At 65.3% G+C, this 57,671-nt stretch carries 35 protein-coding genes (1 of these 35 running past the window's edge); 19 read left to right on the top strand and 16 right to left on the bottom strand.

Annotation, left to right across the window (positions count from 1 at the left end; all coding sequences use genetic code 11):
• Window positions 1-542, bottom strand: the 5' portion of a protein-coding gene (locus RTQ83_RS13705) for a TldD/PmbA family protein (protein ID WP_312515466.1). The gene continues 1,093 nt to the left of window position 1, outside the view; 542 of the gene's 1,635 nt are visible here — the first part of the coding sequence; its start codon is at window positions 540-542; its stop codon lies beyond the left edge, outside the window.
• Window positions 543-873: 331 nt separating this feature from the next.
• Here RTQ83_RS13705 and RTQ83_RS13700 point away from each other — a divergent pair, with 331 nt between their 5' ends.
• Together RTQ83_RS13700 and RTQ83_RS13695 are read left to right on the top strand one after the other, a co-directional pair.
• Window positions 874-1,671 carry a methyltransferase gene (locus RTQ83_RS13700; RefSeq protein ID WP_312515463.1) on the top strand — a complete coding sequence of 266 codons (798 nt, stop codon included), beginning with the start codon at window positions 874-876 and terminating at the stop codon, window positions 1,669-1,671.
• Window positions 1,672-1,791: 120 nt separating this feature from the next.
• Window positions 1,792-3,390 (top strand): trypsin-like peptidase domain-containing protein, encoded by a 1,599-nt coding sequence (locus RTQ83_RS13695; protein WP_312515461.1) that lies wholly within the window; start codon window positions 1,792-1,794, stop codon window positions 3,388-3,390.
• Between the two features lie 49 nt (window positions 3,391-3,439).
• Here the strand turns inward: RTQ83_RS13695 and RTQ83_RS13690 are convergent, their stop codons facing one another.
• Both RTQ83_RS13690 and RTQ83_RS13685 read right to left on the bottom strand, forming a co-directional pair.
• Window positions 3,440-5,044, bottom strand: a complete 1,605-nt coding sequence (locus tag RTQ83_RS13690; RefSeq protein ID WP_312515458.1) for a serine hydrolase — start codon at window positions 5,042-5,044, stop codon at window positions 3,440-3,442.
• A 9-nt stretch (window positions 5,045-5,053) separates the two neighbouring features.
• Window positions 5,054-6,910 carry a M1 family metallopeptidase gene (locus tag RTQ83_RS13685; RefSeq protein ID WP_312515455.1) on the bottom strand — a complete coding sequence of 619 codons (1,857 nt, stop codon included), beginning with the start codon at window positions 6,908-6,910 and terminating at the stop codon, window positions 5,054-5,056.
• Between the two features lie 184 nt (window positions 6,911-7,094).
• Here RTQ83_RS13685 and RTQ83_RS13680 point away from each other — a divergent pair, with 184 nt between their 5' ends.
• A complete protein-coding gene (locus RTQ83_RS13680) occupies window positions 7,095-7,670 on the top strand; it encodes a TMEM165/GDT1 family protein (protein WP_312515452.1) in 576 nt (191 codons plus the stop codon).
• 15 nt (window positions 7,671-7,685) lie between these two features.
• On the opposite strand, the gene RTQ83_RS13675 is transcribed toward RTQ83_RS13680, so the two are convergent.
• Together RTQ83_RS13675 and RTQ83_RS13670 are read right to left on the bottom strand one after the other, a co-directional pair.
• A complete protein-coding gene (locus tag RTQ83_RS13675) occupies window positions 7,686-8,882 on the bottom strand; it encodes a heparan-alpha-glucosaminide N-acetyltransferase domain-containing protein (protein ID WP_312515449.1) in 1,197 nt (398 codons plus the stop codon).
• Between the two features lie 85 nt (window positions 8,883-8,967).
• On the bottom strand, window positions 8,968-10,572 hold the full coding sequence (locus RTQ83_RS13670) for a CehA/McbA family metallohydrolase (RefSeq protein WP_312515447.1): 1,605 nt from the start codon (window positions 10,570-10,572) through the stop codon (window positions 8,968-8,970).
• A 148-nt stretch (window positions 10,573-10,720) separates the two neighbouring features.
• Here RTQ83_RS13670 and RTQ83_RS13665 point away from each other — a divergent pair, with 148 nt between their 5' ends.
• The 7 genes from RTQ83_RS13665 (at window position 10,721) to RTQ83_RS13635 (ending at window position 20,914) form a co-directional block, all read left to right on the top strand.
• Entirely contained in the window at window positions 10,721-11,602 is an 882-nt protein-coding gene (locus RTQ83_RS13665; RefSeq protein ID WP_312515444.1) for a LysR family transcriptional regulator, read from the top strand.
• A gap of 90 nt (window positions 11,603-11,692) precedes the next feature.
• Complete coding sequence (locus tag RTQ83_RS13660) at window positions 11,693-12,094, top strand: RidA family protein (protein WP_312515441.1); 402 nt, start codon at window positions 11,693-11,695, stop codon at window positions 12,092-12,094.
• 234 nt (window positions 12,095-12,328) lie between these two features.
• Window positions 12,329-14,680 carry a GH92 family glycosyl hydrolase gene (locus RTQ83_RS13655; RefSeq protein ID WP_312515438.1) on the top strand — a complete coding sequence of 784 codons (2,352 nt, stop codon included), beginning with the start codon at window positions 12,329-12,331 and terminating at the stop codon, window positions 14,678-14,680.
• 12 nt (window positions 14,681-14,692) lie between these two features.
• Complete coding sequence (locus RTQ83_RS13650) at window positions 14,693-17,008, top strand: GH92 family glycosyl hydrolase (protein ID WP_312515435.1); 2,316 nt, start codon at window positions 14,693-14,695, stop codon at window positions 17,006-17,008.
• Between the two features lie 8 nt (window positions 17,009-17,016).
• Window positions 17,017-17,886 carry a substrate-binding domain-containing protein gene (locus RTQ83_RS13645; RefSeq protein WP_312515432.1) on the top strand — a complete coding sequence of 290 codons (870 nt, stop codon included), beginning with the start codon at window positions 17,017-17,019 and terminating at the stop codon, window positions 17,884-17,886.
• A gap of 16 nt (window positions 17,887-17,902) precedes the next feature.
• Window positions 17,903-19,168, top strand: a complete 1,266-nt coding sequence (locus RTQ83_RS13640) for an AGE family epimerase/isomerase (RefSeq protein WP_312515430.1) — start codon at window positions 17,903-17,905, stop codon at window positions 19,166-19,168.
• 84 nt (window positions 19,169-19,252) lie between these two features.
• A complete protein-coding gene (locus tag RTQ83_RS13635) occupies window positions 19,253-20,914 on the top strand; it encodes an ATP-binding domain-containing protein (RefSeq protein WP_312515427.1) in 1,662 nt (553 codons plus the stop codon).
• Here RTQ83_RS13635 and RTQ83_RS13630 read toward each other — a convergent pair.
• The gene (locus RTQ83_RS13630; RefSeq protein WP_312515424.1) at window positions 20,905-21,912 is read right to left on the bottom strand and encodes a WYL domain-containing protein; all 1,008 of its coding nucleotides are present in this window, start codon (window positions 21,910-21,912) and stop codon (window positions 20,905-20,907) included. The two genes, RTQ83_RS13635 and RTQ83_RS13630, sit on opposite strands and share 10 nt — an antisense overlap.
• Before the next feature lie 277 nt (window positions 21,913-22,189).
• Between RTQ83_RS13630 and RTQ83_RS13625 the strand changes: the two genes are divergently transcribed.
• Entirely contained in the window at window positions 22,190-22,765 is a 576-nt protein-coding gene (locus RTQ83_RS13625; RefSeq protein WP_312515421.1) for a hypothetical protein, read from the top strand.
• 3 nt (window positions 22,766-22,768) lie between these two features.
• Here RTQ83_RS13625 and RTQ83_RS13620 read toward each other — a convergent pair whose 3' ends face one another.
• Window positions 22,769-31,198: a GH36-type glycosyl hydrolase domain-containing protein gene (locus RTQ83_RS13620; RefSeq protein WP_312515418.1), complete on the bottom strand. Its 8,430-nt coding sequence runs from the start codon at window positions 31,196-31,198 to the stop codon at window positions 22,769-22,771.
• Window positions 31,199-31,402: 204 nt separating this feature from the next.
• Entirely contained in the window at window positions 31,403-33,394 is a 1,992-nt protein-coding gene (locus RTQ83_RS13615) for an aminotransferase class V-fold PLP-dependent enzyme (RefSeq protein ID WP_312515415.1), read from the bottom strand.
• Window positions 33,395-33,541: 147 nt separating this feature from the next.
• Here RTQ83_RS13615 and RTQ83_RS13610 point away from each other — a divergent pair, with 147 nt between their 5' ends.
• From RTQ83_RS13610 to RTQ83_RS13595, 4 genes are all read left to right on the top strand, one after another.
• Window positions 33,542-34,027, top strand: a complete 486-nt coding sequence (locus RTQ83_RS13610; protein ID WP_312515412.1) for an Lrp/AsnC family transcriptional regulator — start codon at window positions 33,542-33,544, stop codon at window positions 34,025-34,027.
• Window positions 34,028-34,115: 88 nt separating this feature from the next.
• On the top strand, window positions 34,116-35,252 hold the full coding sequence (locus RTQ83_RS13605; protein WP_312515409.1) for a branched-chain amino acid ABC transporter substrate-binding protein: 1,137 nt from the start codon (window positions 34,116-34,118) through the stop codon (window positions 35,250-35,252).
• 14 nt (window positions 35,253-35,266) lie between these two features.
• The gene (locus RTQ83_RS13600) at window positions 35,267-37,078 is read left to right on the top strand and encodes a DUF885 domain-containing protein (protein WP_312515406.1); all 1,812 of its coding nucleotides are present in this window, start codon (window positions 35,267-35,269) and stop codon (window positions 37,076-37,078) included.
• A gap of 151 nt (window positions 37,079-37,229) precedes the next feature.
• On the top strand, window positions 37,230-37,376 hold the full coding sequence (locus RTQ83_RS13595) for a hypothetical protein (RefSeq protein ID WP_312515403.1): 147 nt from the start codon (window positions 37,230-37,232) through the stop codon (window positions 37,374-37,376).
• On the opposite strand, the gene RTQ83_RS13590 is transcribed toward RTQ83_RS13595, so the two are convergent.
• Genes RTQ83_RS13590 through RTQ83_RS13575 form a run of 4 tightly spaced genes read right to left on the bottom strand, consistent with a single transcriptional unit; the run spans window position 37,377 to window position 42,344 of the window.
• Complete coding sequence (locus tag RTQ83_RS13590; protein WP_312515400.1) at window positions 37,377-39,068, bottom strand: M14 family zinc carboxypeptidase; 1,692 nt, start codon at window positions 39,066-39,068, stop codon at window positions 37,377-37,379.
• Window positions 39,069-39,093: 25 nt separating this feature from the next.
• Window positions 39,094-40,638 (bottom strand): ATP-binding protein, encoded by a 1,545-nt coding sequence (locus RTQ83_RS13585; protein WP_312515397.1) that lies wholly within the window; start codon window positions 40,636-40,638, stop codon window positions 39,094-39,096.
• Window positions 40,635-41,693, bottom strand: coding sequence for a hypothetical protein (locus RTQ83_RS13580; RefSeq protein WP_312515394.1), 1,059 nt, complete (start codon window positions 41,691-41,693; stop codon window positions 40,635-40,637). The genes RTQ83_RS13585 and RTQ83_RS13580 overlap by 4 nt, the downstream gene beginning before the upstream one ends.
• Window positions 41,694-42,344 (bottom strand): response regulator transcription factor, encoded by a 651-nt coding sequence (locus RTQ83_RS13575; RefSeq protein ID WP_312515391.1) that lies wholly within the window; start codon window positions 42,342-42,344, stop codon window positions 41,694-41,696.
• Window positions 42,345-42,696: 352 nt separating this feature from the next.
• On the opposite strand from RTQ83_RS13575, the gene RTQ83_RS13570 reads away from it, so the two are divergent.
• The 4 genes from RTQ83_RS13570 to RTQ83_RS13555 all read left to right on the top strand — a co-directional run bounded on the left by RTQ83_RS13570 (window position 42,697) and on the right by RTQ83_RS13555 (window position 48,566).
• Window positions 42,697-43,359 carry an energy transducer TonB gene (locus RTQ83_RS13570; RefSeq protein WP_312515388.1) on the top strand — a complete coding sequence of 221 codons (663 nt, stop codon included), beginning with the start codon at window positions 42,697-42,699 and terminating at the stop codon, window positions 43,357-43,359.
• Between the two features lie 117 nt (window positions 43,360-43,476).
• Window positions 43,477-45,729, top strand: a complete 2,253-nt coding sequence (locus tag RTQ83_RS13565) for a M28 family peptidase (protein ID WP_312515385.1) — start codon at window positions 43,477-43,479, stop codon at window positions 45,727-45,729.
• Between the two features lie 127 nt (window positions 45,730-45,856).
• Entirely contained in the window at window positions 45,857-47,491 is a 1,635-nt protein-coding gene (locus tag RTQ83_RS13560) for a M28 family peptidase (RefSeq protein ID WP_312515382.1), read from the top strand.
• Window positions 47,492-47,714: 223 nt separating this feature from the next.
• A complete protein-coding gene (locus RTQ83_RS13555) occupies window positions 47,715-48,566 on the top strand; it encodes an alpha/beta fold hydrolase (RefSeq protein WP_312515379.1) in 852 nt (283 codons plus the stop codon).
• A 38-nt stretch (window positions 48,567-48,604) separates the two neighbouring features.
• On the opposite strand, the gene RTQ83_RS13550 is transcribed toward RTQ83_RS13555, so the two are convergent.
• The 4 genes from RTQ83_RS13550 to RTQ83_RS13535 all read right to left on the bottom strand — a co-directional run.
• Window positions 48,605-49,267, bottom strand: coding sequence for a superoxide dismutase (locus RTQ83_RS13550; protein WP_312515575.1), 663 nt, complete (start codon window positions 49,265-49,267; stop codon window positions 48,605-48,607).
• A 493-nt stretch (window positions 49,268-49,760) separates the two neighbouring features.
• Complete coding sequence (locus tag RTQ83_RS13545) at window positions 49,761-53,795, bottom strand: hypothetical protein (protein ID WP_312515376.1); 4,035 nt, start codon at window positions 53,793-53,795, stop codon at window positions 49,761-49,763.
• Window positions 53,796-54,282: 487 nt separating this feature from the next.
• On the bottom strand, window positions 54,283-54,567 hold the full coding sequence (locus RTQ83_RS13540) for a group II intron maturase-specific domain-containing protein (protein WP_312515373.1): 285 nt from the start codon (window positions 54,565-54,567) through the stop codon (window positions 54,283-54,285).
• 162 nt (window positions 54,568-54,729) lie between these two features.
• On the bottom strand, window positions 54,730-57,671 hold a 2,942-nt coding region (locus RTQ83_RS13535; protein ID WP_312515370.1), incomplete at its 5' end, for a DNA-directed RNA polymerase subunit beta'.

The following is a 57,671-nucleotide window of genomic DNA, read 5'->3' as shown; positions in this document are numbered from 1 at the left end:
ATGAAGCTGGCGCCGTTGTCGAGACCCGCCTTGTTCGCCGCCAGCAGCATGTCGGCCTTGTCCTTGATGGCCACCGTACGCCAGTCCTTGGTGTACGGCGTGCGCCACGATACCTCGCCCACGCCCTTGACTGGTGCAAGCTGCACCGGTTCGGTCTGCAGGCGCACGTTGGCCTTGGCGATCGCCACCGCCTGGCGCGCCGCGTTGGCGATGCCGTCGTTCGACATGTCCGAGGTCGCGGCGAAGCCGTAGGCGCCGTTGCAGATCACGCGCACGCCGACGCCGACCGATTCGGTATTCGAGACGCTTTCGACGTTCAGGTCGCGGGTGGTGATGAACTGGTTGAGGTAGCGGCCGATGCGCACGTCGCAGTAGCTGGCGCCGGCCTTGGTGGCGGCATTCAGTGCGACGTCGGCCAGGGCTTTCTTGGCTGCGACAGGCATGGTGGTCAGCAGCTCTTCGGCCGCGATCGCGCGGCCTACCGGCAAGAGCAGGCTGCCGAGCGCCATGCTGCTGTAGTTGAGAAAGGTACGGCGTTCCATAGGATCTCCTGAGTAACCTACTTCCGGGCAGCGGTTCCGCGTACAGCACGGCGCCGCTCTTGTATGTACGGCTTTTCTGTTTTGGTTTCGTCACGTGCAGCGCATATGACAAACCTCACAAACATAGCAGTAACTAAAGATTTTGGATAGGCAATCTTTATGCCAGCGCAATATGTGGATGCGGTTTTTATGACACGCCCACTTTCATATCCGCGCAGCGCCGATCGATATTCGGAGAACGCTTGACGAGCAGCCTTGCCTGTTCGATCATCGTCGCGGCGACGCCGGCGCCTTCGCCCGGGCGCGCCCCTATCACGGAGACTTTCACACGATGAAACGACTGATCCTGGCCGCCATGCTGGCGACCGGCCTGACCGCCGGCGCCAGCGCCGCATACGCCGACGACGCCCTGAAAGCCGCCATCGCCGGCGAGCACCGCAGCGCCGCCAACAAGGCACGCGACACCTACCGCCACCCGTACGAGACCCTGACCTTCTTCGGCATCACGCCGACCATGACGGTGGTCGAACTGGCACCGGGCGGCGGCTGGTACACCGAGATCCTGGCGCCCTACCTTCGCGACAAGGGCAAGCTGATTGGCGGCGCGCCATCGGCCGAATCGCGCGGCGGCAAGGCCTTCCGCGACCGTCTGGCCGGCGACGCCGCGCTGTACGGCAAGGTAACGCCGGCCGTGTTCGAGCCGCCGAGCCGCTTTGAACTGGGCGCGCCGAACAGCGCCGACATGGTGGTCACCTTTCGCAACCTGCACAACTGGCTGGGCAACGGCGGCGACAACGCCATCCTCACCACCTTCAAGGAAGTGCACAAGGTGCTGAAACCGGGCGGCGTGCTGGGCGTGGTCGAGCACCGCCTGCCGGCCAGGATGAAGCAGGATGAGAAGGCGTCGAGCGGCTACATGCACGAAGCCTACGTGATCCGCCTGGCCGAACAGGCGGGCTTCAAACTGGCTGCCAAGTCCGAGATCAACGCCAATCCGAAGGACACGGCCGACCACGAAAAAGGCGTGTGGACGCTGCCGCCGGTGCTGGCCAACAAGGACAAGGACCGCGAGAAGTACATGGCGATCGGCGAGAGCGACCGCATGACGCTCAAGTTCGTGAAGCAGTAAGGTCGTACTGCCACGCGGGAGCGGCTGCGGCCATCCCGCGTGGATATCCGCGCATTTTCTTTTTTGGCGCACATGTATATTCTTCCGGTTGAGTATCCGATCGAGCAACCGAAGGAAAACATGAACCAGCTCCGCCTCACCGCCCTCGCTGCGGCTTTCTTTGTCTCCAGCTTCGCGCATGCCCAGGATGGCGTGACGGCTTATCCGCAAGGAGTGCCTGCGCCGGCCACCGTGCCTGCGCCAGCACCCGCCGTGGCGCCTGCTCCCGCACGGCCCGCCGTCCCGGCCCCTGCCCTGCCCGCGGTCGAGAACTCGGTGGTGAAAATCTTCGCCACCATCCGTCGCCCCGATCCCTATAAACCGTGGACCAAGGCCTCGCCGGCCGACGTTACCGGTTCCGGCGTCATCATCGAGGGCAAGCGCATCCTGACCAATGCCCACGTAGTCGGCTACGCTAGCCAGGTCGAGGTGCAGGCCAGCCAGTCGGGCGACAAGGTGCCGGCGCGCGTGATCGCCATCGCGCGCGGCCTGGATCTGGCGGTGCTGGAACTGGATGACGCGTCGTTCTTCGACAAGCGCCCGCCGGTGCCGCGCGCGGCGGTGCTGCCGGACGTGCGCCAGCAGGTGTTCGCGTATGGCTATCCGGTCGGCGGCAATTCGCTCTCGACCACCACCGGCATCGTCTCGCGCGTGGAGTTCGTCAACTACGGCGCCTTCAGCTCGGGCCTGCGCATCCAGATCGACGCGCCGATCAATCCGGGCAACAGCGGCGGACCGGTGGTGGCGGGCGAGCGCATGATCGGCCTGGCGTTCTCGGGCCTGGTCAACGCGCAGAACATCGGCTACGTGATCCCGAACGAGGAGATCGAACTGTTCCTGCGCGACGTGGCCGATGGCCGCTACGACGGCAAGCCGCTGATGCACGACAGCGTACAAACGCTTGAAAATCCTGCCTTGCGCCAGTTCCTCAAGCTGGATAAATCGGTGGAGGGCTCGGTGGTGCACAAGCCGTACCGCACGGACGCGGCGTGGCCGCTGAAGGAATGGGACGTGATCACGCACATCGGCGAGTACCCGGTCGACAACCAGGGCATGGTCAAATTGGGATCGAACCTGCGGGTGCGCTTCCAGTACCGTATCCAGCAGGTGGCGAAGAACGGCACCATCCCGCTGACAGTGGTCCGCGACGGCAAGCCGATCAAGGTTGCGCTGCCGGCAATCGGGGCACGGCCGCTGCTAATCCCGGACCTGAACGGCACGTATCCGTCGTATTTCATCTATGGGCCGCTGGTGTTCTCGCGCGCGACGACCGAGTTCACCAGCTTCGTCAGCGGCAGCGTGCAGGGGATGAACCTGTATGCGTTCAATGCGTCGCCGCTGGTGACGCGGCGCGGCGATTCGCCGAGCAGCGAACGCGAAGAGCTGGTGGTGATCAGTGCGCCGTTCTTCCCGCATCGGCTGGTGAGCGGGTACAGCAACCGCTTCGGGTCGGTGGTGGAGTCGGTGAACGGCAAGCCGGTGCGCAGCCTGCAGCATCTGGTGGAGACCCTGCGCGATCTGAAGGACGAGCAGCTGGTGCTGCGTTTCGATCAGCGTTATGGCGAGACCATGGTGTTGCCGAGGAAGGCGGTGCTGGACGCGACTGAGGCGATCCTGTCGGATAACGGGATCAGGATGCAGGGGTCGGACGATATGATGAAGGTGTGGGGCGGCAAATAAACGTCGCGCCCTCGAAAAAAAATGGCGCAGATTTCTGCGCCATTTTTCATTACTTCGCCTTCTTTACCGGCGTGAACAACAGATCCTGGAAGTCGTAGCTGAAATCCGTCTCGGTCGATATCGGCTTCATGCGCAGCCGCTCGATCGAGCCATCGTGATCGAGCGAGAACGTCGCATACGCATCGGCATTGAAATTACGCTCCTTCCAGCGCACGATGAAGGTATCGTGCTGGAAGTGCTCCATCTCCCCGGTCAGATCCGGCGTGCGTGAGAACGACATGGTCAGCTTGTTGCCGACCTGCTTGACGGTCGCCTTGCCGTACCACGCGTCCTCGTACTCGCCCACGTAGTCGGCCAGCGCCAGCGACGGCTTGGAGGCCTTGGCGCGGGTTGCGGTTTCCTTCTTCAGGCGCGCGGCTTCCTTTTGCTGCATCTCGCGATCGACATCGGCGATGCGGCCGATCCAGTCGGTCGGCGCCACGCCCAGGTACTGGTCGAGCAGGCGGTATTGCAGCGCGTTGAGCGAGGGGCCGCTTTCGGCGTTGGTGAAGATCGCGATACCGAGCTTCGCTTCCGGCACCAGCATCACGCGCGAGTAGAAACCCTGCAGCGCGCCGCCGTGCATCGCCACCAGCTTGCCCTGGTAGTCGCGCAGCTGGAAGCCCAGGCCGTAGGCGTAGAAGTTAGGCTTGGTGGCGGACAGCGGAGGACGCGGCTGGTTGATCGCCATCGGCGTCTGCGCGGTCCACATCTCGCGCGCCTGTTTGTCGGACCACAGGCGCACTTCCTTGCCGCTGGCATCCTTGCCCACGCGGCCACCGTCAAGCAGCACGTTCATCCAGCGCGCGATGTCCTCGGCGCTGGTGTTGATGCCGACCGCACCGACCGCGTTCGCCACCGGCATCGGCTTCACGACGGCCGCCTTGCCGTTGATCTTGCTGTGCGGCGCCGACACGTTCATGCCGGCCGTGTGCGCATCGAGGCTGGTGGTGGTGCCCGTCATGCCAACCGGATCCAGGATCCACTCGCGCATGGTCTGGCCCCATGGCTTGCCCGATTTCTGGGCGATGATCTTGCCGGCCACGATGTACAGCAGGTTGTCGTAGGCGTAGCTGCTACGGAAACTGGTCGCCGGCTTGATGTAGCGGAGATTGTGGATGATCTCGTCGCTGGTGAAGGTGGTGGTCGGCCACCACATCAGGTCACCGGCGCCCAGACCCAGACCGCTACGGTGCGTGAGCAGGTCGCGCACCGTCATCTCGGCCGTCACGTAGGCGTCGTACATGCGGAAGTCCGGCAGGTGCTTGATCACCGGGTCGTCCCAATTGAGCTTGCCCTGGTCGACCAGCATCGCCAGGCCGGCGGCGGTAAAGGCCTTGGAGTTGGACGCGATCTCGAAGATGGTCTTGCCGTCGACCGGCGTCGGGTCGCCCAGCTTGCGTACGCCGAAGCCCTGCGTGACCACGACCTTGCCGTCCTTGACCACCGCGATCGCGATGCCCGGCACGTCGAAGGTCTTCAGGACGCGGTTGACGTCCGCTTCCAGGTTATACGCAGGCGCGGTGGCTGTTACGGCGCTGTCCTGCGCCACTGCGGCGCCGATCGACGAAAAGCCGATCAGCAGCGCGGCGGCGATCTTGTTCAATGTCTGCATGCGTGATCCTTATTGCTTGGCCATGGCCTTGTCGACGCTCGACTGCGTCTCCGGGTGATAACGCTCGCGCGCCGCCTTGTAGATGCCTTCGGCCCAGGCGCGGTCTTCCGGTTTCTCGCGCAGTGCGGCGTACAGCGGCACCACGAACTTCTGGCGCCCGACGCTCATCAGGAAGGCTTCCAGGTTCGGACGCACGGCGCGGTAGCCGGCGTGCACCGAAGCGCGGTAGAAGCGGAACGCGACTTCGTTGTTGCCGGTCTTGGCCAGGCCATAGGCGCGGTCCAGCTCTTCCAGCTTGGCGGCATCGGTCTTGTTGTCGATATCGTTCAGGAACTTCATCCACTCGGTGGCATTCCAGTCCTTGGCGTTCAGCTGCGCGGTGCTGACCGAACCTTTCAGCCAGCCGTCGATGGTGGCATTCAGCTTGGCCAGACGCTGCGACACCGCGTGCTGGGCCGACTTCGGAATGCCCGGACCGTAGATCCACTCGTCCAGCTCCGCGTCGCTCATGATCTTCGGATTCTTGGCCAGCAGATTGGTGCGCAGGTAGGCGATGAACTGATCATTGGTCACGCTCTGGAACGCGTGCTGGTCGAACCAGCCGCGCAGGAACGGATCGAACGCGGCGCGGCCGGCGCGCTGCTCGAGCGTGTGCAGGAACCAGGCGCCTTTCGGATAGGCGAGCGAGGTGTCCGGGTAGTACTCGGCCGAGGTGTCGGGCTGGCGCGAGACCAGCGCCTGCTTCGCCGGCGGCAGTTCCTTGAGCATCTCGAGCGCTTCTTCCTGTTCCAGCTGCAGGTTCATCAGCGCCGCTTCCTTGCCGTAGATTTCTTCCAGAATGCGGGTGGTGACGTAGGTGGTGAAGCCTTCATTGAGCCACCAGTGCTTCCACGAGGCGTTGGTCACCAGGTTGCCCGACCAGCTGTGCGCCAGCTCGTGCGCGATCAAGTCGACCAGGCTGCGGTCGCCCGCGATCATGGTCGGGGTCAGGAAGGTTAGGCGCGGGTTTTCCATGCCGCCGATCGGGAACGACGGCGGCAGCACCAGCATGTCGTAACGTCCCCAGCGATACGGGCCATACAGCTTCTCGGCCGCTTCCACCATCTTCTCGGTGTCGGCCAGTTCGTATTCGGCCGCCTTGATGCGCTGCGGCTCGGCGTAGACGCCGGTGCGTCCGCCCAGGGTGCGCGCTTCCAGTTCGCCGATGCCGATCGCCAGCAGGTACGACGGGATCGGCTGCGGCATGGTGAACTTCCAGCCGCCTTGTCCGGTGGCCTTCATGTCGTTATCGGCGCTCATCACCACGCGCAGACCCTGCGGCGCTTCGATGCGCGCGGTGTAGGTGAAGCGTACCGCCGGCGTGTCCTGGATCGGCACCCACGAGCGGGCATTGATCGCCTGCGACTGGCTGAACATGAACGGGTGCTTGCCCGACATGGTCTGCACGGGTTTCAGCCATTGCAGCGCGGTGGCGGTCGGCGCGGTGCGGTAGTGGATGCGCACCTTGGTCGCCTGGCCCGGCAGCTTGATCTGCAGCGGCTGGCCCTTCTCCTGGTCGAACTTGCCGAGCGTGTAGTCGGCCTTGCGCCAGGCGCCCTTGGCGTCCTGGGCTTCGATCTTCGAGATGGTCAGCTCGCGCGTGTCCAGATCGAGCACGGTGGCATTCTTGTCCAGCCAGTTCAGCGTCAGTTCGGCGTAGCCGGACAGCGTCTTCTTGCTGAAGTCGGCCTTCAGGTCCATGTGCAGGGCCGTGGTCTTGACCTGGTCGTATTTGGCATAGCTGAGGGGATCGAGCGCGAACGCGTAGGCGCTCCATGCGCCCAGGAGAGCTGCGGTGGTGGCGCGCAGCAGGGTGCTTGTCTTCATGGTCTCTCGCAGAAAATAGCAGCCCGGACGGGGCTGAAGGCGCGAGCAGAATAGCATGCGCGCGGGGGCAGCGAAAGCGCTGGCGGCGTGACTGCACCGGGAATAAATACGCCTGCCGCCCGCGCCACGGGCGCCGGCTCTGCTATGATCCGCGCTCGCTTTTCACCCGTTTTTATCTGGATTCATGGACGCCTTTCTCGTTTCGACCGGCATCGTGGGGCTCGCCGAGATCGGCGACAAGACCCAGCTGCTGGCCTTCCTGCTGGCCGCGCGCTTTCGCCGCCCGCTGCCGATCGTGTTCGGCATCTTCGTGGCGACCGTCTTCAATCACGCCTTCGCCGCCGCCGTCGGTTCGCTGGTCAGCGAACTGCTGGGGCCCGGCGTGATGCGCTGGGTATTGGGCCTGTCCTTCCTCGGCATGGCCGCCTGGATCATGGTGCCGGACGAAGTCGATGCCGACGACACCCCGCTGGCCAGGTACGGCGTGTTCCTCACCACCCTGCTCGCGTTTTTTGTCGCCGAGATGGGCGACAAGACCCAGGTCGCCACCGTGGCGCTGGCCGCACGCTACGAGTCGATGGCGGCGATCGTGGCCGGCACCACCTTCGGCATGATGCTGGCGAATGTACCGGCGGTGTACTTCGGCGAGCGCATCGCGGGACGGGAGCCCCTGAAGCTGGTGCACGGGATCGCGGCGGTGATCTTCGCGGTGCTCGGCATCGCGACCTTGCTGGGGATGGGCGCAGGCCTGGGATTCTGAACCGTTCGCCCCCGTTCAGAAATACTTGAGCCAGGCGATGTCGCGCCGGCGCGCCTTCAGGCGCGAGTACCATGCGGTCGGCACGTACAGCACCGGCAGCAGCGCCGCATACCACACCCAGATCCAGTTGAAGTCATCCAGCCCGAAGCTGACGCCGTGGGTCGGTCCCCAGATCATGTAGGCGACGTGGTACAGCGCGCGCAGCACGTACATGTGCACGATGTAGAAGAACATCGGTGCGCCGCCGAACACCGCCAGCGCGGACAGCCAGGGATGGCCTTCCCAGCGCTCGAACAAGGCCAGCAGGATCACGCCCACGCCCAGCGTTTGCAGCAGGAACAGGAACGACGGCGGATACTTGGTCAGCGCGATGAAGCCCATGAAGGTGTGCAGCGCGGAGTCGCCCGCCACCCACGGCCGGTCGCCATACACGTTCAGCGCGCGCAGCACGACAAAGGCAGCCAGCATGGCGCAGCCCAGCGCCAGCAGGCGCCGCACCCGCTGGCTGCTGGCGGCGGCGCTGCTCTTGTCGCGCTCATACCAGCTGCCAAGCAGGTAGCCGAGCACGATCACGCCGATCCACGGCAGTACCGGATACGAGGTCCTGGCGAACGCGCCGAACGGCAAGGCGATCATGTCGCGCTGGTGCAGCAGCGCCCAGGCCACGAATCCTGGTTCGCCCGGCAGCAGGCGGATGCCGTCGAGCAGATTGTGGCCAGCCACGATCAACACGCCCAGCACCAGCAGCAGTTTCCTGGGCAAGTAGATCAGGGCGGCCAGCGCGATCATGCACACGCCGATGGCCCAGATCACCTGGAGCCAGAACGTCACCGGCAGCTTGACGGTCCAGGCGAAGGTGAGCAGGGTCACGTCGATCGCCATCAGGAGCAAGCCGCGCTTGACCAGGTAGCTGGCGGTTTCGGCCCGGGTGTGGTTCTGGCCATACAGGTAGGCACCCAGTCCGGTCAGGCCGACGAACACCGGCGCGCACAGGTTGGTGACGATCCGCAGGAAGAACATGGCCGGTTCCACGGTGGCCGGGTTCACCGGATCCGGCACGTTCATGTACAGATACCAGTTTTCGCGGATATGGTCGATCAACATGATGACCATGACGAAGCCGCGCAGCGCGTCCAGGCTTTGCAGGCGGCGCCGGTTGACGGCGCCCTGCTCCAGCGCGTTGAGCGGCGCCGGTCGATCGAATCCATTCAAGCTTGCTTGTTTTACCATCATCGTCTGTCTTGCCATTCTCAGTAAGTCAGCGATAATGATACTGCATTATCGTTAGCAACCACGGCTACTCCTGCATTACCCACACCGGCGCCGACCACAATACGTTGCCGTCATCCTGCGTCACCTTCGCATAATAGAAGTGGGCACCGGGCGCCGGCGTGAAGGTGGTCACCGCCGTCTCCGACATGCGCGTCACCTTGCCGTTGCGGCCCGGGACGCCCTCCATGATCGCCACCGACGCCGCGCGCTTGCCGCCCTGGCTGGCGAAGTTGGCCACCAGCGTCAACGCTCCGCTGTTGGTGAAGCGCTCGCCCATCATACGTCCGTTGGCGGTCAACACCAGCTGCGAATCCTTGTCCATGGTCGCGAACACGCGCCGCGCCCTTAGCGCCTCGACGAAACTGGCGCGGTTCAAGGCCACGCCGTTCTTCAGCAGCACCCCGGTGCGGTTGGTGAACGACGCGCCCCAGTTGGCGCAGTGGTTGTCCTGGTTGCTGCTGAAGGCGACGCGGTAGCCCGCTTCCAGCAGGCGGTTGCAGGCGCCTTCGAAATTGCTGCGCCGGGTTTCGGTCTCCGTGAGGTTGGTCGAGAACGCAGTGCTGTTCATCACCTCGCACAGCACCATCGCTTCTTCGCCGTCGGCCGTGTAGGCCAGCGGCACACCGTCCACCTGGAACTGGCCCGAGTGGGCCGGATGGTTGAACTGCCCCACCCAGCCGCGCTCGCGCATCAGCGTGTACAGCGCCGCATAGTCACCGCGCGGGGTAAGGGTGTCGGCCATCAGTTCGCCCTTGGCGTTGGTCTCCCATCCCAGCAGCTCGTCGCTGTTGAAGATGTTGAGGTGGCCACCGTTGCTGATCACGCCCCACTCCATGCCGTACAGCGCCAGGAAGCCGGGATGCGCCTTGCTGAACGCGGCGGCGCTTTGCAATCCGGACTGGTACAGCGCCCTGGCTTCAAGCGGATCGGCATCCGGCGCGCCGCGTTCCGAGCCGTCGAACATGTGGTTGTGTTCCGACGCGACCAGCACATCGAGCCCGCGCGCATGGGCGAAGGCGAAAGCGTCCTGCGGACCGTGCGGCGCAATGCCGGGCGACTGCGCGCTCTTGCACCCGGCGACGTCGGCGCCGCCGTCGCTGTGGTTGGTCTGGCTGTGCAGGTTGCCGAGATAGACGGTGTAGGGCATCGACTCCGGCGTCGGCACCGCGCTGCGCTCCAGGCCGCGCGGCAGCGGCGCAAACAGCGGCACGGATGGCGTGGGCGGCGCACCGACGGCGATCTCCCAATCCTGCTCGACCTGCTCGTGTTCGTCGCCGCGCACCGAAGCGCGCAGGCGCACGCGATAAATGCCGCCAGGCGCCGGCGCGTTGCCGATGCGTCCGGACCATGGCACCGGCACCGTTACCTCTGCCCCTTCGAGCAGTGCCCGCCCGCGCCAGCGCAGCGCGACTTGCCCGCCAGGGCGTACCAGCTCGACGCGCCAGTCCACGCTGCGTGGCTGCGTCACGCCGGGATAGTCGAAACTCAGCGTGAAGGTGCGCTGTGGTGCGCCCGATTGAAAAGGCGCGTGCAGCGTGGCTTCGAATTCCTGGTGTTCGGCAGGGGCGGCATGCGCCAGGCTGCAGCACAACGACAGGGCCAGGGATGAGGTGACGGAGGCGGTTTTCATGATGTCAATGTTGAAACTATTTACCGCTGCAACATTGCGCCACGCCGTCACCCACTTGCCAATTCGTCCACGCTTATTGATGGGTTTCAAAAAAGGCAAGCTTATGCATCCTTGCCGGAACCTTGCCAGGCCGGTATCGTTGCCACCCATGATCGACAAGCTCGAACTGACCCACCTGCGCACCCTGGACGCCCTGAACCGCTGCGCCAGTCTTTCGGCCGCGTCCGCGCACCTGCACGTGTCGCAGCAAGCGGTCAGCCTGCAGCTGAAAAAGCTGCGCACCCTGCTGGGCGACCCGCTGTTCGTGCGCACCGGCCACGGCATGGCGCCGACGCCGTACGCGAAGCTGATCGCGCCGCACGTGAGCCAGGTGCTGGCGCACCTGAACGCGATCCCGCTGCCCTCGACGCTGCAGCCGGAACAGACCGAGCGCACGCTGGTGGTCTCGGGCACCGACTACACGCAGAAGGTGGTGGTAGCCGATCTGGTGCGCGACCTGCGCCTGCATGCGCCGCGCGTCAAGGTCGCCGTGGTCGGCATCGAAGTGGCCGAACTGGGACGCAAAATGCAGCACGGCGAGATCGACCTGGTGTTCACGGTGGACGGATCGGCGGCGCCCGGGCTGGTGTCCGAGCCGCTGTTCCTCGAGCAGTACCGCTGCGTGACGGCCAACCCAGCGCTGGCCGGCAGGACGCTGACACCGCAGCAGCTGGCCGAACACGACTTCGTGGTGACCTCGCCCGGCGGCGCCCCGTTCAAGGGCTCGAGCGACGGCTGGTTCACGCGCCAGGGACTGGAGCGGCGCGTGGTGGCGTCGGCCCCGACCTTCTTCATGACGCTCGAATACCTGAAGGGCTCCAACCTGGTCGCCTTCATGCCATCGCGCCTGCTGCCGTGCGACGGCTTGTTCGAGGTGGCACTGACCAAGTCCCCGCCCGGCTACACGGTGGTCGCCGGCTACCATCCGAGCGCGCAGGGCGATCCCTTCATGGCCTGGGTGCTGGAGCGCGTGAAAGCGCGGCTGGCTTGACGCCGCTTGTATCGGCTACAAGCCGCACCCGATTGCCGCATGGGTGGCGCCTGTCTATGCTAGCCGCTTTCAACGCACAGCAAGAGCGCCATGACCATCGAGCAAATCAACCCTCCCGAACTCTACGACGGCGCCCCGCACGGCCTGTCGCATGCCACCGTCGATCTTGAATCCGGCCTGGTGTTCGTCTCCGGCCAGGTCGACTGGGACCGTGATTACCGCGTACGCCACGCCACGCTGCCTGAACAGACCGAAGGCGCGGCGCGCAACCTGGCGCTGGTGCTGCAGGCGGCAGGCTCCTCGATCGAGCGCATTCTGCAGCTGCGCGTCTATGTGCGCGGCGAGATCGGCGAGCACCTGGAGACGGTAGCGCCGATCCTGGTGCGCCACTTTGGCGTGACGCGCCCGGCCCTCACCGGCATCGGCGTCGCCTCGCTGGCCTCGCCCGATACGCTGGTCGAAATCGAGGCGGTCGCCAAACTGGTGCGCTGATGCGGCATGCATCAAGTGTTTACTAAAACACGCTAAACTAGGGGTAATTTCAGGGCATATTGTCGAGCCACACGATTGCGCATATAAGCTTACTACCCGGCATTGTGACAGCCGCCCGCGCGCCACGACACCATCCGCACGATGGCGGCGCCAGGGCAGCGGCCCCGTGCCAGTAGGCGAAGCGCAAACAAGAACAGGCGGCCAGACCCTCTGCCGCCATCGTGTGGAGACCCCATGACAGCTCGTACCAACCGCGGAATTTCCCTGAAACCGACCCTGCTGGCGCTTGCGCTGGTGTTTAGTGCCGGTCCTACTCCCGTCCTCGCCGCCGAACCCGGCTCGCCGGCGGCGGCGGTGAATGTCTTCATCGGCACCGGCGCCGACGGCCACACCTTCCCCGGCGCCAGCCGCCCGTTCGGCATGGTGCAGCTGTCGCCCGACACGCAGGTGCGCCACTTCCGCCAGAGCTATCCGTGGGCCTCGGGCTACAACTACGCCGACGATTCGATCCTCGGCTTTTCGCACACCCACTTCTCGGGCAGCGGCCACTCCGACCTGGGCGACGTGCTCCTGATGCCGTACAGCGGCGACACGCGCCTCGAACCGGGCTACCCGGAACGCCCGTTCACCGGCTACCGCTCGCGCTTCTCGCACGACCAGGAAAAGGCCGAACCGGGATACTATGCGGTGCGCCTGAAGGACCATGAAGTCGACGTCGAACTCACCGCCAGCGACCGCGTCGGCCTGCACCGCTACCGCTTCAAGCAGGGCGAGCCGGCCAAGGTGATCCTCGACCTGCGCACCAGCATCTACAATTACGACAACAAGAACCTGTGGTCGCGCCTGCGCATGCGCGACGCGTCGACGGTCAGCGGCATGCGCGAGACGCGCGGCTGGGCGCCGGGCCGCCAGCTGTACTTCGCGATCCGCTTCTCGCGCCCGATCGCCACGCGCCAGTTGCTCAACCGCGAAGAGTCGATCGAATACAAGGGCTTCGCCCAGCCGGGCAAGAATGCGGGGGACCGCGCCATGGTCGAGGGCAAGGCGCTGATGGGCGACTTCCAGTTCGACGTGCCGAACGACGGCACGCTGATGGTCAAGGTGGCGATTTCACCGGTGAGCGAGGACAACGCCATCGCCAACCTGGACGAGATGCCGGGCTGGGACTTCGATGCCGAACGCGGCAAGGCAAGCAAAGCCTGGAACGAGGCGCTGGGCGCGGTCAGCGCCGAAGCACCGGCGCCGATGCGCACCATGTTCTACACGGCCCTGTACCACAGCATGCTGGCGCCGTCGCTGTACATGGACCGCGACGGCAGCTACCGCGGCCCCGACAATGCGGTGCACAAGGCGAAGAACTTCCGCTTCCACTCGACCTTCTCGCTGTGGGACACCTACCGCGCGCTGCATCCGCTGCTCACGCTGATCCAGCCCGAGCAGCGCAACGCCGACTTCGTGCGCTCGCTGGTGGCGTCGCAGCAGCACAGCCCCTACGGCATCCTGCCGGTGTGGAGCTTCCATGGCCTGGAGACCTGGACCATGATCGGCTACCACGCGGTGCCGGTGATCGCCGACGCCTACATGAAGGGCATCAAGGGCTTCGACGCCGAGGAAGCATTGAAGGCCATGACCGCCAGCGCCGAATACGGCCCGTACGGCGGCCTGGAACACTACATGAAGCTGGGCTACGTGCCGATCGACCTCGAGAAAGAAGCCGCATCGAAGACCGTGGAATACGCGTTCGACGACTGGACCATCGCGCGCATGGCCGAGAAGATGGGCAAGAAGGACATCGCCGCGCGCTACTACAAGCGCGCCCAGAACTACCGCAACGTGTTCGACAAGGACACCGGCTTCATTCGCGCCCGTAAATCGACCGGCGAATTCCGCACCCCGTTCGACCCGAACGTGTCGAACTTCGGCAGCGACTACACCGAGGGCAGCGCCTGGCAGTATTCCTGGTATATGCCGCACGATAACGCCGGCCTGATCTCGTTCCTGGGCGGCGACGCCGGCCTGGTCTCGAAGATGGACCAGGTGTTCGACGCCAAGGGCATCGACAATATGTACGCCCACATGGAAGACATCTCGGGCCTGATCGGCCACTACGCCCACGGCAACGAGCCGTCGCACCACGTGGCTTACCTGTACAACTACGCCGGCGCGCCGTGGCGCACGCAGGAACGCCTGGCGCAGATCGTGTCCACGCAATACAGCGACAAGCCGGACGGCCTGGCCGGCAACGACGACTTGGGCCAGATGTCGGCCTGGTTCGCCTTCACCGCGATGGGCTTCTATCCGGTGGCCCCGGCCAGCAACGAGTACGTGATCGGCCGTCCGTTCCTGGACAAGGCCACGCTCAACCTGCCGAACGGCAAGCGCTTCCGCATGCGCGCCGATAACCTGTCGGATGCCAACCGCTACATCGGCCGCGTCACGCTCAACGGCAAGCCGCTGACGCGCACCTTCCTGCGCCACGAAGAGATCGTGGCCGGCGGCGAACTGGTGTTCACCATGCAGGACACGCCGAACAAGGAATGGGGCAAGGAGCAAGGCGCCCGTCCGTACACCCAGACGCGCTACTGATCGGGGACGACGATGACGATCAAACGTTACTGCGCCCTCGGTCTGCTTGCGGCCGTGTCCTTGACGGCGACGGCCGACGACATGCCGCGCGTGGGCAAGGTGAGCGACCCGGTCGAATGGGTCAACACCCTGATGGGCACCGACAGCAAGCCCGAACTCTCGAACGGCAACACCTACCCGGCGATCACGGTCCCGTGGGGCATGAACCTGTGGACGCCGCAGACCGGCAAGATGGGCAACGGCTGGGCCTACACCTACAGCGCCGACAAGATCCGCGGCTTCAAGCAGACGCACCAGCCGTCGCCGTGGATGAACGACTACGGCCAGTTCGCCATCATGCCAGTCACCGGGCGTCCCGGCGGCAAGAAGCGCTTCAACCAGGACGAGCGCGCCTCGTGGTTTTCGCACAAGGCCGAAGTGGCAAAACCCTATTACTACAGCGTGTACCTGGCCGACCACGACGTCACCGCCGAGATCACGCCGACCGAGCGCGCTGCCCAGTTCCGCTTCACCTTCCCGGAATCGAACGACAGCTACGTCGTGATCGATGCCTTCGACAAGGGCTCCTACGTCAAGATTCTGCCAGGCCAGCGGCGCGTGATCGGCTACAGCACGCGTTACGCACGCGGCCCGCTGCCGAAGAACTTCCGCAACTACTTCGTGATCGAGTTCGACCAGCCGTTCGCGTCCAGCGACACCTGGCAGGGCGAGGCCCTGGTGGAAGGCCGGCTGGAGACCGAGGGCGACCACAGCGGCGCCGTGGTCGGCTTCAAGACCAAAAAGGGCCAGAAGGTGAACATGCGCGTGGCGTCGTCGTTCATCAGCTTCGAACAGGCGCAACTGAACCTGCAGCGCGAACTGGGCAAGGACGATTTCGAGGCCACCCGCGCCAAGGGCAAGGCGGCCTGGAACGAGGTGCTGGGCAAGGTCGCGGTCGAAGGCGGCACGGTCGACCAGACCCGCACCTTCTATTCGAGCCTGTACCGCATGGTGCAGTTCCCGAACAAGATGTACGAGATCGACGCATCCGGCAAGCCGGTGCACTGGAGTCCCTACAACGGCCAGACCCTGCCCGGCTACCTGTTCGCCGGCACCGGCTTCTGGGACACCTTCCGCGCGCTGTACCCGTTCCTGAACCTGGTCTACCCGTCGATCAACCGCGAGATGCAGGAAGGCCTGGCCAACGCCTTCAAGGAAGGCGGCTGGCTGCCCGAGTGGTCGAGCCCCGGCTACGCCAATGTCATGATCGGGAATAACTCGGCCTCGGTGGTGGCCGACGCCTACATCAAGGGCGTGCGCGGCCAGGACATGGACGCGCTGTGGCAGGCGCTGAAACACGGCGCCGACAACGAAGGCCCGATGACGGCGGTCGGCCGCGCCGGCGTCAAGTTCTACAACGAACTCGGTTACGTGCCCTACGACGTCGGCATCAACGAGAACGCAGCGCGCACGCTGGAATACGCTTACGACGACTTCACCATCTACCAGCTGGGCAAGGCGCTGGGCAAGCCGCAGTCCGAGATCGCCATCTACGCCGAACGCAGCATGAACTACAAGAAGCTGTTCGACCGCGAGACGGGCCTGATGCGCGGGAAGAACCGCGACGGCAGCTTCCAGTCGCCGTTCAATCCCTTCAAGTGGGGCGACGCCTTCACCGAAGGGAACAGCTGGCACTACTCGTGGTCGGTGTTCCACGACGTCGCCGGCCTGGCCGAGTTGATGGGCGGGCGCGAGGCATTCGTGAAGAAGCTCGACACAGTGTTCACGCTGCCGCCGGTCTACGACGAGAGCTACTACAAGAGCGTGATCCACGAGATCCGCGAAATGCAGATCGCGAACATGGGCCAGTACGCGCACGGCAACCAGCCGATCCAGCACATGACCTACCTGTACAACTACGCCGGCGCGCCGTGGAAGGCGCAGTACTGGATCCGCGAGACCATGAACCGCATGTACGCGCCGACGCCGGACGGCTACTGCGGCGACGAGGACAATGGCCAGACCTCGGCCTGGTACGTGTTCTCGGCGCTCGGCTTCTATCCGGTCACGCCCGGCGTGAACCAGTACGTGGTCGGCGCACCGCTGTTCCCGAAGGCGACCGTGCAGCTGGAGAACGGCAAGCGCATCACCATCAACGCGCGCGGCGATGGGCGCTACGTCGACCAGCTGGCGGTCAAGGGCAACCCGATCGAGCGCAACTGGCTCGGCCACGAAGAACTGACGCAGGGAGCGACGCTCGACTTCAGCATGTCGGCCCAGCCGAACACGCGGCGCGGCACCAGGCCGGCCGATGCACCCTACTCGTTCTCACTGGACCCGAAACGCTGAGATCTGCCATGGCAAGTCCCCGCAACACCGGCAACGGCGGCAGCAACAACATTGGCCGCATCGCGTTTTTGCTGCACCGCCAGCACAACACGCAGGCGGCCAGCCCGTTCTACCTGCCGGTGCTGCACGGCGCCGAGGAAGCCTGCCGCGAGCGCGGCATCGTGCTGGCTTTCGTGGTGGTCGGCCCGGCCGAGCCGGTGCTGGACCTGCTGCGCCTGCACCAGCCGGACGCGCTGCTGTGCGCCGGTTTCTTCGAACCCGAGATGGTGGCGGCGCTGCGCGACACCGGCAAACCGCTGGTGCTGCTCGACATGCGCCTGCCCGGCTATCGGTCAGTGAACCACGACCACCAGCTGGGCGGCTACCTGGCCACGCGCCACCTGATCGACGGCGGCCGGCGCCGCATCGCCATGCTCACCGGCCCGTTGGCCCACTACAGCATCCTGGAGCGCTACCGCGGCTTTCGCAGGGCGCTGTTCGAGGCCGGCATGCTGGCCGACCCGGCGCTCGAAGTGCAGCTGCCCAGCACCGGCAACGCCGTCGACAACGTCGGCCGCGCCCTGGATACCCTGCTGGCCGGCGGCAAGCAGCCGGACGCCCTGTTCTGCTACAACGACAGCGCCGCGCTGGCCGCGCTGCGCTACATCCGCGAGCGCGGCCTGGCGGTACCGCGCGACATCGCCATCGTCGGCTTCGACGACATCGACGGCGCCGCCCGGGCCATGCCACCGCTGTCGAGCATCCGCATCGACAAGGACACCCTGGGCCGGATGGGTGTCGAGGCCTTGCTTGACCGCCCGGTCGCATCCGGCGCGCAGGCCGTGCTGGAACAGACGCTTGCCGTGCAACTGATGGCGCGCGCGAGCAGTACCGACTGATTTTCCGCTACCACCCATGTTCAAGCGCTTGTCCCAACGCCCGTCCGCCAGCACCGGCCTGCCCGCGCTGCCGGACTTCTTCTCGTCCGACGTCCTGACCCGCCACATCGCCGACACCATGGCGTTCTACTATCCGCGCTGCGTCGACGCCAGCGGCGGCTTCCATCAATGCTTCAGGATCGATGGCAGCGTCCATGACGCCGCCACGCGCAACCTGGCGTCGAGTGCGCGCTGCGTGTCCATGTTCGCCAACGCCTACCGCCACTTCGACAATCCCGACTACCAGGGCATGGTGCGCCACGGCATCGACTTCCTGCGCCGCGTGCACCGCGACCCGGAGTCCAAAGGCTACATCTGGCAGCTGGCATGGCAGGACGGCGAAGCGCGCGTGCTCGACGCCGACAACCACTGCCATGGCCTGGCCGCCGTGCTGCTGGCCTACGCCCACGCATTGATGGCCGGCGTGCATGAAGCGCGCGCCTGGATCCACGAGACCCACGAGTTGATGGAGCGGCACTTCTGGGAACCGCAGCACGGCCTGTATGCCGACCGCGCCAGCGCCGACTGGAGCGTGCTGGCCCCCTACCGCGGCCAGAAAGCGAACATGCACGTCTGCGAAGCGCTGCTGGCGGCGTGGCGCGCCACCGGCCACGTCGCCTTCCTGCAGCGCGCCGAAACGGTGGCCCGCAACATCACCCGGCGCCAGGCCGACCGCGCGGGCGGCATGATCTGGGAGCACTACCATCAGGACTGGACTCCGGACTGGGATTTCAACCTCGGCAACAAGGCCGACGGGCTGCTCCCGTGGGGCTACCAGCCGGGCCACTTCAGTGCATGGAGCAGGCTGCTGCTGCAGCTCGAAGCCCACTGGTCGCTGCTCGAGCGCGATCCGGACTGGCTGCTGCCGACGGCACAGGCGCTGTACGCGAGCGCGCTGGGCCACGCGCTCGACCGCAGTGAGGGCGGGCTGCATGGCGGCTTCGCACCGGGTGGCGCCGTCTGCGACGCCAACAAATATGCCTGGGTCCAGGCCGAGACGCTGGCCGCCGCCGCCCTGCTCGGCGCGCGCAGCGGCCAGCAGCATTACTGGTCGGACTACGAGCGTCTGTGGGCCTATTGCTGGGAGCATTTCGTCGACCACCAACATGGCGCCTGGTACCGCGTACTGCGCGCCGATAACGGCCGCCACCCGGACGAAACGAGCCGGGCCGGCAAGGCCGATGACCACATCATGGGCGCCTGCTACGACATCATTCCGGCGCTCGACAAGTACCACGGCTGAACCACCGGCCGGCAGTACCATTGGCGCGATTTTTGGTTGATAATCTTAGTTAATAGTAAGCAACACTAAAGATCACGCGCTCCGATGGCCACGCTCTCCCCCCACTCCCTGCCCACCCTGCGCCTCGGCGCCGGACACTATCGCGAAATCGACGTCCTCGAGCGCCTGCGCGACCACCTGCCCGAGGGCTTCGAGGTCTTCCACAACCTGGCCCTACACACGGTGCAGGGCGGGCGCGATTGCTACGGCGAGATCGACATCGCGGTGCTGGCGCAGCAAGGCGCCCTGCTGCTGATGGAAGTGAAGGCCGGTCCGGTGATCGTGCGCGACGGCGGCCTGTTCAAGGCCTACGGCAACGGCGAATCCGACGTGGCGCGCCAGGGCAAGCTGCAGCGCGCGGCGATGCAGAACCGGCTGCAGGCGGCGGGACTGCAGCCGGCGCTGGTGTGCTGCCTGGTGCTGCCCGACTACGAGATCGGCGCCGCCCAGGTGCTGTCGATCGCGCGCGAACGCATCATCGACGCCGCGGCCTACCCGCACATGGTGGGCACGGTGCGCGACTGGCTTAATCAGGCAGAGCTCCAGGCTCAGGCGCGGCCGCCGGTCGACCGCGCCGCGCTGCGCCGCCTGCTGCTCAACCAGTTCCAGGTCACGCCGCAGATGGACGTGCTGCGCGACCAGCTGCAGGGCGCGGTGCGGCGCCTGGCCGACGGCCTGGCCACCTGGGCGCCGCGGGTCGAGGCGGCGTCCGGCATCGTGCGGGTGCAGGCCACCGCCGGCTCGGGCAAGACCCAGCTGGCGCTGCAGCTGCTCGACAGCGCCCGCGCCGAACGGCTGCAGGCAGGCTACGTCTGCTTCAACCGCACCCTGGCCGACCACGTACGCCGGCTGGCACCGCCGGCCAGCGAAGTGGTCAACTACCATGAGCTGTGCGTCGAGCATTACCGGCGCCACCACGGCGAACCGGAATTCTCGCCGCAGGGCTTCGAGCGCATGGCCGCGGCCTACCAGGAAGCCAGCGCCGGCTTCGCGGCGCGGCTCGACCTGTTGATCATCGACGAAGCCCAGGATTTCGACGCCGGCTGGGTCGAGAGCCTGTGCAGGCGCCTGAAGCCCGACGGCCGCCTGTACGTGCTGGAAGACGAGGCCCAGCGCCTGTACCGCCAGGACGGCTTCGAGCTGGGCGAAGCGGTGACGATCCGCTGCAGCGACAACTTCCGCAACCCGCGCGCCATCTGCGACACCATCAATGCGCTGGCGCTGGTGCAGCCGCCGGTGCGCAGCATGAATCCGTACATCGGCGAGGTGCCCGAGATCCGCACCTATACCTCGGACGCCGGCCTGCTGGCCGCGACCGAAGCGGCGGTGGCGGCGCTGCTGGCGCGCGGCTTCGCGCTGGACGACATCGCGGTCGTGTGCGGGCGCGGGCGCGACCGCTCGCTGCTGCTCAACCGCGTGGCCATCGGGCCGCACCGCACGCGCCGCTTCACCGGCGAATACGACCGCGCCGGCGAGCCGCGCTGGAGCGACGGCGAACTGCTGGTCGAATCGGTGTACCGCTACAAGGGCCAGAGCGCGCCCGCGATCGTGGTGGCCGAATTCGATTTCGACCGGCTCGGCGACAGTGAGCGGCGCAAGCTGTTCGTGGCGCTGACGCGGGCCCAGATGGCGCTCGAACTGGTGCTGTCGGCATCGGCCGAGCGCTGCCTGGCGGCGCAGCTGGAGGCGGCGCTAGGTCAGGCGTAAGCGGCCGCCATGCGCTGCGCGATGCCGGCCAGTTCGGCGCGCAGCGCGGCCGGCTCCTCGATCACCACGCCGTCGCCGAAGCCGAGCAGCCACCACACCAGCGCACGTGTGTTGGGCACGGTGGCGCGCAGATGCAGGCGGCCGTCCGGACCGGCCGTGAGTTCCTGGTCGTCGTCGAGCGGGGTTTCGTACAGGTGCTCGCCGGCGGCGCGCGAGAACACCGCATGCAGCCGCACCGGCGCGCCGGCGATCACGCCGAACTGGCCCGACCTGATGTAGTCGTCGAGATCGAAGCCGGGCTTGGCGCGCGCCGGTTCATACAGGGCCTCGGCCTGCTGCACGCGGTGCAGCGCGATGGTGCGCACGTCCTCGTAGGCGCCGAACATGCAGACCAGGTAGATCAGGCCGCCGCGCTGGACGATCGCCAGCGGATGCACGGCCGCATACAGCGTCGCTTCCTGCGCATCGCGCTTCAGGTAGTGCAGCCGCAGCTGGCGGTCTTCCATCAGCGCGCGATAGACCACGCGCTGGCAGTCTTCGCTCATGCGCGGCGGCTTCAATGGCTGCTGCGGCGCCACGCTGCGCACCTTGTTCAGCCACGCCTTCGACTGGGTCGAGCCATCCACCGTGGACAGCGCGCGCTGGGCCGAGGCGAAGTGCGGCTGCAGGGCCTCGACGGTGCTGGGCGGCAGATGGTGGCGCAGGTGCTGCTCGACCAGCGTCAGGGTCAGCGCTTCCGGCAGCGACAGGCCGGGCAGGTCGAAGCTCGAGGCGTCGCGCAGCCAGCTCCAGCCATACGGCTTGCTGTCGTAGTCGACCGCCAGCGGGAATACCTGCGACAGCTCGTTCAGGTCGCGCTCAACGGTGCGCTTGGTAACCGGGAATTCGAGCGCGCGCAGGCGCTCGTACAACTCGCCGGCCGAGATGCTGTGCGGGGCGCGCGGCACCAGCCGCAGCATGTTCCACTGGCGCAGGAGGGATTGCTGGTTGGTCGCCATTCAGCGCTCCGTGGCTCGTGGATGGGTGGTCTGGGAGGGATGCATCGATGCGGGCATGGTGGCGGGTCTTGTCGTTGCGGCGTGTTGTGCGTTCAAGCTGCGATCGTAACAAAAAGCTTGCAATCAGGAAACTACCAACTGGCGCCGGGCGGCATACGCTAGGCCACTTGCGCGACAAATACCGTCGCAACCGCGGCTTTTTTCGGCGCCGCCGGCGCGACACGTTTTGTCGCCACGCCCGCCTATGCTGTTTTCTTCACAACGTTGAAGGGAACCGATGTCCGACATGCGCTGGTATCTTCCGCTTGAACAATGCCGCAGCCTGGACCAGATCCGCCGGCACTGGCCAACACTGCTCGAAGCGAACGACAGCCTGCCGGACACCCAGCCACAGCGTTACCAGGACGCACTGCTGGCCTTCATCGGCCTGTCGGCACTGTCGCCGCACCTGAAGCTGGCCACGCTGCTGGCCTGCGTCGCCAGCACCGACTTCGACCTGCGCCTGGCATTGGGCGCGCTCGACGACGCGGTGCGCGCCGACCGCGCGCTGTGGCCGGGCTCCGTGGACGCAGCGGTCGGAGGCCTCGGCCCGGCGATGCAGGTGGCAAGCCAGGAAGACTGGCTGGGCGCCTTCGTGGTCGGGCGCCTGGCCGGCCTGCGCGACGCGATGGCGCTCGACGGCGCCGGCGTGGCAGTGTGGCGCGCGGCGTTCTGGAACCGCTTCCTGGCGCTGGCGAAGCGGCGCGGCTGCGCCGAAGCGATGCAGTTGGCGCTCGGGCATGGCGCCGAGCCACGCGCCGGGCACGATTCCGTACCTCGGAGCGGGCCGGCGCGCCTGACGCTGGTGAAATGAGCGTCAGTACGGCGCCTGGCCGGCGGGCGTGCTCGCCAGCCGCACCTCGACGCGGTGATCGCGCCGGTCGCCCGCCAGCGTGACGGTGCCGTCCGCACAGGGCTGGCCGTCCAGCAGCACCTCGTCCTGCGCGGCGCCGCCGTGCACCACGATCTCGTAGAAGGCGCCGTGATGGCGGTAGCGCAGGCGCAGGCCGTCCCAGCCTGGTGCCAGGCGTGGCCGCAGTTGCAGCTGGGATCCATTGCGCTGCACGCCCAGCAGTCCCTCGACCAATGCCAGCCAGTTCCATGCCGGCGCCGCCGTGAAGGCGTCGCCGATGGCGCGGCCCGCAGCCGGCGCGATGGTGCGTATGCCCGCGCTCATGAAGTATGGCGGTGCGGCGTAGCGGGCGCCATCCTGCGGCGTGCCGCTGCGCGCCAGCGGATCGAGCATGCGCGCCAGGCGCCACGCCTGCTCCGGGTCGCCGCTGCGGGCGAAGCCCTGCGCCGCCAGCGCCAGCGCGCGGTGGTCCTGGCCGGGCCAGGCCGCGACCCGTTCGGCCCAGTGGCCGTCGACCGGCGGCTCGCACAGCGCCACCGCGCCGTGCGCCTCGTCGGCCAGGCGCCGCGTCGCCGCCTGTAGCGCGTCGGCGCCGCGCGGGGCGCCGGCCAGCACCGCCCAGCCCTGGGTCATCAGGTCGACCCGGCAGGCCGGATTGGCGGCGGCGCCGAGCACGTTGCCGTTTTCGAGATAGCACCAGCGGTACCACTCGCCGTCCCAGCCGTGTTCCTCGCATTGCGCGCCGAGCGCCAGCGCGGCGCCGCGGCAGGTGGTGGCGAAGCCGAAGTCGCCGCGGCGGTCGGCCAGCTCGGCGAAGCGCTGCAGCGTCGCGGTCATGAAGAAGGCCAGGCGCACGCTTTCTCCCTGTCCGCCCGGCGTCTCGTCGTGCAGGATCGCCGCCGCCGGCGGCAGGCCGCGCGTGCCGAAGCGCAGGCTGCCGCGCAGGCCGTGCACGCAGTGCAGGTACAGGTCGTCGGCGGCATCCAGCTGCGTGGCCGCATCTGCCGCGCCGCCGGCGAACGGCAGTTCGGCCGGCAGGGCCAGGTCGCCGGTCGCGGCCACGTAGCGCGTCAGCGCCAACGGCAGCCACAGGAAGTCTTCGATGGCCGGGTCGCTCGATGCGAACTCGCGCGCCGCGCGCAGGAGTTCGGCGCGCAGCAGTTCGGGACGCGCGTGCAGCAGCGCCAGCGCCGACTGCAATCGCGTGGCGGGGCAGCGTTCGCCCATCATCGCAGTCCAGGCCTGGTAAGGCAGCCAACCGTTCAGGCGCAGGTCGAGTGCGGGATCGGGCGATGCGATGTGGAAGGAGTCGAGCGTGTCGTCCCACCAGGCGCGCAGGCCGCCCCACGCGGCGGCGGCAGCCTGCGCGCCGCCGTATTGCTGCGCCATGCGGCTGGCATCCAGGCTGCCCGGGCCGGCCACGCCGAGCACGAACACCAGCTCGCGCTTCGCGCCCGGCGCCAGCGTGAACGCGCACTGCAGCGTGGCGCATGGATCGTACGCCGCGCCGCTGCTGCCGGACAGGCCGGCGCGCAGCAAGCCGTCGGGCCGCGCCAGGTCGCCGTGGCGGCCGACGAATTCGGCGCGGTCGCAGGTCGAGGCCAGCTGTTCGGCGTCGAGGTGGAAGAACGCGACCTTGTCTTCGAAACCGGCGCCGAAGGCGTTACGGGCCAGCAGCGCGCCGCTGGCCAGATCGGTGGCGGTGACGACCTGCAGGCCGGCGCCGCCGGCCTGGTCGAGCAGCCAGTCGACATGGCCGGTGACCGACAGGCGCCGTGGCGCATCGCTGTCGTTGCGCAGCGTGAGCACGCTGTACTTGAGCGGCGCGTCGGGCGGCACGAAGGTGCGCAGGGTCGAACCGATGCCGTGCGCGCGGTGTTCGAACACGCTGTAGCCGAAGCCGTGGCGCGTCAGGTAGGGTTCGTGCGACGGCGCCGGCCATGGCGTGGGCGACCAGAACGCGCCGCTGTCCTCGTCGCGCAGGTAGAAGGCTTCGCCGCCCTGCGGCGCCAGCGCATCGTCGCCGGGCGTGACGCGCGCGTCGCGCGCGCCGCTCCAGCTGGCGGCGTGGCCGCGTTCCGAGACCGTGCTGCCGAAGGTGGGGTTGGCCAGCACATTGATCCAGGGTGCGGTCGGCGCCGGGATGCCTGCTGCGCTGCGGATCAGGTATTCGCGTCCGTCCGGGCTGAAGCCGCCGATGCCGTTGTCGTGCATCGGGACCGGCGCGGCCTGCTCCTGTACTACCGCGTTCCACGCCGGCGCATCGGACCGCGCGGCGAACGGCGGCGGCAAAGCGGTGTCGCCACGCGCGGCGCGCCGCAGCTGGTCGGCCAGGTCGCCGCCTTCGCTGGCCAGCAGCACGTGGGCGGCGGCGCGCAGCAGGAGGCGGTCTTCCTGCGCCACCTCGGTCAGCAGGTGCAGGTGCAGTCCGCCCGGGCTGTCGAAACTGTCCGGGTCGAGCAGCGGCGCGGCCAGGTGCATCAGTTCTTCGCGCGCGGCGCGGTTCTCGCACAGCACCAGCAGGTCGACCGCGAAGCCGCGGCTGCGCCAGTAGCTGTGCGCCTGCAGCAGCTGCTGCGCCAGCTCGCTGTCGGCGCCTTGCGCCAGCTGCAGCAGCAGGATCGGGCGCTCGGTGCCGACGCCATACGGCGCCAGCGCCGCGGGGCCGCGCACATTGCGCTCGATGACGGCCGGATCGGCGCGCAGCGCCGCCACTGGCGTCAACAGGCAGCCGGCCAGGCGCGTGTACAGCTGCGCTTCGGCCTCGCCCAGCTGCAGGCGGTGCAGGAAGGCCTGGCCGTGGGTCCAGGCGGCTTCGATCGCATGGTCGACCGCGTTGTTGGACACGTGGTTGGCGCCGTAGCGCGCCGCCAGCTCGCGCGCGACGGCGCGGCTGCCGGCGGCGCCCAGCACCAGGTCGGCGATGACTTCCTCGCCCGGCGCCAGCGTCACCGTGCGGCGCAGTGCCAGCAGCGCTTCGTCCGGCTCCGGGTCCAGGCCCGGCAAGGCGCCGCCGGCCCCGATCGCCTGCGGCGCGCGCAGGTCGTGCCCGCGTCCAATGAAGCGCGCGCGGCTGGTTTCAAGACTCGGCTGGCCGCTCACGCCGCGTAGTAGCATGCGGTGCACGATTACCGGCGCGTCCGGCGCGGTCACGCACAGCAGGCTGTCGTTGGCGGCGTCGAATTCGGCGCGGATGCTGCTCCGCGCGCCGGGCATGACTGCGGGGCCGGCCAGCGCCACGCAGCTGGTCAGCTCCAGCGTATGCGCGCTCTTGCCGTGGTTGACGATGCGGATGCGGCGCAGCTCGACGTCGTCGTTCGGCGCCAGCGCCACGTCGGTCCAGGTCTCGATGTCGCCGTCGGTGCGGCGCAGGCTGGCGCGGCCTTCGGCGAACACGGTTTCCCGACGCTCGGGCCTGGCGCCCAGCATGGCATTGGTCCAGCTGCGGCCGCTGGCGACGTCGCGCACATGGCAGATCATGCCGCTCTCGCCGCGCCCGCTGCGCGTGAGCGGCACGTCTTCCCAGCGCGTGACGGCGGCGCCGTCGCTGTCGAGGATCAGGTGCAGGCGGCCGTTCGACAGCAGCTGCACTTCGGGCAGCGCGGATCCGTCGGCGCCGATCACGCGCGCATGCGGCCGCGCCGCGATGCCGTCCACGGCGCGGCCACCGCCGGCACGCAATGGCGCGGCGGCGCCGGACGCCGGCGGCGCTTCCTGCAGCAGGCCGAGCACGGCGCGCAGTTCGGGATCGGCGCAGAAGCGGCGCTGCATCGGCTCGCCCAGCAGGTGCCGGGCCAGCGCCAGCAGCGTCATCGCCTGGTGCGCTCCCGTATAGGCGCGCACCAGCACCTGGCGCTCGCCTTGCGGCAGGCGCTGCGGCGCATAGTCGATCGCCTCGAGCATGCCGGTCTCGCCCAGCAGGCCGTGGGCCGCCATCCGTTCCAGGTTGCCGGCGGCTAGCGCCGGCGCCACCGACAGGGCCAGCGCGGCGGCATGCGGGGCCGCCACCAGGTCGTCCGGCGCGCCGCGCTGCAGGGCCGCCGCCGGCAGTCCGCCACGCCGCAGGCGGTAGCGCGCCAGTGCGTCGACAGCATTGCACAGCGAGTCCGAAAAGCCCCACAGCACGCCGTGGCGGCGCGCGTGGATCGCCTGCATGCGCACCGCCGCGCGCGCGGCGCCGTCGAGCAGCGTGTCGCGCCACCACGGCATCATCAGTTGCGGTCCGAGGTAGTCGACCAATGCGCCGCGGCGCGACAGCAGCAGCGCCCCGCTGTCGGCCATGCGCAGCGGCCGGCCCAGCGACCACCAATGGCGCTGGTCCAGCTGGTCCTGGGCCACGGCGGCGAAGCTGGCCATGCGCGCATTGGACGCCAGCAGGTCGCAGCTGTCATGCTCCAGGCGTTTGTCGCGCACCAGCCAGCCGGCCGACAGCAGGCCGGTGGCCGGGTCGAGCAGCGCGCCGAAATCGGCCTGCGCCAGCGCACGCGCTTCATGCGCCAGTTCGCCCAGGCGCTGCAGCCGTTCGCGCGCGCAGGCACGGCCGGCCTGCACCAGCTGCGCCAGGCCGGGAGACGCCTGCGCGGGCGGCTCCAGCGCCGCCAGTTCGGCCAGCGTCGGGATCCGCGTCAGGCTGGCGTCGAGTACGTATTCCTGCGCCACGCGCACCCACGGCGCCATGGCGAACAAGTCTTCCAGCTGCGCCGCGCAACCGGCCGACAGGCGCGTGCTCCACGCGGCCAATACCGGATCGGCGTCCGGCGGCAGGTCGGCCGCCAGCTTGTCCGCTTCCTGCGCCACCGCGCGCAGGCAGTCGGCCAGGCCCGGCAGCGTGTCGGTGGCGCGGCAGCGCTCCGGCTGCAGGGCGCGCGCCACCGCGTCCAGCGCCTGGCGCACCGAGGGCGTAGCGCCGGTCGCATGCTGGCGCACCACGTTCAGCGTGTCGCGCACGCCGTCCAGCAGCACCTTGCCGGCGACCGGCTGCGCCGGCAGTTCGTCGAGACCGGCGGCGAAAGTGCGCAGCGCCAGTACCAGGCTGCCGCTGGCAGCGGTATCGACGCGCGCCGGCTCGAGCGGGGCCAGGGTGGCGCCGTCGTAGCCGCCGAACAGGTGACCGTTCCAGCGCTCCAGCAGCGCCATCGACATCAGCGCCTTGTCGCTGCGCTCGATCAGGCCGCCCAAGGGGAGGAAGCCGAAGTCGCGCGCGCCCAGGCCGGCCAGCAGCGACAGGCCCATGGCGTCGGGCGCCAGGCGCTCGTCCAGCGCCGGTTCGGGGTGTTCCAGCACCGCCTGCGGCGCCAGGCCGTGCGCTGCGCCGTCGTGGCGTTCGAAGAAGGCCCAGGTGCGGCGCGCCAGCGCACGCAGGAAGCCGGTCTGGCCGCTCGCCAGGCGCACCCCGCGCCGCGCCGGCTGGCTGGCCCACCACGCCAGTACCGGCGACAGGAACCATACCAGCAGCAGCGGCGCCGCCGCGAACAGGCCATAGGGATTGGCGAAGGTCAGCAGCACTGCAATGGCCACCGCCAGTGAGGGTGCGAACCACATGCTGCGCCAGTTGTTGTCCAGCGCCGCGCTGGAATGCGCCAGCGCCGGCGGACGCAGCTCGAGCAGGCCCTGGCGCGTGACGTTGCGCCGCCATAGCCCGCGCACCAGCGCGTCGCCGGCGTACCAGGCCGCATGCGGCAGGAAGGCAGTGGCCAGCGCCGCGCGCACCAGCGGCACGCGCGCGCCGCGTGCCCAGGCATCCAGGTGCTGGCGCCACGGCGCATCGTGCGGACGGTCGGCCAGCGCCGCCAGCATGCCGATCAGCGCCGGTACGAAGAACACCGCCAGCACCGCGGCGGTCCAGAACGCCGGCGCCGCCAGCGCGCTCCAGCACAGCACCAGCAAGGCGGTCAGCGTGGGCGCCACCAGGCCGGCGCGCAAGCGGTCGAACAGGTGCCACCACTGGCGCGGCGCGCGCAGGGCATCGGGGCCGCGTTCCAGCCGTCGCGTTTCCTGCCACGCGGCGCGCAATGCGCGGTGGCGCCGCAATACGTGTTCGCCGTAGCTGCCGACGTGGCGCGCTTCCAGGCGCAGGTCGCTCACCCGGCCGGCACGCAGGCGGTCTTCTTCGACCAGGCCCGGTTCGGCGCGGCCTTCGTCCTGCAATTCCTCGCCCAGCGCACGGCGCCAGACATCGACGTCGTGGATCGCGGCCCAGCCATGGCCGCCGTCGGCCACCGCGCCGCAGCCGGCGCCGATCGCGGCCCAGGTGCGGGCACCGTCCGACCACAGGCGCGCATAGCGTGCACCGGCGCGTGCCGGCAGCGCCGCCTGCACCGCCACGCGCAGCATGCCGTGGCCCTCGCGCACGCGGCCATCCTCACCCTGCAGCGGTAGGTGCAGCGGATGCGTCATCGCCGCCACCAGGCTGCGCGCGGCGTCGCGCGTGAGCAAGGTGTCGGCGTCGAGCGAGATCACGTAGCGCACCTCGGTCGCGGCGCCGATGTTGCCGGCGGCGAGGAAGAAGCGCTCGCGCGCGCCGCACAGCCAGGCGTTCAGGTCGGCCAGCAGGCCGCGCCGGCGCTCGCGGCCGATCCAGATCCCCGCGCCGGCGTCCAGGCTGCGCGCGCGGACCAGCAGCATGAAGGGTTCGACCCGCTCGCGTGTCGTTTGCGGCGCGCCTTCGGCGTCGACCGTCTCGACGCTGCGCTCATGTCCATATTTGCGGTTCAGGGCCCCGATCGCGGCGCGCGCCGCATCGCACAGCGTGTCGTCGCTCGGCAGATGTTCTTCTTGCGCGTCGGGCAGGTCGGCCAGCAGGCAGAAACGCAGGTGCGGATCGCGGTTGCCGAGGTAGCGTACTTCGAGGTCATCGCACAGGGCCGCGACAGCGCGCGCATCGCTCAGTTGCGCGCACACCGCGACCACCGTGGCGGCGTCGCGCGGGATGCCATCGTCCAGGCGCATGCGCGGCATGGGACGCGGGCGCGTCAGCCAGCCGCTCATCATGCGCACCAGCGCGCGCGCCAGTTCGCCGGCGCCGGGCAGCGCCAGGAGGCCGATCAGCGCCATCAGCGCCAGGCCGGCACCGCCCTGGCGCGCGTGGACCACGATGGCGGCCAGGAAAGCCAGCGTCAAGAGCGCGACCGCGCCGACCTGCAGCGGCAGGCCGCGCATGCGGCGCGCCGGCCGGCTGCCACCCAGCCGCGCCATCAGCGTCTCGCAACCGGGACCGGCCAGGTAGTAGCCGACATGGCGCGTGCGCCCATCCAGGCCACCCTCGCCCGGCGCGCGGTTGACGGCGGCCAGCGCCACCGCCTCGCGCGCCACGTCGATTTCACTGCGCCCTGCGCGGCGCGCCAGGCGTTCCACCGCGCGGCGGTAGTGCGCGCGCGTAGCGGCATCCATGCGCGCATAGCTGCCGTCGGGATCGGTGCGCAGCACCTGTTCGGTCGCGCCCAGCGCTTCGGCCAGCGCGGTCCAGTCGACGCCGCCCAGCAGGCGCAGGCTGGCCAGGCTGTTGCCGGTCGAGACGGCATCCTCGGCCAATTCGGCGCGCTCGCGCTGGGCCAGCTGCGCGATGCCGGCGCCGTCGTCGGCCAGGCGCGCGTCGAGCCACTCGAGCGCCTGGCTCAAGGTCGCGCCGCGGCCCTGCAGGCGGCGCGCCAGTTCGGCCACGAAACCGCTGTCGGCGATCGGCGCGCTGCGCACCATGTCGGCCACCTGCAGCACCAGGTCGCCGGGACGCTCGGCGGCGGTAGCGGCCAGCTGCTGCGCCCAGTGCGCCGCCTGTGCGCGGCCGTCGCAGATGCGCGCGGCGCGCCGCGCCAGCCGGCGCAGGTTGTCGATCAGCGCCATGCGCAGCAGCGCCGGCAGCGCATCGAGTTCGGCAATGTTCAGGGGCGCGCTCTCGCCATAGGCGGCCAGGAAGCGTTCCAGCGAAGCCGGGTCGATGGCGCCGTCGCCATGTGCAACCGCGTCGAGCACCAGGCGCCAGGCGCGCGGTTCGTCGGCGGATTCCAGCCGCGGCAGGCGCGGCGTATCGTGCGCACCGCCGTGCAAGCCGTCGGCCAGCAGCTGGCCGCGCGCCAGGCGTACCTGGGCTTCGATCAGGGGAATGGCATCGAGCAGGCGCTCGGCCGCCGCCGGCAGCGTTACGCCGGCGCGCGTCGCTGCATCCAGTGCGTCGCATGCGTCGTGGATGGCGTCAGCGTTGTTAGCCAGCAGCGCCAGCAGATCGGTGACGCCCGCACCCTGGCGCACCCGGTGACGCACGGCCAGCTGGCGGCCATGGTCGGCCAGTTGCGCGGCGCCGAGCGGCGCGGCGCGCAAGGGGGTATCAAGGCCTGCGGCCGGCGCCGTATCCACGGACGCCCGCTGCGCGGCGGCCATCGGATTGTTCTCAACTTTCAACGGAGCCTCGGAGCTGGAGGCGCGCGCATCTACCGCCAGGGATCGGGCACCCCTTACAGACAACAACTACAGGCGCCAGGGCGTCCGAGGGCGGTTCAGGGCAGGAAACGCTGGGCGCGCGCGGTCAATCCCATGCTAGAGAAAGGACGAGCACCCCACCGTGCGCTGGCGTACACACACCGCCGGTGGCCCGGCGCGAGAACCTCAGCCGGCCAGCGCGAAGCCGCCGGCCAGCGACCAGGCGCGCGGATGGCCCAGGCTGCGCAGGGTGCGCGCCGCACGTGCGCTGCGCGCGCCGCTGCGGCAGACGAACAGCAGCGGGCGGGTGTCGGCGCCAAGCCAGTGAGTGGCATGTTCGGCAAGCCGCGCCAGCGGCACGTTGAGCGCTACCTGTCCGTGCAACGCGACCGGGCCGACCGAAAACTCGCGTGCGCAGCGCACGTCGACCACCAGCGCTTCGGGATGCTCGGCCAGCCAGCGCTGCAGCGCGTCGGCGTCGAGTTCCATTGCTTCGGCCTGCACCGGCGCATGGGCCGATGCCAACGCGCGTTCGCTGGCGCGGCCGCACTGCAGGGCAGCAGCGGCACCGTATTCAGGCAAATCGCCGAAGGCGAAGCGCGGCGCCAGCACGCCATCTTCCAGGCGTCCGAACAGATAGGCGGCGCCGTCGCGCACCAGCGCATCGGCACCGAGCGCGATGGCCGGCAGGCGGCGGCCGTCTTCCAGCCGCGCCTCGATGCCGCTGTCGGGCCAGCCGGCGATGCCGGCGCCGGCATGCGCGCACAGGGCAAAGGTGGCGGCATCGGCACCGCCATCGGGCGCGGTCGACAGCGCGGCCAGCAGGCGGTAGCCGCCGGCGCGCAGCATGGCCGCGCCGCGTTCGGCCAGCGCCACCGGCACGTCGATCGCGATGCAGCTGCGGCTGGCGGGGTCGAACAGCAGCCAGCCGGTGTCGCCCTCGTGCTCGAGCTGGACCAGGCCGGCGCGCTCGCCCGACAAGGCCATTGGTGCCAGCAGTGGCAGCGCCAGCGCCCTGGCGCAGGCTGCGATGCGCGCGCAGGCCAGCTCGATGACGGCATCGTCGACCAGCGGGCCGAACGACATGCGTACCGCCGACGCGCTCTGCCAGCCCGGCACGCCCATCGCATCGAGCACGTGGCTCGGCGCGGCTTTGGCGGCCGAACAGGCCGAACCGGCGCTGACACGCATGCCGGCAGCATCGAACACTTCCAGCACGTCGGCGCTGGACACGCCCGGCACCGAGAAGTTGATGGTGGTCGGCAGCGCGTGCTCGAACGGCGCGTTGAACACCACGCCGGGAAAGGCGTCCTGCAGCGCCGCGGCCAGGCGCGCGCGGCAGGCCAGCAATGCGGCGTGGGTACGGAAGGTGCCGCCCTCTTCCAGCGCGCGCAGCACCGCGCCCAGCGCGGCGATGCCGGCCATGTTCTCGGTGCCCGAACGCTGCCCTTCTTCCTGGCCGCCGCCGCACATCAGCGGCGTGAACGGCGCACCGGCGCGGACGTATAGCATGCCGATGCCCTTCGGCGCATACAGCTTGTGGCCCGAGAACGGCGCGTAGTCGATGCGGCTCGCACTCAGGTTCAGCGGCAGCTTGCCCAGCGCCTGCACGCAGTCGACCATCCACAGCGCCGGGCTGGCGCTATCCTGTAGCGCCGCCGCGATGCCGTCCAGGTCCGACACGACGCCGGTCTCGTTGTTGGCGGCCATGGTGCAGACCAGGACCGCGCGCGGCGCCAGTTCGCGCAGCACGTCGAGGCGGTGGCGGCCGGCGGCGTCGACCGGCAGCGTGCGCAGTTCGAGCCCGGTACCGAGCAGGCGGTTCCAGTGCGCCAGGCTTTCCGGCACCGCCTTGTGTTCGGTGGCGCCGATCAGCACCAGGTCGCCGCAGGCTTCGCCGCGCGCACGTGCTTCATGCACCGCGCACAGCGCCGACAGCACGGCGGTCTGGATGCCTTCGGTGGCGCCGCTGTTGAACATCAGGCGTCCCTCGTCGGCACCCAGCACGCGGCGCGCGCAGGCGCGCACTTCCTCGCGCATTGCGCGCGCGCGCAGGCCGGCCGCGTGGCTGCTGCTCGGATTGCCGAAGCCGTCCGCCATCGCCGCCGCCGCCGCTCGAAAAGCGGCTGGCAGGACAGGAGAAGTGGCGTTCGCGTCGAGGTAGATTTCCGGGTTCATGGTGATGCCAAACTATAAAAAAAGAGGTCGCACAAGATGTTAATGTCCAGTAATATGGTACGAAGTTGCGCCGATCGATACGTTCTAAATTTCCTGATATTCTGTCGGAATGAGGGATGATTATTCTTAAAATTATCAAACGGTAATATGAACTCACTGGACAAGTTTGATTGTGCAATCCTCGCCGCGTTGCAGGCGGATGCCACGCTGTCGATCTCGGGACTGAGCGAAAAAGTGGGCTTGTCCAGTACGCCCTGCTGGAAGCGCGTCAAGCGCCTGGAAGAAGAGGGCTATATCGAAAGCCGGGTCAGCATCGTCAATCGCCAGAAGGTTGGCCTGCCGGTCACCGTGTTCGTCAGCGTGCGCACGGTCGAGCATGATGAAAAATGGCTGGAACGTTTCGCGGCGGCCGTGATCGCGCTGCCCGAGGTGCTCGAATTCCACCGCATGAGCGGCGACGTCGACTACCTGCTGAAGGTGGTCACCACCGACATCGCCGGCTACGACCGCTTCTACAAGAAGCTGATCAAGGCCGCGCGCCTGACCGGCGTCTCGTCGGCCTTTTCGATGGAACAGATCAAGTCGACCACCGCCCTGCCGCTGGAACTGATCTCGCACGGCGTGCCGGGCTGAGACGACGTATCGTTACACCCTGCCCGTTTCGCGGGCCGCATGAATCGTGCGATGATGCGACCGTTGCCATCAACGGAGACCTTTGGGAATGCCATCGAAAATGAACATGGCGCCGCTGGCGCTGGCCGTCGTATCCGCGCTGACTCTTGCTCATGCCACTGCCGCCGAGCAGGTCGTGAAAATCGGCGTCAGCGGCCCGCTGTCGGGTGCCAACGCCTTTGCCGGCAAGGACAATGAAAACGGCGTGCGCCTGGCCGTCGAAGAACTCAACGCACAGAAAATAAAGATCGGCGCAGACGTATTGCGCTTCGAGCTGCGCTCCGAAGACGACGCGGGCGACCCGAAACAGGGCGTCAGCGTGGCCCAGAAGTTCGCCGACGCCGGCGTCAAATTCGTGCTCGGGCCGTACAACTCGGGCGTGGCGATTCCCGCCTCGCGCGTCTACAACAATGCCGGCATCCTGATGTCGACCGTCGGTACCAATCCCAAGATCACCGCCGCCGGCTACCCGACCGTGTTCCGCATCGTTGCCAGCGACACGCAGGTGGGCGGCTCGGTGGCCGGCTACGCGGCCAAGGAACTCAAGGTCAAGAACGTCGGCGTGATCGATGACCGCACCGCCTTCGGCCAGGGCATCGCGATGGAATTCAAGCGCCAGGCGCAGGCAGCCGGCATCAAGGTCGCGGGCCACGAATACACCAACGACAAGGCGACCGACTTCGCCGCCATCCTGACCGCACTGCGCGCCAAGCGCGTCGACGCGATCTTCTTCGGCGGCTACGCGCCGCAGGCCGCGCCGATGGTGCGCCAGATGAAGCAGCTCGGCCTGAACGTGCCGCTGCTCGGCGGCGACACCCTGTGCAGCCCCGAGATGGCCAAGCTGGGCGGCGCCGCGGTCGGCGAGAACGTGCGCTGCGCCCAGGCCGGCGCGATCGTCGCCCAGCAGCCGGGCGGTGCGGCCTTCCTGGCCAACTACAAGAAACGCTTCGGGCGCGAACCGGACGTGTACGCGCCGTCGTTCTACGACCAGACCAAGTTCATCGCGCAGGCGATCCAGAACGCCAGGTCGGTCGACGCGGCCAAGGTCGGCGCGGCGATGCACGCGATCAGCTACCAGGGCGTGGTCGGCACCTACGGCTATGACGCCAAGGGCAACCTCAAGAAAACCGCGGTGACCGTGTACACCTTCAAGAACGGCGCGTTGACGCCGCTGGCCAGCTACTGACAGGACAAGAAACAATGAAAGCAATCTTCAAGCTGGGCGCGCTGGCGACGGCCGCCCTGCTGGCGTGCGCACCCGCGCAAGCCGCCGGACAAACCGACGCCACCGCACCGGCAGCCAGCGCCGCCGACAGCCAGGCTTCGCGCCAGATCAACAAGCTGGCCGACGAATACTATGAAGCTTATGTGCGCTTCGAGCCGGTATGGGCGACCGAGAGCGGCGACGGCCGCTTCTTCGATCAGCTCGGGCTGTCGATCGCGCCGAAAAACCGCAACCGCCAATTGGCGCTGTACCGCGGCTACCAGAAGCGCCTGCAGGCGATCCCGCGCGCCAACCTGAACCCGCGCGACCAGGCCAGCTACGACATCCTGCAGTTCGAACTCAACGCCGCGCTGCGCCTGGGCGCCTTCCCCGAGCACCTGCTGCCGCTGGACCAGATGTTCAACATGCCGGCCTTCCTGGCCAACTACGCCGGCGGCCAGGGCGCCCAGCCGCTGCTCACGCCCCAGGACTACCGCGCCTACCTGAGCCGCCTGTCGCAGCTGGCGCCGTACATCGACCAGGCGATTACCAATATGCGCGAAGGCGTCCGGCGCGGCATCGTGCATCCGCGCGAGCCGATGCAGTCGCTGCTGCCGCAGCTGAAGCAGCTGGTGGCGGCGACGCCCGAAGCCAGTATCTTCTACACGCCGATCAAGAACCTGCCGGCCGACTTCTCCGCAGAAGACAAGGCCAGGCTGACCGCCGACTATCGCAAGACGCTGGCCGACAAGCTCAATCCGGCGCTGGCGCGCCTGGCGAAATACGTCGAGCAGAGCTACCTGCCGTTCACCCGCACCAGCGCCGGCTGGAACGCGCTGCCGAACGGCGCGGCCTGGTACGCGGCACGCGTCGCGGCGATGACCACCACCACATTGAGCCCGGCCCAGATCCACGAGATCGGCCTGAAGGAAGTGGCGCGCATCCAGGGCGAGTACGGCAAGATCGGCCCCAAGATGGGTTACGACGGTCCTGCCGCCGGCCTGCCGCGCTGGGTATCGGAACAGCCGAAATATAAACCGTTTACCTCGGACCAGCAGGTGATCGACGTCTTCAAGCAGCTCGACGCCACCGTGCGCACCAAGCTGCCGGCGCTGTTCACCCTGATGCCGAAGGCGCCGCTCGAAGTGCGGCTGGAGCCGGAACTGACGCGCGAGACCGCGTCGGATCACTACACTTCGCCGGCCGCCGACGGTTCGCGTCCGGGCGTGTTCTGGTCGGTGGTGAACGATCCGAAACAGTACGGCAAGACCGGCATGGTCACCCTGTACCTGCACGAAGGCCAGCCGGGCCACCACTTCCACCTGGCGCTGACCCAGGAACTGGGCCTGCCCAACTTCAGGAAGTTCGGCGGCAACACCGCCTTCACCGAAGGCTGGGCGCTGTACGCCGAGACGCTGGGCAAAGAGATGGGCCTGTTCGACCAGCCCGAGGATTACTTTGGCCACCTGAACGACGAAATGCTGCGCGCCGCGCGCCTGGTGGTCGACACCGGCATGCACAGCAAAGGCTGGAGCCGCGAGCAGGCGATCACCTACTTCAAGGACACGCTCGGCTATTCCGACCTGGAGGCGCGCGCGCAGATCGAGCGCTACATGGTGATGCCGGGGCAGGCGCTGGCGTACAAGATCGGCGCGCTGAAGATCGTCGAATTGCGCCAGCGTGCGCAGGCGGCGCTGGGCGACAGATTCAGTCTGCCGGAATTCCACCGGGTGGTGCTGGATGAGGGGACCTTGCCGCTGGCGGTGCTGGAGGCCAAGGTGGATCGCTGGATCGCGGCGTCGAAGTAGGTTGGCGCGGGCCGCGGCGTTGGGTTTGGCGCGACCAACGTCCGCACACATGAGGTAACCCCTCCCCTCACCAGCGTCATCCCCGCGAAGGCGGGGACCCAAGTTTCTTCGCGCACCAGCTCTGTCTGGAGTGAGCAGCAGCGCAACGGACTTGGGTCCCCGCCTCCGCGGGGATGACGTGCTGGAAGAGTGGTCTGATGCTAGAGCACATGGTACGCAAGCAGGAAATGCCGAGCATGCCATGCTCGATTACTGGAACGAGCGCTGCAACGAGCGCCCGTTCTCGACCGAAGAGTGATCAGCGCTCGATCATGAACACCGGATAACGATTCCACTCCGGCTCGCGATAACGCTCGCAATTGGCGTAGATGAAGTCCAGCACCGCTTCCTGGCTGGTGATCAGCCCCGGATTCTCCGCCTTCCACTCCGCGAACTTGGCCGCCAGCTCAGGCTCCACGCGCAGCAGCTCTTCGGCCGTATCCTCGAACACGTAATCCGAGTAGTGCTCTTTCTTCTCCAGCACGCTGTTGAAGAAACCCCAGCGGAAGAAGCTGTCGTGCGCCAGCGGTTCCAGCGTCTCGACCGCATAGCGCGCCCGGTCCTGGTCCAGCGGCACGATGTAGTCGCCGGCGCACAGCTGCACCTCACCGATGCGGCGGTCCAGCGCAACCTCGTCGTGGAACATGTGGCCTTCGTAGGCGCCCGGACGCGAGCCGACCGACAGCACGTGGTAGTACGCCACCCGCTGCACGCGGTCCGCTTCTACCCGCTCCATGCGCACGCCGTTCAGCTGCAGGCGTTCGATCGCTTCGCGCCACTGCTGCGGCACCACATAGGCCTGCGGCGCCGGCACGCTGACGTCGACCGGGAAGCTGTTGTAGTAGGCGATGTCGCGCTCCCACGGGCTGTTGCGGTCGTAGTACAGGCGGGTGTAGTCGCCGATGGCGCTCTTCTTGTACCTGGCCTCGTAGCCCTTGAAGCGGAAGCTCGACGGATTGGTTTCATCCATCTTCCAGCGCACCGGCCACTCGCCGCGCGTGCGGCCCTCTTCGCGCGCGGCGCGGCGCAGCGCCTGGATGCGATCGGCATTCGCCACGGTGAAGTCGAGCGCCGTTTCGACCAGCGCGCGCATCGACTCGTAGCGGTCCTTGAAGGGTTTCAGCATGTGCGTCTCGGGCATGAAGCCGATCGTGTGGTGCAGCGCGGCGTAGCCGGTCGAGAAGCGCGCGGTCTCGAGGAACTCGGCGATGCCGTGGTCCGGGCTGTCCTGCACCGGGTTCACGTACGGGCAGGTCGGCCAGCCGCGGCGTTCCATGTCGGCGTACATCGCCGGCAGCATCTCGGCACGCAGGAACTCACCGAGACCGCCACCGAGCTTGTCGGCCTGGGTGTGGATCAGGGTCATGGTGTAGCTGTAGTCGGCGCCGTTGGAGGTGTGGGTATCGACCATCACTTCCGGATCCCAGGTCGTGAACAGGCTGTTGAACACCTGTGCGGTCAGGGTGTCGCACTTGACGAAGTCGCGGTTCAGGTCGAGGTGGCGGCTGTTGCCACGGAAGCCGAACTGCTCCGGCCCGTCCTGGTTCACGCGCGAGGTGTCGGCGCGATTGAAGGCGCCATCGACGTTGTACAGCGGGACGAACAGGAACACGGTCTTGCCCAGCACAGCCAGGCGCTCGGGCTGCACGCAGAAATCGCGCACCAGCGCCATGCAGCCATCCACGCCTTCCGGTTCGCCCGGGTGGATGCCGTTGTTGTTGAAGAAGACCGGACGGCCGGCGCGCTTGATCGCCTCGACCTCGAACACGCCGTCGCTGCTGACCACGCCCGCGTGGATCGGCACGCCCGCATCCGACACGCCCACCTTTTCGAAGCGCAGCACGTTCGGAAAGCGACTCGCCAGCGCTTCGTACCAGGCGATGCATTCGGCCCAGGTGGTGGTCTGGTTCAGGTTGCCCTTCTCGTAGGGCGTCAGCAGTTCATTGGACATGGTGGTGTTGTGTGTGGGTGAAAATTTACGATGCCGCCGTCGGCGCGGCCGGCGTATTCAGGGACGGCGGCGCCGGTACGGTGAGTGGCAGTGCGATGGCGACGTCGGTCCCCTCGCCCGGGCTGGAACGCACCTCGATCGTGCCGTGCAGGGCGAACACGCGCTCGCGCATGCCGATGATGCCGATGCCCTCGGACGCGCTGGCGGTGTCGAAGCCGGCGCCGTCATCGACCACGCGGATGCGCAGCGCACCCTTGCCTTCGTCCAGCAGCAGGCTCACATGCGCCGAGCGCGCGGCGGCGTGCTTCATCACGTTCGACAGCGCTTCCTGCACGATTCGGTAGGCCGAAATCGCCAGCTCGTTGGACAGGCGTGCGAAGTCGCCTTCGCTGTGCAGGTCGAAGCGGCAGCCGGAGGTGGTGTCGTAGTGGCGCACCACCTCTTCCACTGCGCCGTGCAGGCCGAGCATGTCCAGCACTTCGGGACGCAGGCGGCGCACCAGGCGGCGGCCGTTGGCGTACAGGTCGAGCGCCAGCTTGGTGATCGCTTCCGACTTGCGCCGGATCTCGTCGACTTCCGGCCCCGGCGGCGCCTTCGCCGCCAGCAGGCCGATCGCCTGCGCTTCCAGGCGCGCCGCGATCAGGGAAGCATTCAATTCATCGTGGATCTCGACCGCGATGCTCTTGCGCTCGTCCTCGATGATCTCGTTGACCTTCTGGATCAGCTTTCGTTTGTCGGCGTCGGCGCGCAGCGCTTCGTTGCGCGAGGCGAGCAGGTCGCGCGTGCGCTCGGCCACCTTGTTCTCGAGGTCGCGCTTGGATTCGCCCAGTGCCGACGCCATCTCGCCGATCGACGATTGCAGTTCGCCGATCTCGCCGCCGGTGCTCACAGGCGGATTGACCTGGAAGTTACCGCCGCGGATCTGGCGCAGACTGCCGATCGCTTCGCGCAGCGGCACGATCAGCGAGCGCGCCAGCACCCAGGCCAGGATGCCGCTCGCGGCCAGCGCCAGCGCCGCCATCGACAGCTCGATCTGGAAGCGGTCGGTCTGCTTGGCCATCATGTTCGACGGCGACATCGTCACCCGCACCCAGCCCACCACTTCGGTGGTGAGCGTGGGCGGACGCGAGTCGCTCGACGCCGATACGTGCGGGGTGCCGTTGTCCGAGAACAGATTGATCCACACCACCTGCTTTCGGATCGGCGCTTCATAGAAATGCGGCTGGGCGTCGGTGGCCGATTCGGACACCACGCGCACCGAGGCGCGGCCGCTGGCGTCGATCACGTCCACGCGATAGATGCTGCGGTCGGACTGCACCAGGCCGTTGATGGTCAGGCGCAGGTCGGACAGGTTGCCCGAGATGACGTTGTATTCGGACGTTTCGGCCAGCGCGCGCGCCAGGATGCGTCCGCGCTCGGCCAGCTCCTCGGCTACCTGGGCGCGGTGCGCGTACCAGGAATACCAGACGAAGGAAGTGAACAGCAACGCCACCGGCAGCATGGTGATCACCGCCATGCGGCGCCCCACGCCCCAGCCGCGCCAGAAGCGCAGGGAGCTGCCCGGCTTCATGGCGCCGGTGCGCGGCGCGCGAAGTTGCGCGCGGCGTCGGTCACGCGCAGGTCGAGCGAGCTGGCCACGCCTTCGTTGATGATGGTACGGAAGTAGCGCGGGAACTGCGGCTCGGCCAGTTCGCCGGTGGCGACGAAATGCGCCGCGATCTCGGCCACCTGGGCGTTGATGTCCTCGATCTCGGAGTAGGTGGTGGCCAGCGCGCCGACCTTCACCATGTCGCTCGAGAACCCCAGCACGCCCTGCTTGCGGCGGTAGGTCGAGAGCAGGATATTGCGCACGTTCTCGGCGTTGTAGATGTCGCTGTCGGGCAGCGCCAGCAGCATCTCGGCGCGCGTCATGCTGTTCAGCGTATGGTTCAGGTCTTCGCCGGGCGAGTACATCTGCACCTCGGCCGCGTCGTGCAGCTGCGGACGCAGGAAGGCGGTGTCGGGGCCGAGCAGCACGCCGACCCGCACCGGACGCCCGTACAGCAGCGCGGCCAGGCGCATCTGGTCGCGCGGCGCCGGCTCTGCGTAGATGGCGGTGGCGACCGGGCGGCGCGGCCGGGCCGTGCTGCGCGAGGTGACGGTGCGCCACACCTGGCTCGAGGTGTAGGCCGAGATCACCACGCAATCGCAGCGGCGCGACAGCGCGTCGCGCAGCGCGGTAGGGCCGATCGCGATGTACATCATGCGGCGCTTTTGCGCCAGCTCGGTGCGGAAGGCGGCGAAGGTCGGCACCAGGCGTTTATACAGATCTTCGGCGATGCGGTGGGTGACGGCGGAATCGTCGCCGGTGATGATCTCGAAGCGGAAGCCCTGGGTGTCGCCGCGTTCGATGCGCGTGGCCGGGGTGGCCGGCGGCGCATCCTGGATCAGCGTGGTGACAGCGGCCGGCGCCTGGGCCGGGGCCTGCTGGGTGGGGGTGGGCTGCGCCACGGCGGGATTCGATGGCTGCGCCGTGGCTTGCGGCGCGGCCTGGTGCGCGGCCGGATTGGCCTGCACCTGGCCCGCCGCCAGCGTGATCAGCAGGGCAAGCGTCAGCAGCGGCGCGATCTGCAGGGCCGGTTTCACTTACGGCTCGATCAGGCCGTGCTTGACCGCCAGCAGGGTGATGCTGGCCTGGCGGTGCACGCCCAGCTTTTCCTTGATCGACTGGCTGATGTTGCTGATGGTCTTGGTCGACAGGTCGAGCCGTTCCGCGATCTCGGCGTTGGTCATGCCTTCGGCCATGAACTTGAAGATTTCCAGGCCACGCTCGTCGAGCTGCGACTGTGGCGTGACTTCGCCGCGCACCGCCATGCTGGCCAGGCGCGCCGCGATGTGCGGCAGGAAGTACAGCTTGCCCTCGTGCGCATGGCGCACGGCGGTGGCCAGGTCGGCCGGGTCGCAGTCCTTGGTGACGAAGGCGTGGGCGCCGAGGCGGTAGGTTTCCTTGATCAGGCTGTCCTGGTCGAACTGGCTCAGGAAAACGATCTTGGCCGACGGGTCGGACTTGAGGATGTCGTGGGCGGCGTCCATGCCGGTCAGCTCGGTGCCGAAGCGCATGTCGAGCACGGCGACGTCGGGACGCTGGGCGGCGTACAGGGCGGCCGCCTCGCTCGGGGTCTTGGCCTGCCCCACCACCTGCATGCCGGCCGCTTCCAGCGACATGGCGAAGCCGGTCATCACGATCGGGTGGTCGTCCGCAAGCATGACGCGGATGGGTTGGTTCTGGTCTGCCAATTGGGTTCTCCTGGCGCGCTGGCCTGTTGCGATTCTTAGCCAGTCTCTGGCGTTTCCTGGCCGGGCGGGAGCCACGGCACAGTTGGGAATTATTTCATACAACGGGCGTGGAAGCGATGGGGGATTTTTGAGGGAGATTGGGGCGGTCGGGTAATGCGGGGGGTGGTTGGACGCGTCGGCGGCGGAGCCGCCAACCCTACGTGGGTTACAAAAGGAAATGTATTTTTCTAATTAATGGATTTGCAAATTGCTAGGACATAGCATATATTTATTCCAACAGCGGTAAGTGAGCAGTTCTTCCAAGGTAATAAAACGGCAGTTGGATAGCCGGACCAATAAACAGGAGGTAGCCATGCATTTCACTCACGTTGATCAAGGCGCCGGCGGCAAGGCCGGCAAGTTCGCCCTGGTGGCCGGGCTGCACGTGCTGGTGGCGCTGGGCGTCATCAACACCATGAACTCGAAGACGATCTCGCTGCCGGCGGTGCTGGACGATACGCTGGTGTGGGTCAAGCCGGAGATTCCACCGCCCTCCCCGCCGCCGGAGCCGCCCAAGCCGCAGGTGCGCAGCGCGCCGCCCGAGGTGATCGTGCCGGAGGTCGAAGTCGACGTGCCGCCGCCGCCGGTCGAACCGCAAGTCCAGGCCAGCACCGAGGCACCGCCGGAACCGGCACCGCCGATGCAGACCGAAGCGCCGCCGCAGCCTGCTGCGCAGCCGTCCGCCAACAGCGGCCAGATGCGTAACGCGGTGCTGGCGAATGCCGACGGTTGCGCCAAGCCGGACTATCCGATGCGCGCCGCGCGCAATGGCGAGACCGGCACCGTGACGCTGGCGCTGCTGGTCGGCGCCGACGGCCGGGTGCAGCAATCGCGCATCCAGTCGTCCAGCGGCTCGCGCGACCTCGATCGCGCCGCCGTCAGCGCATTAAGTTTGTGCCAGTTCCAGCCGGCGATGAACAACGGCGCACCCGAGGCCGGATGGGCGCAGATCGCCTACGTCTGGACACTCGAGTAAATCTCTTTCCTCTTCAGCCCGCCACCTCTTCGGACCGGCGGGTTTTTTTTCGTCTTTTTCAATTAGACGGCGGCTGCCTGCGCCCAGAAACATCACAACAACAAGGAGAGAATCACCATGGAGATTGCAGCCCCGTTGCCAAGCGTCCGCCTGCCGAATCCGGCCACCGGCGCCCTCGCCTGCCTGGTGCTGGCCGCCGTCGCCTGGCTGGCCTGGCTGGCGCTGACGCCGCCGCGCGTTCCGGTGCCGGGCGTCGAGGTGGCGGCCGCCGGCTGGAAGACGCGCATGGCAGGGCATTTGCAGGCGCTGCACGAACCGCGTCCGATCGCCACCGCCACCAACGCCCGCGCGCGCGATTACCTGCTCGCGCAGCTACGCGAAATGGGCCTGAAACCCGACGTGCAGCGCACCACGGTGCGGCGCTCGGTGGTGTATTTCTTCGGCGGGCGCCACAACACGATCGGCGTGGTGCGCAATGTGGTGGTGCGCATTCCCGGCAGCGCAAAGGATGCGGCGCGGCGGCCGGCGCTGCTGCTGACCAGCCACTACGACAGCGGCGCCTCCACGCTGGATGCCGTGCGCGGCGCAGGCCCGGTGGCGGCGCTGCTGGAAACGGCGCGCGCCCTGCGCGCTTCGCCGCCCGCCAACGACGTGCTGCTGCTGTTCGCCGACGGCGACGCCGTGGGTGGCCTGGGTGCGAAAGGCTTCGCCGAACAGCATCCGCTGGCGCGCCGCGTCGCGCTGACCCTGAAATTCGACGATGGCGACGGCCCGCTGCGGCTGTTCTCCGCCAGCGGGGCCGATGGCGCGGCGCTGTCCGGCTGGCAGCGCGCGGCGCCCGACCTGCGCGGCACGTCGCTACTAGCGGAGATGGCGCGCATGATGCCGAATGCGCCGCAGGCCGGCCCGCTGGCCACGCTGAATGCACCGCTGCTGCTGTTCACCGGCGGCACCGGCGCCGATGCGCCCGCGCTCGCGCACCTGGGCGACGCCATGCTGCGCCTGGCGCGTGCGTACGGCACGATGCCGCTGGCGCACGGCATGCATGCCGCCAGCAGCTATTTCGCGCTGCCGCTGGCCGGGCCGGTGGCACATGCCCCGGCCGTTACCTGGGCCCTGGTGCTGGCAGCGTGCGCGGCGCTCGCCCTGGCCTGGCGCCGCATCCAGCGGGAAGATGGCACCACCGAAGCGCTGCAAGGCCTGTTCGGAGTCGCCTTCCTGCTGGTCATCACGCGCATCGGCACCTGGACCTGGCGTGAAGAGATGATGGAAGCCGGCGTCGCCGGTGCGGCCGGCCCGCCACTGCTGCTGCTGGCCGTGACCCTGTGCCTGTTCGTCGCCGGCCTGGTCCTGCTGCGGCGCAGTGTCGGCGCCAGCGCCGCCACGCTCGGCGCGCTGTTCTGGCCCGCGCTGGCGCTACCGCTTGTCGCGGTAGTGCTGCCGGGCGCCGCCTGGCTGCTGGCGTGGCCGCTGGCGCTGGCCCTGCTCGCGGTGCTGGCGCTGGAATCAAGCTGGGGCCGACGCCAGGACCGCTGGATGCGCACGGCGCTGCTGCTGGCGGGAAGCGCGCCGGCGCTGATCCTGATTCCGCCGGCGCTGCGCGACACCTGGCTGATGCTGGCGCCGCAGCGCATGTACATGGTGCCGATGCTGATGGTGCTGCCCCTGCTGGGCTTTGCTGGCTTGATGCTGATGGTGCGCGCCGGCCCGGCGGCCGCGGGTGCGCTGGCGCTGGCCGGCGCCGCCTTCTGCCTGGCGCTGCCGCCGGCGGTGGGGGCACCGGCGCAATCCGCATTCGCCGGCACCAGGCTCGAACAGCTGGTCTACTTCAAGGACATGAACACCTGGCGCGCCTACTGGCTGCTGCCGCCGCAGCCGCTCGACGACTGGAGCCGGCCGCTGTTCGGCCAACTGAAAGAACCGGCCGTGTACATGGAAGTCTTCGGCTGGCACAGCCCGCGCCAGTGGTTCGCCATCGCGCCGCGCGACGATGCGATCGCCTTCCCCGAATGCTTCGTCCTGCTCGACCGGGTCGGCAAGGTGAGGCTGGGACGCTTCACGGTGCGTTCAAAAAATCGCGCGCCGCACATCGAGCTGTGGATGTCGGGCGCCAAGGCGCTGCGCTCGCGCCTGGACGGCGTGACGCTCACCGACAGCGAAGGCCCGTGGCGCCTGTCGCTGTACGGCATGGAAGACCGGCTGCTGCGCTTCGAGATCGAGTCCGCCGCCGACGAGATCTTCGCGATCACGGTGCAGGAGCGCATGCCGGGCTTGCCGCGCCACCTGCTGCCGGCGCGTCCCGCCGGCGCCGAGCTGTTGCCGGAATATGCCGGCGCGACCCACTCGACCGATATCCTGCGGTTTTACTGATCAGTTGTCATAAAATACCTGCGCACGTCGCGCACGCCGCTCACATGGCGCGCGGCGTGCATGCCTGGATGATCCGCCGCTTCACGCGAGCGACGGCTCCATCGATCAACTCACGCAGCAGGATTCCATGTCCAAGATCGTCTCCTCCGTTGTCCTTACCGCCCTCGCCGCCAGCCTGTCGCTGGCCTATCCGGCCCACGCACAGAACACCAAGCAAGCCGCGACCGTCCAGGAAGCGCCGCTGCGCGCGCACCTGGCCTTCCTCTCGTCCGACGCGCTGGAAGGCCGCGGCACCGGCCAGCGTGGCGGCGAACTGACCGTCACCTATCTCGAGACGCAAGCGGCAGCGGTCGGCCTGAAGCCGGCCAACGGCACCAGCTTCCGCCAGCCGGTGAAGATCGCCGGCGTGCGCGCGCTGCCGGAGAAGAGCAATGTCGGCATCGTCGCCAATGGCCAGGCCGTGCCGCTGCAGTTCGGCGCCGACTGGGTCTGGGGCCCGGGCGACGCCAAGGCCGACCACGTGCTGGATGCGGAACTGGTGTTCGTCGGCTACGGCATCGACGCGCCGGAAGAAGGCGGCTGGAACGACTTCAAGGGCATGGACCTGAAGGGCAAGGTCATCGTCATGATGGTCAACGATCCGGCGCCGACCGCCGCGGAACCGAAACGCTTCAACGGCGCCGGCCTGACCTACTACGGCCGCTGGACCTATAAATTCGAAGAAGCGGCGCGCCAGGGCGCGGCGGGCGCGATCCTGATCCACACCGACGCCTCGGCCTCGTACGGCTGGAGCGTGGTGCAGAACAGCTGGGCCAACGCCGAGCGCTTCCAGCTGGCCGAGGGCAAGCTGGGCACCGGCCTGCAGGGCTGGATGACCGACGCCACCGCGCGCAAGGTGTTCGCCGCCGGCGGCCAGGACCTGGATAAGCTGCGCGCCGCGGCCGAAGACAAGAACTTCAAGCCGGTGGCGCTCAATGCCCGCGTCAAGGGCGAAGCGCGCGCGCAGGTGCGCTCGCTGGACGAATTCAACGTGGCCGGCGTGGTGCCGGGCACCGATCCAAAGCTGAAGGACGAAGTGGTGATCTACAGCGCACACTGGGATCACATGGGCAAGCAGGGCACCGAGGGTGACACCATCTTCAACGGCGCGGTCGACAATGCATCCGGCACCGGCGCGCTGCTGGCGATGGCGGCGGAAGCGGTGAAGCATCCGGCCAAGCGCAGCCAGATGTTCCTGTGGGTGGCGGCCGAAGAGCAAGGCCTGCTGGGCAGCGCGGCGTATGCCGCCAAGCCGCTGTGGCCGATCGAGAAGACGGCCGCCAACCTGAATCTGGACAGCCTGAACTGGGTCGGCCTGGTGAAGGACGTCAGTGTGCCGGGCAGCGAGCGTACCGAGCTGGGTGCGATGGCGGCGGCCACTGCCAAGTCGATGGGGCTGGTCATTGCGCCGTCGCGTCCCGACCTGGCAGGCGGCTACTTCCGCAGCGACCACTTCAGCTTCGCCAAGGCCGGCGTGCCGGCGTTCTCGGTGGGCGCTGGGCACAGCTGGGTGAAGGATGCCGAGGCCAACACCGCCAAGGCCGCGACTTATCGCGCCAAGTATCACCAGGTGGGCGACGAATACGATCCGAGTTGGGATCTGTCGGGCATGGTGCAGCAGGCGCAGTACACGCTGAATCTGGGCCGCATGGTGGCGGATGCGCCGAAGATGCCGGCGTGGAAGGCCGGGGATCCGTTCGGCAAGGCGCGCGCGGCGAAGTAATCAGGCGCATCGCGGAGTCGTCAGACGCGCCGCGACATAGCTTGGCGCACGATGAGGCGAGCAAACGCCGCCACATTGCGTTGCCCTCAGCACGTCGTTCCCGCGCAGGCGGGAACCCAAGTTCTGTTAGTGTCATCGAGACGCTCGCAAATTTAGGTTCCCACCTGCGCAGGAACGACGTTTATTTTTGGGCCAACGCTTTTACTTAGCTACGGAGGCAGTGATGAGAGAAGAAGACCTGGTGCTCGGCGATGGACGCACGCTGCACTTCTACGATCATCCGCCGCAGGGCCGCGCGGCCGAGCTGGCGGTATTCTGGCATCACGGCACGCCAAATATCGGGCGACCACCGGAGCCCTTGTTCGAGGTGGCCGCGGAGCTGGGCATACGCTGGATCGGGATCGACCGGCCGGGCTATGGCGGCTCGACGCCGGTCAGCGGCCGGGATATCGCTTCAGTTGCTGCCGATGTCGCGCGGGTCGCGGACCGGCTTGGAATCAAACACTTTGCGGTGATGGGTCATTCAGGTGGCGGGCCGCATGCACTGGCGTGCGCTGCGCTGCTCCCCGAGCGGGTGCTGGCTGCGGTCAACGTGGCAGGACTGGCGCCGTTCGATGCACAGAGCTTGGACTGGTTCGCGGGAATGGGCGAGTTTGGCGCGGCGTCGCTGCGGGCGGGTGTGCAGGGGCGTGCGGCCAAGACGTATCACGAAGGGCTGGGACTTGAGTTCGATCGGGAGATGTTCACGCCGGAGGACTGGGATGCGCTGGCGGGAGCATGGTCATGGTTTGACAGCGTGGTAAGGCCAGCTGTCACGCAGGGAGCGGATGGCTTGATCGACGACGACCTGGCGTACGTGGCGCCGTGGGGATTCGATTGCGCGCGCATTGCATGTCCGGTACTGCTGGTGCACGGGCTGCGCGATCGCGTAGTGCCGGCGGCGCACAGCGAATGGCTGGCGCGGCATTGCCGGTCGGCCGAGCTGTGGCAGCGGCCGGACGACGGGCATATCTCGGTGCTGAACTATGCGGCGTCGAGCTTGGTCTGGCTACGCGGGCAAGTACGCACTGCGTGACCAGATGCGGACAGCGCTGGCGGCTGTCCTCCTTGTGCTTACTTCTTGGCGGTAGCTTCGGCGTAGCGACGCGACACTTCGCCCCAGTTCACGACCTGCCACCAGCCGTCCAGGTAGTCGGCGCGACGATTCTGGTATTTCAGATAGTAAGCGTGTTCCCAGACGTCGTTGCCCAGGATCGGCTTGCCCTTTTGTTCGGCGACGTCCATCAGCGGGTTATCCTGGTTCGGCGTCGACGTGATCGCGAGCTTGCCGCTGTTGTCGATGATTAGCCAAACCCAGCCTGATCCGAAGCGCTTGGTGCCCGCTTCCTTGAAGGATGCCTTGAACTTGTCCATCGAACCGAAGGTGCTGGTGATGGCCTTGTTCAGTTCCGGCGATGGCGAACCAGCTTGGGCCTTGGGAGCCATCGTCTTCCAGAAGAAGGTGTGGTTCCAGTGGCCGCCGGCATTGTTGCGCACCGTGTCAGACAGCGTGCCTGCCTTGCTCATCAACTGCTCGAGCGACTGACCGGCCAGAGCCTTGTCGGCGGCAACGGCTTTGTTGAGCGCATCGACGTAAGCCTGGTGGTGCTTGCCGTGGTGGAGTTGCATTGTCTGCGCATCGATCGCTGGCTCGAGCTCGTTGGCGGCGTATGGGAGCTGTGGCAGCGAGAACGATGCCTGAGCGCTTGCGGACGAAGCCGGCGCATTGGCTTGCATTGCTGCGTGCGCGATCGACAGCGCTGCTAACGGTAGGACACAAACGGCAACTACTTGCTTCAAACGGCGCATTGGATTCTCCTCGGAAAGGCGGTTGAACGTGCTGAAAAACCGAACCCAGTGTAGATCAAATGCATGAATGGAAGCGTACCGCTGAGGAGACGCGACCGTGGTGACAAAACGGGCAGGAAGCACTTATCATCCGAAGCTAGTGGAAAGCAATAACGGCACCTGCACAGAGTGCTGTTATTGCCAGAAAGAAATTTATCACTGCTAGAGCTTAGCTTCAAAATCCTTTTTAAAATCAATTTTATCTAGTACGCAGCCTGAGTCCACCTTCGACATCACCCTGAATACCAAAGCTCAGCGATGTTACAACCTCAGGCTCGGCCTAATATTGAATCCATGTCAAATTTTCGGCACTAATCTAGCCGCCAAAATTGCTAAGTTTTAAAATCACATTTTCCAATTTTTTCTATAAAAACTTACACAACTATACCGCATAGCTTGGGATAGTTGACGTATATCCTAGCCACTTTGGGAGTAAGCCTTGTGACGTCAACGGCGCAGATGAACGCTCTCGCCAGACATTCATCACGTTATTAATATCGGCCCTTATTTCCCCTTTGAAATCATTGCTTATAAAATCAACAAATATTTCCATTGCCGAAATATTTTGCTCATGATAACCAATTAAAACTTTTCCCAAAAACACTCGAGCCAACCATTTTTCCGAGACTTGATCAGTTAGCTCTTTGTAGAGAGTAAATTCATTAGTTAGCTGGTTATTAGAAAAAATTGGCTCAGAAGTCTCAACATCACAAATGATTGCCCAATAGAAAAATGCAGCTCCTGATCGAATAATTTTATCTAAGTTTTTGTCCAACATGATTTCACGCAGTGCATCTGCATCTAGCCCATACCCGGAGAAAATTTCCTTCATACTATCGGCTGGGGAATAATCCCATCGTGGACCCACCTCCATAGCTACGGCAGCAGCAAGTATAGGAATCAAGTAATTGTCTGCAGGAAGACTTAAAGAGAAATAATCAAAATCGTAATTGCTCGAGATATTTCGGAGTAGAACCTCATGTGGTGTCTTTTTAACTTCCTCTAAAAATTTCTTGAATACTAGAGGACTTATATTACTAAGCTTCCCCCACTGCAAGGCGTAACGCGTTAATGTAGAAGGGTTGGCAAGAATTAACTTTTCCAATTGCGGCACCATTACAGTTTTTTCGATCCGAATTGGAGTAAAGTCAGGTTCAAATATTATCTGCATTGCAAAATCAGGTTGATTCTCCGAAATTTTCTCCCAATCTTCACGAGTTGCAATCTCCATATCTCGGAGGTGGTAATCCCACGACGGCTCCCCAATCTCATCCTTTAGTTTTGATAGATAATTTTCAATATCTTCGTTAAATTTGTAATGAGAAAGATGGGAAATGCTATGACGAGGAATAGATTCAGTACCGCCTGTTGGAACTAACGCGAGGAGAGAATTTGGCAAAGAAATCAACTTTCTTTCTCCATGAGCTAGTGCGATTGAAGAGAACTTTTCCAGATTCCTGTTACTTCTGCTTATCGAAAACCTTCCGCAAGACGCGATGACTTCGAACATTCCTTCGAATCCTTCAAACGCGTCCTCTTCAGATAAGCCTTGTAAAGCCTCCGGCACCTTTGCATTTACCCAGCTATACTGGGCTCGATTTATCCCAAAAATACCACACTCTTCAGTTTGACTGTCTTCTTGTCTAGAAGCATCCAATTCAGCCCTGATTGCCAGGTTATAAATCATTTGAGCTTTAGCAACTTCAATTCCTGTCTTTTGCGCCGCATCTACAAATATATCATCCATATCACGCAGCACTGTAATCATACTTCGAACCGTAGTAGGTTTTAGATCCAGAGTTAGTGGTGAGTTCAATATTTTAATAAAGGACTTCAATATCCACATATCGACATTGTTGCCCATAAGTTTATCTGTCCTTACTCTATACGCCGCACGCGCATTTCTTACCCAGCTTTCGACCAGATAATCTATTATATCCCCAGGAAGATTTATAAATTTTTCGTATAAAATAACCTCATCGACCTCAGTCAAATTTGGAATTAGTCCAAGCAAAAAAAATGCTCCAGTTGCTTCGACTGCATTTGCTGTAGCAATACGTTCCATTAGAACATTTATTAGCCATATCTTTGAGTTTCTTTGGTTTATTTTTCCAAAGCTTCTTATTCTATCTACATCACCTATACCGCCAATTGCCGATACTAAAGGTTTTAAATGGCGGCGATCTTTCTGATCATCTTCCAATACTCCCTCTAGAAGAAGCCTTAATGCCATGATTGATGTTGGCGCATTTTTTTTCCAATATATAGCATCAATATCACCAAAATTACGCTCGTTTAGAATAACAAGTTCCTGAACAGCCACTGCGAATTCCGAAGTACGTCGATCAGCAATAAATGCACTTAAAAGGAAGTGCATTACTTCTCGCCAGTGAGCATCACAACCGATGTGTTGTATGCGCTCGGCTAATTCCCTTGATGAAACGCCATCGTAAAGGTATTCAGCAGCGAAGAATTCTTGCAATTGTCGAATGTCGAACCTGACCTTGTCACCGTTGTCGGGGGTACTCACTAATACCAATCGCTCGGTAGTTGCCTCCATTACTACAGAGACAGTGTCAGAAATATTTTCCGCTCCTAGGTCTTCTACAACAAATTTAACTAGCTCTTCAAACTCCGCTTTGGTCAAAACAGCCTGAGCTCCAGAACTACGTTCAGCTCGAGCATGCAGAACAAAACCTAAGCGCATATGTACAGATTTTAATAATCGATCCTCACCTCGCAGCAATTCTGCGACTTTTTTGTTTTTATAGTCTTTCATTGCTTCCCTGCGCTTCATTACTTGATAGAAGCTTTGAAAAAGGCGCCACCTTCGCTCCGGCGGCTTTCCTCCATCGCGCACGACAACAGCCATAATATGAGATTGCAAAGGAGTGGTCATCAGCTCTTGAATATTTGGTGATTTTAATGCTGACTCCAAGATTTCAACAAATCTCTCTCCTTCTTCAATAGCACGGTTAAATTTTAATAGCGGCGTTGCACAACGTAAGGCCGTTGGTGTAGACAAATATGCCAACATCACTTCTGCTCCGTCCAGGTCCGCAAACTGACCTGAATAACCTTGTGGCCGTGATGAACAGAGAATCATTGAATCCGAATCGATTTCAATTAATAAATCATTTGTGAAGCTAATGACTTCGCTTGAGATTCTATCTTTATGATCGGTCGGCACCTCATCCAATCCATCAAATATTATTAACCAAGCTTGTTTACTTAAACTATTTTTTAAAGTTTTTTCCGAGATTTTTATCCCTAATTTCTTTCCAGCAATTTCACAAATATAGCTTAATACACCTGCTGACTGTTTACTTTCGCGTTGCGAATGCCAATGTGCATACTCCTTAAGCTCAAGCTGAATTGGAATACGTGCAGAATTCGGCCAATAACCGTCGCGTTCGGCAGCTTCGCGAACTGCAATCGCGGTCGAGTAGATGTGTGGAGTAACATTCGGTCCGTCTGCGGCGAGTATTAAAGCTGCCCGGTGTATTTGAGATAAATATTGGCCAATGGTGGATTTCCCTTGACCCGGGCCACCTTTGATCATAGTAACCCTAGCTCTCTTTGGATTTTTTCCCCATGGCTTTTCCAACTCTGGAATCGTTTTACGAAAAGAATGACGATGCGACTGATGAGCTGCGTGAGTTAATGCCAAAAACAAATTTTCCTTTTCAGAATCGTTGGCGTTATTCCGATTATCTGAAAAAATTTCTATGTATGGTAAATCAATAAAGAGATCATGCACTGCTGGGCGAGTGTCTGAAGAAGAACCAGCCTGTTCAAGCTTCGTATAGGTTTGTTCCGCAAAGTTATGAACGACAAAGTAACGAAGTATTTCAGACAACGTAGGGCGTTCTTCTTTTAATTCCTCAAGCTGATCATATAGACTAGTAAGGACATGGCCGGGAGTTAGAAACTGTCTGTAGTAGCTAGAAATTTCGTGATTTAAGGCCAGGAGATCTAATATTTTCCTTCCTCCCCAAATCGCCAAGCGAGTATCTTTTCCTCCACTGCTATTTTTAAGTAATTGACGGATTGCATCGAAGCTTCCAGTTTCGGGTTTCCCACTAGGGTCTATGTTACTTGCGATTATCCAATTACGCGGCCATATGCGATCACTATTTTCATTATCAAAAAGTGCAATCTCTTTCTTGACTTGCTCAATTAGCCATTTCTGCCCATTGCTGATTCCTGAATAAAATTTTGACTGCAAATACCACACACCATCCCAACGTTCACTTGTACTCGGATATGGAGCAGAACCTTCGAAATAGCCGTCGCGCCCGCCATCCGCACCTGGGCCAAAACCACTTACGCCGCTACCCAATGTTTTTAGTGCTAGTAAATTAACTAAATTCTCGAAGGCCTGTGGATTTAGCTTTGACAGTTCCAGTGTATCCATGAAAAATACCTATAATAAGTAATGTTTGTAAGCAGATCTAGCCCCTATTCTATCCACTGTGCAACGGCTAGAGTGGAAATCCATCGTTTGACAATGAATTTATGCACTGCGCTTAGAGTTATGCACTTTTTGGATGAGAGAAAAAATTAGGCACTCATTTACATTTCTAAATAGAAATCCGATAAGTCATATCATCAGGCAAATCGGGATAAGGGTAACCAGCATGCCGATCAACCTTTCCCGCTTCACCCGGCGTGCAGGTCCGCACCGGGCGGTTCGAGTGGTTGAGGTTAATTGAAGCGTGGCATGCCACGACAGTCAAAGTGGGCTATCGTCACCGCCGTGTTCTTGGCCTACCCGCTGTTGCGCTACCAGCATTGGCTGTTTGCCGCTACTAGCCTTGTAACATTTGGGCTGCTTCCTAGCTTTAGCAGTTCGCGGTAGGTCGTCGTCCCCGTTTTCACAGTTTAAGATGTAATGCTCGCATTCAGCGGCGCATCCACTCGTCCAGCTTATTCAGGACTTTCGGGGTTTGTGCCAGACCGAAGTGGCGTTTCCATTCGATTACGTAAGTGCACAGCCCTTCAATCACTTGCGCGATGCTTCTTCCGCCAGACCGGCGGGTAAGTTGCCTGATCTTTTGCCGAAACGTTCCCAGCGCCTTCTTCGCCACCCGTTTCACCTCACCTTTCAAGGTCGTCCACAACTCGTAACCCAGAAATTTGCGGCCAAGCGCGCTGGTCACTGCGCTTTTCGAGTCGTTGATCTTCAAATGCAGTTTCCCCACGGTTAGTCACCCTTCCACGGTTGCGCTAGGCTTTGCTCGCTATGGTCAGCTCGCGGCGGGACTTTCACCCACAAGAGTGCGCCGATGCTGGGCGCACAAAAAAAAACGGCACCCCTAAGGGTGCCGTTTTCGCTAACGCTCTAACGATTACTCGTTATCGCCATGCTGCTCAGCCGAAGCCGACGCAGTCTGCTGATCCTCCATCGCCTGCAGCTCGGCAGCCATATTGGCCTTCTCCTGCTGCAGCAGCGCCTGGCGCTCTTCCGCTTCCCACACTTCCTTCTCCTTGCGGGCGCGGTGGAATGCCAGACCGGTACCGCCTGGGATCAGGCGGCCGACGATGACGTTTTCCTTCAGGCCGCGCAGACCGTCGCGCTTGCCCATGATCGCCGCTTCGGTCAGCACGCGGGTGGTTTCCTGGAACGATGCAGCCGAGATGAACGAGTCGGTCGACAGCGATGCCTTGGTAATACCCAGCAGCACGTTTTCGTACTGCGCCGGCAGCTTGCCGACGGCGTTGACCTTGTCGTTCTCGTCCAGCAGTTCCGAACGCTCCACCTGCTCGCCGACGATGTAGTCGGTGTCGCCTGCATCGGTGATCTGAACACGACGCAGCATCTGGCGAACGATCACCTCGATGTGCTTGTCGTTGATCTTCACGCCCTGCAGACGGTACACGTCCTGCACTTCGTCCACGATGTAGCGGGCCAGCGCTTCGATACCCAGCAGGCGCAGGATGTCTTGCGGATCGGCCGGGCCGTCGACGATCATCTCGCCCTTGTTCACCACCTGGCCGTCGTGCACCAGCACTTGCTTGTCCTTGGTAATCAGGAACTCGTGCTTGTTGCCGTCCATGTCGGTGATCTCAAGGCGTTGCTTGCCCTTGGTCTCTTTACCGAACGCGACGGTACCGGTGACTTCCGCCAGCATGCCCGCGTCTTTCGGCGAACGTGCTTCGAACAGTTCGGCAACGCGCGGCAGACCACCGGTAATGTCGCGGGTCTTCTGCGATTCGGTCGGGATACGTGCCAGCACTTCACCAACAGTTGCTTGCTGACCGTCCTTGACCATGATCAGCGCGCCGACCTGGAAGCCGATCGTCACGGCGTGCTCGGTGCCGGCGATCTTCACTTCCTGGCCTTCTTCGTTCAGCAGCTTGACCTGCGGACGCAGCACTTTGCCCGAACCACGACGCTTCGGATCGATCGCGACCAGGGTCGACAGACCGGTCACTTCGTCCACCTGACGAGCGACGGTGACACCCTCTTCCACGTTCTCGAAGCGGATGGTACCGGCGTATTCGGTGATGATCGGACGAGTCAGCGGATCCCAGGTTGCCAGCGCGGTGCCGGCCTTGACCACTTGACCGTCTTTCACGATCAGGGTCGCGCCGTATGGCACCTTGTGACGCTCGCGCTCGCGGCCGTGGTCGTCCGTGATCAGCACTTCGCCCGAACGCGAAATGACGATCTGGGCGCCCTTGCCGTTGGTCACGTAACGCATGGTCGCGGTGAAGCGGACCGTGCCGTTCGACTTGGCTTCGACCGACGATGCCACTGCTGCGCGCGATGCCGCACCACCGATGTGGAAGGTACGCATGGTCAGCTGGGTACCCGGCTCACCGATCGACTGTGCAGCAACGACGCCGACTGCTTCGCCCGAGTTGACCAGCATGCCGCGGCCCAGGTCGCGGCCGTAGCACTTGGCGCACAGGCCGAAGCGCGTGTCGCAGTTCAGCGGGGTGCGGACCTTGACTTCGTCGATGCCGACGCGTTCGATCTCTTCGACCATATCTTCGTCCAGCAGGGTGCCGGCTTCGTACAGGGTCTCTTGCGTTTCCGGATTGACGATGTCGGTACCGGCGACGCGGCCCAGGATACGGTCGCGCAGCGGCTCGATCACTTCACCACCTTCGACCATCGCCTTCATGTGCGTGCCGTTGTTGGTACCGCAATCGTCCTCGATCACCACCAGATCCTGGGTCACGTCGACCAGACGGCGGGTCAGGTAACCCGAGTTCGCGGTCTTCAGTGCCGTATCGGCCAGACCCTTACGCGCACCGTGAGTGGAGATGAAGTACTGGAGTACGTTCAGGCCTTCACGGAAGTTTGCGGTAATGGGCGTTTCGATAATCGAGCCGTCCGGCTTGGCCATCAGGCCGCGCATGCCGGCCAGCTGGCGGATCTGGGCGGCCGAACCGCGGGCGCCCGAGTCAGCCATCATGTAGATGGAGTTGAAGGACTCCTGGCGCACTTCCTCGCCGTGACGGTTGGTCACGGGCTCGGTGGCCAGTTGTTCCATCATCGCCTTGCCGACCTTGTCGCCAGCCTTGCCCCAGATGTCCACAACGTTGTTGTAGCGCTCTTGGGACGTGACCAGACCCGACGAGTACTGCTTGTCGATTTCCTTCACTTCGCGGCTGGCCTCAGCCAGGATGCCTTCCTTGGCGGTCGGGATCAGCATGTCGCCCATGGCGATCGAGATACCGCCGCGCGTGGCCAGGCGGAAGCCCGACTGCATCAGCTTGTCAGCGAAGATCACCGTGTCGCGCAGACCGCAGCGGCGGAACGACTGGTTGATCAGGCGCGAGATTTCCTTCTTCTTCAGCGCCTTGTTCAGGACGGTGAAGGGCAGGCCCTTGGGCAGGATCTCGGACAGCAGCGCACGGCCGACCGTCGTCTCGTGACGGCGGATCACCGGCTGCCATTCGCCGTTCTCGTCGCGCTCGTGTTCCTTCAGGCGCACGGTGACGCGGCTTTGCAGCTCGACTTCGTTGTTGTCGTAGGCGCGTTGGACTTCAGCGACGTCCGTGAAGAAGATGCCTTCGCCACGGCCGTTGATGCGCTCGCGGGTCGTGTAGTACAGACCCAGCACGATATCCTGCGACGGCACGATGGACGGTTCGCCGTTGGCCGGGAACAGCACGTTGTTGGACGCGAGCATCAGCGTGCGCGCTTCCAGCTGGGCTTCCAGCGACAGCGGCACGTGGACGGCCATCTGGTCACCGTCGAAGTCGGCGTTGAACGCCGCGCAAACCAGCGGGTGCAGCTGGATGGCCTTGCCTTCGATCAGCACCGGCTCGAACGCCT

It is taken from the genome of Massilia sp., assembly GCF_031995545.1.
GTDB lineage: Bacteria > Pseudomonadota > Gammaproteobacteria > Burkholderiales > Burkholderiaceae_D > Telluria.
The sequence above is the reverse complement of the archived record's forward strand: the minus strand, read 5'-3'. Positions and strand labels throughout refer to the sequence as shown.

What these genes read in the sequence shown, in the direction of transcription:
- RTQ83_RS13700 (WP_312515463.1), top strand. Translation starts at nt 874, where the DNA reads ATGAAACGACTGATCCTGGCCGCCATGCTGGCGACCGGCCTGACCGCC.
- RTQ83_RS13695 (WP_312515461.1), top strand. Translation starts at nt 1,792, where the DNA reads ATGAACCAGCTCCGCCTCACCGCCCTCGCTGCGGCTTTCTTTGTCTCC.
- RTQ83_RS13690 (WP_312515458.1), bottom strand. Translation starts at nt 5,044, where the DNA reads ATGCAGACATTGAACAAGATCGCCGCCGCGCTGCTGATCGGCTTTTCG.
- RTQ83_RS13685 (WP_312515455.1), bottom strand. Translation starts at nt 6,910, where the DNA reads ATGAAGACAAGCACCCTGCTGCGCGCCACCACCGCAGCTCTCCTGGGC.
- RTQ83_RS13680 (WP_312515452.1), top strand. Translation starts at nt 7,095, where the DNA reads ATGGACGCCTTTCTCGTTTCGACCGGCATCGTGGGGCTCGCCGAGATC.
- RTQ83_RS13670 (WP_312515447.1), bottom strand. Translation starts at nt 10,572, where the DNA reads ATGAAAACCGCCTCCGTCACCTCATCCCTGGCCCTGTCGTTGTGCTGC.
- RTQ83_RS13665 (WP_312515444.1), top strand. Translation starts at nt 10,721, where the DNA reads ATGATCGACAAGCTCGAACTGACCCACCTGCGCACCCTGGACGCCCTG.
- RTQ83_RS13660 (WP_312515441.1), top strand. Translation starts at nt 11,693, where the DNA reads ATGACCATCGAGCAAATCAACCCTCCCGAACTCTACGACGGCGCCCCG.
- RTQ83_RS13655 (WP_312515438.1), top strand. Translation starts at nt 12,329, where the DNA reads ATGACAGCTCGTACCAACCGCGGAATTTCCCTGAAACCGACCCTGCTG.
- RTQ83_RS13650 (WP_312515435.1), top strand. Translation starts at nt 14,693, where the DNA reads ATGACGATCAAACGTTACTGCGCCCTCGGTCTGCTTGCGGCCGTGTCC.
- RTQ83_RS13645 (WP_312515432.1), top strand. Translation starts at nt 17,017, where the DNA reads ATGGCAAGTCCCCGCAACACCGGCAACGGCGGCAGCAACAACATTGGC.
- RTQ83_RS13640 (WP_312515430.1), top strand. Translation starts at nt 17,903, where the DNA reads ATGTTCAAGCGCTTGTCCCAACGCCCGTCCGCCAGCACCGGCCTGCCC.
- RTQ83_RS13635 (WP_312515427.1), top strand. Translation starts at nt 19,253, where the DNA reads ATGGCCACGCTCTCCCCCCACTCCCTGCCCACCCTGCGCCTCGGCGCC.
- RTQ83_RS13630 (WP_312515424.1), bottom strand. Translation starts at nt 21,912, where the DNA reads ATGGCGACCAACCAGCAATCCCTCCTGCGCCAGTGGAACATGCTGCGG.
- RTQ83_RS13625 (WP_312515421.1), top strand. Translation starts at nt 22,190, where the DNA reads ATGTCCGACATGCGCTGGTATCTTCCGCTTGAACAATGCCGCAGCCTG.
- RTQ83_RS13615 (WP_312515415.1), bottom strand. Translation starts at nt 33,394, where the DNA reads ATGAACCCGGAAATCTACCTCGACGCGAACGCCACTTCTCCTGTCCTG.
- RTQ83_RS13610 (WP_312515412.1), top strand. Translation starts at nt 33,542, where the DNA reads ATGAACTCACTGGACAAGTTTGATTGTGCAATCCTCGCCGCGTTGCAG.
- RTQ83_RS13605 (WP_312515409.1), top strand. Translation starts at nt 34,116, where the DNA reads ATGCCATCGAAAATGAACATGGCGCCGCTGGCGCTGGCCGTCGTATCC.
- RTQ83_RS13600 (WP_312515406.1), top strand. Translation starts at nt 35,267, where the DNA reads ATGAAAGCAATCTTCAAGCTGGGCGCGCTGGCGACGGCCGCCCTGCTG.
- RTQ83_RS13590 (WP_312515400.1), bottom strand. Translation starts at nt 39,068, where the DNA reads ATGTCCAATGAACTGCTGACGCCCTACGAGAAGGGCAACCTGAACCAG.
- RTQ83_RS13585 (WP_312515397.1), bottom strand. Translation starts at nt 40,638, where the DNA reads ATGAAGCCGGGCAGCTCCCTGCGCTTCTGGCGCGGCTGGGGCGTGGGG.
- RTQ83_RS13570 (WP_312515388.1), top strand. Translation starts at nt 42,697, where the DNA reads ATGCATTTCACTCACGTTGATCAAGGCGCCGGCGGCAAGGCCGGCAAG.
- RTQ83_RS13565 (WP_312515385.1), top strand. Translation starts at nt 43,477, where the DNA reads ATGGAGATTGCAGCCCCGTTGCCAAGCGTCCGCCTGCCGAATCCGGCC.
- RTQ83_RS13560 (WP_312515382.1), top strand. Translation starts at nt 45,857, where the DNA reads ATGTCCAAGATCGTCTCCTCCGTTGTCCTTACCGCCCTCGCCGCCAGC.
- RTQ83_RS13555 (WP_312515379.1), top strand. Translation starts at nt 47,715, where the DNA reads ATGAGAGAAGAAGACCTGGTGCTCGGCGATGGACGCACGCTGCACTTC.
- RTQ83_RS13550 (WP_312515575.1), bottom strand. Translation starts at nt 49,267, where the DNA reads ATGCAAGCCAATGCGCCGGCTTCGTCCGCAAGCGCTCAGGCATCGTTC.
- RTQ83_RS13545 (WP_312515376.1), bottom strand. Translation starts at nt 53,795, where the DNA reads ATGGATACACTGGAACTGTCAAAGCTAAATCCACAGGCCTTCGAGAAT.